Genomic DNA, 54,166 nt, shown 5'->3' with positions numbered 1-54,166 from the left:
TGTCACCACGCCTGTCGTGGCCGCAATTTGTACGGAATCAACATATTTGGATGACGAACCCACGCCCCCTTGCTGGGCGTTCCACGAACTTGCCACAACACCTAATCCATTCACAGTTGCCACTTCACTAACCAATGTTTTGGCATGCGTGGCCAGCGCAAGGCCTTCTGCTACCCGTGCACGTATAACGTAATCCTGATATGCTGGCAGTGCAATGGCACTCAATATACTAACAATCGCCACAACAATCATTAGCTCCAGCAAAGTAAATCCATTCCTCATATGAACTCCAATTCATTAAAAAAAAAGAAGGACACCAAAGGTGTCCTTCTTCAAGCTACCTACAATAGCACTTCATTAACGGCATTCTGCAGGTGCATATTTGGCTGCCAGAGTACCGGCCGTAACAGGCATGGAACGAGCGGTTGCAGCAGCAGTCGTGGCAGATCCGCAAGCCCAGTCAATCGCACCACTTTCGTTGGCAGTCAGCGCCGCATCCAAGGCTGTAAACGTGCCGTTTACATTGATAGAAGGCTTCAGTACCAGCGTATTAGCCGTACCAATCGGGCCAACATTTGCCGCATTATAAGTGACGGTAATTTCTCCGTTGCCGCCAGCAATTTGAACACTTGTCACATATTTGGAAGTGGCACCGGTACTATTTTGCTGCGCATTCCAGGTGGTGGCCGCAACCGTCAAATCATTCGGCGTGGCAACTTCATTGACCATAGCCTTCGCACCAGAGGCCAACGTCAAACCTTCAGAAATACGCGTACGAACCGTGTAATCTTGATAAGCGGGCAGCGCAATGGCGGCCAGAATACCAATAATCGCCACGACGATCATCAGTTCGATGAGGGTGAAACCTTTTTGCATTGCTTTCATGATTTTCTCCTTGAGAGAGTTGTGAAATGGATCTTTGGAATTCGGGGCGGATACTGATGCGCCGCCGACGCCTTTTATCTTGCAGCCGGTGTGCCAGCGCATGCCAAGGTTGAGGGTGCCGCCGGAATGAGCGGAGAAAGTGTGCATTTGGTCACAGAAGTGGCGCTCTAGCCTTCCGGAAGTGACACTTTTTGTGCAATCGGGCTGGCAAGTTGCGGTGTCAATGTGTGTCAGATCGTGCCAACGCGAGAAAAGAGTGACGCAAATGGGTGTTTACCCGCATGCGGGACTGACGTTTCATGCGCCCAGGGCTTCCCAGCGCTCCAGTGCGTGCAGCAGTTCTTCTTCGATGGCGCTGTCTCTGGCCTGTAGGGCAATGGCTTTGGGCAGGTCGCTTTGGTAGAGCGTGCCGTCGGCCAGCTGGGCGCGGATGGCGGCCTGCTCAGCTTCCAGTGCGTCGATGCGGGCGGGCAGGGCGTCCAGCTCGCGCTGCTCTTTGTAGCTGAGCTTGCGTTTGACGGTGGCTTGGGCGGCAGATTTGGCGGCGGTTTGGGCTGCCGCCGGGGCGGGCTGCGCGGACGGGCGGGGCGTTTTGGATGTTTTGGATGCAGGCGCGGGCGCGGCGGCTTCGGGCGCCAGCCAGGCGCGGGCGCGTTCGCTTTGCTGCTGCCAGTCGGTGATGCCGCCTTCGTATTCGCGCCATTGGCCGCCGCCTTCCCAGGCGATGGTGCTGGTGACGACGTTGTCCATGAAGGCGCGGTCGTGGCTGACGAGAAAGACGGTGCCGTCGTAGGTTTGCAGCAGCTCTTCGAGCAGCTCCAGGGTGTCGATGTCCAGATCGTTCGTCGGCTCGTCGAGCACCAGCACATTGGCGGGGCGGGCGAACAGGCGCGCCAGCAGCAGGCGGGCTTGCTCGCCACCGGAGAGGCTGCGCACGGGCGAGGCGGCGCGCGCGGGGCTGAAAAGAAAGTCGCCCAGATAGCTTTTGACGTGCTGGCGGCGTTGGCCGATTTCGATCCATTCGCTGCCCGGGCTGATGAAGTCTTCCAGCGTGGCATCCGGATTGAGCTGCGCGCGCATCTGGTCAAAGTAGGCCACTTGCAGGCTGGCGCCCTGGCGCACGCGGCCGCTGTCGGGCGCCAATTGGCCCAGGATCAGTTTGAGCAGTGTGCTTTTGCCCGCGCCGTTGGGACCGATGAGGCCAACTTTGTCGCCGCGCAAAAGGGTGGCGCTAAAGCCTTGCACCACGGGCGGGCCGCCAAAGGCTTTGCTGACGTTGTGCAGCTCGGCCACGATTTTTCCGCTGGGCTGGCCGCTGGCCACTTCCATGCGCACGCGGCCCAGCGCCTCGCGGCGGGCGGCGCGGGCGGCGCGCAAGGCGTGCAGGCGGTTGACGCGGCCTTGCGCGCGGGTGCGGCGCGCTTCCACGCCTTTGCGCACCCAGATTTCTTCTTGCGCCAGCAGTTTGTCGGCCCGGGCGTTGAGCGTGGTTTCTTGCGCCAGCTGCTCTTCTTTTTGCGCCTGATAGGCGGCGAAGTTGCCGGGGTAGCTGCGCAGGCGGCCCCGGTCCAGCTCCACGATGCGCGTGGCCACGGCATCCAGAAAAGCGCGGTCGTGCGTGATGACAACCACGCTGCCTTTGTAGGCCAGCAGCAGCTCTTGCAGCCAGCCAATGGCGGCCAAATCCAGATGGTTGGTCGGCTCGTCCAGCAGCAGCACATCCGGCTGCGCCACCAGCGCCTGGGCCAGCGCCACGCGCTTTTGGCTGCCGCCCGAAAGCTCGGCCACGCGGCGCGCGCCGTCCAGCCCCAGCTTTTGCAGGGTTTGCTGCACGCGCTGCGGCCAGTTCCAGCCGTCTTCGGCCTCGATGCGGGTTTGCAGTTCGGCCAAATCGCCTTCGCCTTGCGTGTATTGCTCAATCAGCGCCGCCATGTGCGCCATGCCCGCGCTCACGGCGTCTTGCACGGTTTCAAAGCTTTGCAGCGCAGGCGTTTGCGGCACATAGGCCAGCCGCAGGCCCTGCTGCATTTGCAGCGCACCGTCATCGGGCTTTTCCAGCCCAGCCAGAATTTTCAGCAGCGAAGACTTGCCCGCCCCGTTGCGGCCAATCAGCCCCACGCGCTCGCGCTCCTGCAAGGCAAAGTCTGCGTGGTCAAGCAAAGGCAAGTGGCCAAAGGCCAGTTGGGCATCAAGCAAAGTCAGCAGGGCCATGAGTGAAAACCGCCAGCAAAAAAGCCCCGATTGTGCCCATTTCAATTGCAAATACGGCAAAACCAGTGCGGTTATGAAACGGCGGGTATGATGCCCGGCAATCATTCACCCAAGGAAAAAACCATGAGCGTCACGCCCGATTTGATTTGCTACAAAACTATGCCCATCTGGACGAAAAACAATATTCCGCCCAGCATATTGTCCCGCCACAATACCAAGGCAGGCACCTGGGGCAAACTGCGCGTAATAAAAGGCCGCGTGAAATTCCACGAAATGAACGAAGCCGGCGAAACCCTGGCCGAACATATTCTCACTCCGGAAAGCGAAGTATGGACCATTACCCCGCAAGCCTGGCACAAGGCCGAATTGCTGGACGACGATTCGGCTTTCCAGCTTGAATTTCACTGCGAGAAAAAAGATTATTTCAGCAAGAAATACGGCATGACGGCCACCCACTCCGCCGTGGTGGACGCCGCCCGCCGCGTGCCGCCCGGCAAGGCGCTGGACCTGGGCTGCGGGCAAGGGCGCAACGCGCTCTATCTGGGCCTGCTGGGTTTTGACGTGACCGCCAGCGACTACAACCCGGCCCCGCTGGCCGCGCTGGAAGACATGGCCGACGCGGAAAACCTGCGCGTGCAAACCTGCATTTACGACATGAATACCGCTGCGCTGGCTGAAAATTACGATTTTCTCGTGGCCACCGTGGTTTTCATGTTTCTCGATGCCGGCCGCGTGCCCGCCATTATTGAAAACATGCAGGCGCACACCACGCCGGGCGGCTACAACCTGATTGTTTCGGCCATGGATACGGAAGATCACCCTTGCGTCATGCCATTTTCATTCACCTTCCGCGAAGGCGAATTGAAAAAATATTACGAAGGCTGGGAAATGGCCGAATACCGCGAAGAAATCGGCTCCATGCACGCCACCGACGCGCAAGGCAAGCCCATTCAACTCAAATTCGTGACCATGCTGGCCCGCAAGCCCGCCTGAATAGGCCGTCTCCAGCCTGCCAGGCGAGCAACCCAAACCCCAAGCCCAAGGGAAACCCAGAAATCCAAAGCTCTGGGCTTTCCCGGCACTGGCAGCTGTCGTTCTGACATCCAAAAAAGAGAGCAAAATAAAGATGCTTAAAGGTTCGGTTTACGCACGTTCCACTAGGACCTATTGCTATGGATAGAGGAGCGAAACACCTCCGTGCTTTTCCCTCCAACGGTCTGCCACCCAACCCCACGCGGCGGCAGGCCATTCGGCCTCGCGCAGCCCGGTGCTATGCTGGCTTGGCCCCCAGACCAGAAGAACCTCAAAACAACCCACCTTCTCATGACCGACGACACAAGCCGCAGCGCCGCCCCGTCTCAAGCTCTCTGGGCGGCCGTCGATCTCGGCTCCAACAGCTTCCGCCTGGAAATCGCCCGAGAAACCGCTCCAGGCCGCTTCGAGCGCCTGCACTATCTGAAGGAAACCGTGCGTCTGGGCGGCGGGCTGGACGCCCAAGGCCAGCTTTCGCCTGAAGCCATGCAACGCGGCTGGCAATGCCTTGAGGGCTTTGGCCAGCGCCTGAAAGAGCTGCCCCAGGCGCGCGCCCGCGCCGTGGCCACGCAAACCCTGCGTGAAGCGCGCAATGCCGCCGCCTTTTTGCAAAAGGCCGAGGAGTTGCTGGGATTGCCCATCGCCATCATCAGCGGACGCGAGGAGGCTGCCCTTATTTACCAGGGCGTAACCAGCCTGCTGCCCGAAGGCGACGAGCGCCGCGTGGTAGTGGACATCGGCGGCCGATCCACAGAAATCATCACTGGCCAGGGGCGGCAGGCGCAAGACATGGAGTCCTACCCCATCGGCAGCGTGACCTGCTCACAGCGCCACTTCGCCAGCGGTCAGTTCACCGCGCTCGCTTTCGCCGATGCCGAAGCCGATGCCAAGGCCGCGCTGGCTGAAGCCGCCACGCGCTTTGCGCGCCCCCGCTGGGATGCGGCCTACGGCGCCTCAGGCACCGTGGGCGCCGTGCTGGCGGCGCTGCGCAAGTCAGGCCGCACCAGCATGGACGACGCCATCGCCCTGAGCCAGCTGTATTGGCTGCGCCAGCGCTTGATTGATACTGGCGACATCAACGCGCTGGATATGCCAGGCATTCGCGAAGACCGCAAGGCCATCATTGGCGGCGGGCTGTCGGTGCTCATCAGCCTGTTTGAGCTGCTGGGCATTGACACCATGCGCCGTGGCCACGGCGCGCTTCGCCACGGCCTCTTTCATGCGGCCCATGCCGCACGTGAGCAAGAGCTGCCTGCATGGCGCCAGGCGGTCTGAGAGACTGCCCTTGAAAGGCTGAAGCGACAGTGGCCTCGTCGTCCTTACTCAGCCTTCTCGATTGATTCAACCAGGCAAAGGCTCTCTCCACAATCCAGTGCTTGGGCAGCGCCTTAAAACCATGCCGCTTACTGCGCTTGATCACCCGCATGTTTCAGCCGAGCATGCTCAGCGCTCATCCAATCAGCGCACCCGCGTAGCCGCCATCGACAAAAAGTCTTGAGGCACTCAAAGCGCGTGAAAAGCCTCACAGCAAAGCCCTGGCTCCCACCCGGTCCTGAACACCTTCTGAAAGCACCACCACAGCCAGCATGTGTCTGCGACAAATCAAGCTCGTCACAGGATGCACAAGTGAAAGCAAGGTTGATGCATGACAGGCTCCAGAACATCATGCCGCCCTTTCCAGAGCATTCACCCGCTACGGATACCCGCTGATGAACACCCTTCCTACTCTGGCGCGTCTGGCTTCTGATCTGGCCGAAGGCCGCGCCAGCGCCCGCTCGCTGGCCGAAGCCGCACTGGCGCGCGCCGAAGATGCCGCTGGCGAAGGCGCGCGCACATTCACCCTGATTGACCGCCCCCGCGCGCTGGCGCTGGCCGCCGCCAGCGACGCGCTGCGCAAGGCGGGCATCGTGCGCTCGCCGCTGGAAGGGCTGCCGGTGTCGGTCAAAGACGTGTTCGACGTGGCCGGCCAGGTGACCACGGCCGGCTCGGCCGTGCTGGCCGATGCGCCGCCTGCCGCGTGCAACGCGCCCGTCATCGACCGGTTGCTGGCGGCGGGCGCGGTCATCGTGGGGCGCACCAGCATGACGGAGTTCGCCTTTTCCGGCCTGGGCCTGAACCCGCACCGGGGCACGCCGCGCAACCCCTGGGACCGGGCCACGGGCCGCATCCCCGGCGGCTCCTCCAGCGGCGCGGCTGTTTCGGTGACGGACGGCATGGCCGCGCTGGCCATCGGCACGGACACGGGCGGCTCCGTGCGCATTCCATCGGCGCTGTGCGGGCTGACGGGCTTCAAGCCCACGCAGCGGCGCGTGAGCCGGCAAGGCGTGCTGCCGCTGTCTGCCTCGCTGGACTCCGTCGGCCCGCTGGCCGCCAGCGTGCAGTGCTGCATCACGGCCGATGGCGTGCTCAGCGGCCAGACATGGCAGCTTCAGCCCCGGCCGCTGGCAGGCGCTCGGCTGGCCTGCCCGGCAGAAATCGCGCTGGACGACATGGACGCCCACGTGGCCGCCGCCTTTGACCGCGCGCTGGAGCGCCTGCACAGCGCGGGCGCACGCGTGACGCGCCTGCCCCTGCCCGAGTGGCGCGAGCTGGCCGCCCTGCACGCCAAAGGCACGCTCTCCAACGCCGAAGCCTGGGCCTGGCACCGCCAGCGGCTGGCGGCCCAAGGCGCGGCTTACGACCCGCGCGTTCGCGCCCGCATCGAGGTGGGCCGCCAAATGGACTGCGCCGACTACATCGACCTGCTGGCCGCCCGCCGCTGCTGGATTGCACAGGTGGAGCAGCGCCTGGCCGCTTTTGACGCGCTGCTCATGCCCACCGTGCCCATTGCCGCTCCCGCCATCGCCAGCTTGCAAACCGACGACGCGGCCTACTGGCGCGCCAACGCGCTGATGCTGCGCAACACCAGCCTCATCAACTTTCTGGACGGCTGCGCCCTGAGCCTGCCCATGCACCCGCCCGGCGAAGCGCCCGCCGCACTGATGCTGGCTGGCTGCGCCGGCACGGACGCGCGCGTGCTGGCGCTGGGGCTGGCGGTGCAGGCGCTGCTGGATTGGTGAAGGCGCTTTCAGCGGGTGTTGGTTCCCGGAACCTGTTCACAGTCTGCCCGTGGGTGCGAACAGCACGGAGCCGGGTTCTCTTGGGCCTGGCAGTTCATCACGATTCACTCTTTGCCTCTCACGGCCAGGCTCTGAACAGGCAATCAAAAACAGGAGCAAATCTGATGGTGCCAAAACACCTTCCAGCGCTGTATCCATCAAGACATCATGCTATGAATAGAGAAGCAAAAAAGCTCTATTCAACGCCCGTCCGCAGGCGCGAAAAGCAGCTCCACCGGCCTGCGGCGCTGCAACCGGCCAGCCGCTTGGCCTGTCCGTCTGCGGCTTGCGCATGGCCACCCAGTCTCATTCACTCTCGCGTCCGACTTTGAACAGGTTCTCAGCCTCAGGACTTGCGCCTGACTGAAATTTGCGAAATACCTTTGCGCACGTATTGCATGTATTGCAATGAATACGCGCCATGAGGCGCCTCGCAGGCATTTATTTTCACGGCGATGGCGCGCCGCAACAAATGTATCTATAATGTAAACAAGACGAGCGCCCTGTGTTCCGTGGCAAGGCAGGGCTTGTTTAAAAAAACCGTCAAGAAAAGGAGGCTGACGTGAATGCGCCGCGTATGCATTTTTACCGCGATATTCAAGCGCTGCCGCGCCCTGCCCTCCCAGCAGCGCGCTGCACAGGCGTTGCCATCAAGCATGCTCTGGCGAAGCGGATTTTGTCTCCTGAATCCGTCTGCTGATGCTTTTTCTTATGATTTAACCAATCTGGCCGCAGGCTGATTTTCAAATTCAGCCGTCTTGAGTATCTTCATTGGTAAAAAAGCATTGGTTCATTGATTTTCAGAAAATAAATGAACCCTGTCCTTTCCAGGAATATGCTTGATCAGCCCAGGCGGCCATGCCGCCGCTGCCAGCTCCAATAATGGAAAAGAAGTCGTCATGCCCCGCTCCAGCCAGCTTCTGTATCCGGCCCGCCCGCCTGCCGAGCCTCAGGCTGCGGCCTGCCTGCTTTTGCTGCGCGACGGCCCGAAGGGCCTTCAAGTGCTGCTCACGCAACGCTCCGCCCAGGCGCGGTTCGCGCCCGGCGCCTACGTTTTTCCGGGCGGCTGCGTGGATGCAGACGATGCCCTTCTGCCCGCTGCCACCCGCCCCCGCCAGCAGGGGCATGCGCTGACAGCCGCGCTGGCTGCCTTGCGCGAAACCTTTGAAGAAATGGGCGTGCTGCTGGCCCGCCGCCCTGACGGCCTGCCTGCCATAGCGCAAGACGTGGCCGGGCTGGAGCGCCACGCCCCGCTGGCGCCCCAATGCCAGGCGCGAGGGCTGAAACTGGCAGCGTGCGAGCTGTTTCTGCTGGCGCGCTGGATCACGGGCTGCGACTGGCCGCGCCGTTATGACGTGCCTCATTTCGTGGCCCGCATGCCATCGGGGCAGCGCCCCCAGGCGGATGGACAGGAGCAGCTCAACGCCCAGTGGCTGACGGCCAGCGCCGCGCTGGCCCGGCATGCCGCAGGCCGCCTGCCGCTCATGTTTCCCACGCTGAAAACACTGGAATGGCTCCGGGGCCAGCCCAACGTGGCCGCCGTGCTGGCCGCTTGCACAGGCGAGGCTCCTTTGTGGACGAGCTGCCCGCGCGCGGTCCGCCGGCAGGGACGGATTGCGCGCTTCATGGAACACGAGCTGCCCTTTGGCGAGCTGGCGCTGGTCTGCCCCGATGGGCAAGGCGAGCACGAAATTGGCTGGCAGCACGAAAAGCCCGTGCCCCTGCTGCGCAATGTGCGGCGGCTGACGGCGGCCAACTCCGGCTTCATGACCGGGCCGGGCACCAACAGCTACCTGGTGGGCGACGCTACAGCAGGTTTCATCGTGATCGACCCCGGCCCGGCTGATGAGGCTCATGTGCAGCGCCTGTGGCAGGCCGCTGGCGGGCAGGTGCGCGCCATCATCTGCACTCACTCGCACCCCGACCACGCTCCTGGCGGCTGGCTGCTGCAAGCCATGTGCTCCAAGCAAGTGCCCGTGCTGGGCCTGCCCTCGTCGCCGCAGGGGCGCCCAGACAGCGCCTTCACCCCCGACCGGGCGCTGTATGACGGCGAACGCCTGCAACTGGCAGGCGAGCAAACGCACACCCTGCGCGTCATCCACACCCCCGGCCACACCGCCAACCACCTGTGCCTTGTGCTGGAGGAAGACGGCTTGCTTTTTTCAGGCGACCACATTCTGAGCGGCAGCACCACCGTTATTGACGCGCCCGATGGCGACATGACCGTTTATCTGGCCTCGCTTGACAAATTGGCCGCCGCTTGCGCCGCCTATGGCGCGAACTTCATCTTGCCGGCCCACGGTCACGTGCTGCATGAAGCGCAGCAGGCCATCGTCCGCCTCAAGGCCCACCGGCTGGCCCGCGAGGCCAAAGTGCTCGCCGCCATGCGCCAGCGCCCCAGCGGCACGCTCGATGACTGGCTGCCTCTGGCCTATGCAGACGTTCCTCCCGAGGCGCATGCCGCCGCCCGCAAGTCTTTGCATGCGCACGTGCAGCGCATACGCCAGCTGGATTTGCTGCGCGAAGACGGAGCCAGCGCCTGGCGGCAGGCCGCGTAGTTGCATGGGAAGGGTTTGACGCCCAGCAGGCCCTGGCTCAATTCCTCGCGTTCCCTGCGTTCCGGCCCGTGCTTGCTGACCGGGCTACTGCCGCGCCGTGCGCGCGCTGGCAGGCGCGGCCTGCGGGTGGCTGGCGCGCCAGGGGTTGATGTCCAGCCCGCCACGGCGCGTGTAGCGGGCCTGCACCATCAGCCGCGCAGGGCGGCAGTGGCGGGTGATGTCCATGAAGATGCGCTCCACGCAGTGTTCGTGAAATTCGTTGTGCTCGCGAAAGCTCACCAGGTAGCGCAGCAGGCTGGCCTGGTCGATTTGCGGGCCGCTGTAGGCAATTTGCACGCTGCCCCAATCGGGCTGGCGGGTGACGGGGCAGTTGCTCTTGAGCAAATGGCTGGTGAGCGTCTCCTGCACGGGCTGCTCGTCAAAAGCGGCGGTGAGCAGCTCCGGCGCGGGCGGACCGTAGCGGTCGCAGGCAATGTCCAGCCTGTCCAGGCACAGGCCCGCCAGCTCCTGCATGCGCTCGGTGCCAAAGTCTTCGGGCAGCGTCAGCCGCACGCCTGCGCCCGCCTGCATGGCGCCGCCGTGCCAGATGGCAGCGTTCACGTCGGCCAGCAGGCGCTCACGCACTTCATCCGCGCTGGCAAAGCGCGTGCCGTTGTAGCCGTTCAGATAGAGCTTGAAAGACTTGCTTTCGATGATGTGCGTGCTCTCGCACGGCACCGTCACATGCGCCAGCGCCACCTGCGGCTTGCCGCGCGTGTTCAGCCACGAGAGTTCGTAGGCCGTCCACACATCCGCCCCCACAAAAGGCGGCTGCCCGGCCAGGCCCAGCTCCGCCCGCTTGGGCGCGCGCGGCAGCGGCTCCAGCAAGCTGGCGTCATAACGGTCAGGGTAGTGCGTGGCCTTGCCCAGCAGGGTGCCCGCCAGCGCAGCGGCGTGTTCGGTCAGGGGAGAGCGGTCTGGCATGAAAGAAAGCTCCGGTTACTCTGTTTTTGATAGCGGCCTGCGCCCATTCCACGGGGACTTGCGGCCGATTAGCCATGAAATTGGGCCATGAAACTAGGCTATGAAGGCTGGCGGCGAAACACCAGCTGGCTGGCACTGGAAGCGGCAGCATCCAGCGCATAGCCCTCTTCGTCAAAGCCCCGCAGGGCTTCAGGCGTGGCGGCCTGCCGTTGCACGGCCCAGCGGGCCATCAGGCCACGGGCGCGCTTGGCGGCAAAACTTTCAACCCTGTACTGCCCGCCACGGTATTGCTGAAACACGCACGTCACCACGCGGGCGCGCAGCGCCTTCTGATCCACCGCCCTGAAATACTCCTGCGAGGCCAGATTCACCACCACCGGCTCCGCCTCGCCTTCTTGCGCCAGCCGCTCGTTCAGATACTGCGCAATGCGGCTGCCCCAGAACTGGTAAAGATTGCCGCCAGCGTCCGTGGCCAGCCGCGCGCCCATCTCCAGCCGGTAGGGCTGCATCCAGTCCAGCGGCCTGAGCACGCCATACAGCCCGCTCAGAATGCACAGGCGCTCCTGCGCCCAGGCCAGCTGTTCAGCGCTGAGCGTGCGCGCCTGAAGGCCGCCGTACACGTCGCCATCAAACGCTATCACGGCCTGCCGCGAGTTGCTGGCCGTGAACACGGGCGACCATGCCTCGTAACGCGCCACATTCAGCGCCGCCAGCTTGTCAGAAAGCCCCATCAGGCTGGCCACCTGCTGCGGCGAAAGCTGCCGCAGCTTCTCAATCAACTGCGCCGCCTGCGCCGCAAACTGCGGCAGCGTATGCGGCAGGCCGGGCGGCAGCGGGGTTTGGTAGTCCAGCGCCTTGGCTGGTGAAAGAAGAAAAAGCATGGAGCGATTGTGGGGGCGCGCCGAACAGGGCGCCAAGTTTCGGGTTGGCAGCAAACCAGATCCCCCGGTCCTGAATGCCAGCTGAAGGCACCACCACAGCCAGCAGCAGCCCCATCGGGTGATGGCCAGGCGCTTGCGTCATCGCTGCCCCCTTTTGGGACGGGCTTGACCGATTGAGAGTCGAAGATGCCCACGCAGAAACTTGGCCCGCCTGCCCGCTTGCCCGCACGGCAATGCGCGCCACTGAAAACCAGTTCAAAGCCTGGCCGCGAGGCATGAAAAGCGGGATTTAGCTCCTTATTCAATAGCAATACGTCCTAGTGGAAAGAGCGCAGGATCTATTTTCCGAGCCACTGAATTTGCTCCTCTTTTTGAATCATGAAACGCGCCGAGGCGACATGGAGTGCATTTCGGGCGGGCCGGACGCTGGCGCCGGGTTCAACCGCTGCGCCTGACGTAGCGCACAAAGCTGAAGGGCAGGCCGCTGGCGGCGGTGTGGCTTTCGCGGCTGGCTTCGCGCCACTGGGCCGGGTCCAGCGCGGGGGCGAAGGCGTCGCCTTCAAAGTCGGCGTCGATTTCGGTGACGAGCGCCTCATCGGCCAGCGGCAGGGCCAGGGCATAGATTTGCGCGCCGCCAATGACCCAGGCGCCCGCTTGCGGCGGGCACAGCGCCAGCGCTTGCGGCAAGCTGGCGGCAGGCCGTGCGCCCGGGGCGCTCCAGCCCGGCTGGCGGGTGATGACGATGTTCACGCGGCCCGGCAGGGGGCGAAAGCGCGGCGGCAGCGAATCCCAGGTTTTGCGGCCCATGATGACGGCGCAGCCTGCGGTGGCCTGCCTGAAGTGGGCCATGTCTTGCGGCAAATGCCAGGGCAGCGCGCCTTCGCGGCCTATGACGCGGCGGCGCGCTTGCGCCCAGATCAGGCCCAGGCGGGCCGGCCTGGCCTGGGTTTGGGGCTGGGCATTGGTTTCGGCGCTCATACGGCCACGGGCGCCTTGATGGCGGGATGGGGCTGGTAGCCGGTGATTTCAAAGTCGCCGTATTCGTAGTCGAACAGCGAAGGCGGGCGGCGCAGCAGGCGCAGAGTGGGCCAGGGGGCGGGCTGGCGGGCCAGTTGCTCTTGCACTTGCGCGAAATGGTTGTTGTAGATGTGGCAGTCGCCGCCGGTCCAGATGAAGTCGCCTGGCTGCAAATCGCACTGCTGGGCCAGCATATGGGTGAGCAGCGCGTAGCTGGCAATGTTGAAGGGCACGCCCAGAAAAACATCGGCGCTGCGCTGGTAAAGCTGGCAGCTCAGGCGCCCGTCGGCCACGTAGAACTGAAAGAGCGCGTGGCAGGGCATGAGCGCCATGCGGTCCAGATCAGCCACATTCCAGGCGCTGACGACGATGCGGCGTGAATCGGGCGTGGTCTTGAGCTGCTGCACCACTTGCGCGATTTGGTCAATGTGGCGGCCATCGGGCGCGGGCCAGCTGCGCCACTGCACGCCATAGACGGGGCCCAGATCGCCCGTTTGCGGATCGGCCCATTCGTCCCAGATGGTCACGCCCCGCTCTTGCAGCCAGCGGGCGTTGCCGCTGCCGCTCAGAAACCACAAAAGCTCGTAGATGATGCTTTTGAGGTGCACTTTCTTGGTGGTGATGAGGGGAAAGCCCTCTTGCAGGGCAAACCGCATCTGGTAGCCAAACACGCTGCGCGTGCCGGTGCCGGTGCGGTCGGTTTTGGCCGTGCCATGCGTGTAGACATGGCGCATGAAGTCTTCATAAGTGGAGCGGGTGGCGGTGGCAGTCATGGCCGGTGATTGTCAGGCCCGCCACCCGCTGTTTCCAGACTCAGGGCCTGTTGGCTTCAGGCCGCTTCAGCTTCGACTTCAGGGTTGCTGCTGCGGGCCGTGCGGATGCGCAAAGCCAGCAGGCCTTTGGGGCCTTTTTCCAGCGCGAATTTCACGCGCTCGCCTTCCTTGAGCGTTTTGAAACCCTCCATTTCAATGGCCGAAAAGTGGGCAAAGGCGTCAGGGCCGCCGCCATCAGGCTCAATGAAGCCAAAGCCTTTTTGATTGTTGAACCATTTGACGGTGCCGTCGGACTCACCCAACACATTGTCAGACACGTGATAACTCCTTTTCTTGATGAGGTTGCTGCCGTTTACGGCCCCATTTTGGAATTGATTTTTTTAATGTCAAGTGTGAATACGGTGTATTACGTGTTTTTTCTGAAAATTTTCTGGCCTGGCTTGCATGGCGTGGTTTTACGATCATTTGGAGCAGGCCGCGTCCGGCCCCTGCGCCGATAGAATGACTTCTCATGGCTTCGCTTCCCTCCTCCCGTCCCCCTGATTCTCCTGCCGGCCCCCAGCATGACGAAGGCGGCGGGGTGGTGCTGGAGCGTGCGCCCTCGCGCGTGCAGCCTCCGCCCATGTATCAGGTGGTCATGCTCAATGACGACTACACGCCCATGGAGTTTGTGGTTGTGGTCTTGCAGGAGTTTTTCGGCAAAGACCAGGCCACGGCCACGCAGATCATGCAAAAGATCCATTTCGAGGGCAAAGGCATCTGCGGCGTGTATTCGCGCGATGTGGCCACCACCAAAGCCGCACAGGTGCAAGATGCGGCCCGCCAGGCAGGCCACCCCTTGCAATGCGTGGCCGAGCCTGCGGGGTCTGGTTGAAAGCGCCCGCCAGCGGCCCCATGTCGGGCTGCATCCGCACACACCCGCTGCTCTCGCAGCAAGAAAGGACACACCATGATTGCCAAGGAACTGGAAGCCAGCCTGCACATGGCTTTTGTCGAGGCGCGCAAGCAGCGCCATGAATTCATCACGGTGGAGCACCTGCTGCTGGCCCTGCTGGACAACCCCAGCGCCGCCGAAGTGCTCACGGCCTGCGCCGCCAACGTGGAAGAGCTGCGCGCCTCTCTTTCAAGCTTCATCACCGACAACACCCCGCAAGTGGCGGGCGAAGGCGAGGTGGACGCGCAGCCCACGCTGGGCTTTCAGCGCGTGATCCAGCGCGCCATCATGCACGTGCAGTCCACGGCCAGCGGCAAGCAGGAAGTCACGGGCGCCAACGTGCTGGTGGCCATCTTTGGCGAGAAAGACTCGCACGCCGTCTATTTCCTGCACCAGCAGGGCGTGACGCGGCTGGACGCGGTGAACTTCATCGCCCACGGCGTGCGCAAGGACGAAGCCGACGCCGAAAGCGGCGAAGCCGCTGCGGGCGCTGACGGCGCCGCTCCTGAAAAAAACGAAAAGCAAACGCCGCTGGAGCAATACACCGTCAATCTCAACCAGCAGGCGCGCGAAGGGCGCATTGACCCGCTCATTGGCCGCGAGCACGAGCTGGAGCGCACCATTCAGATTCTTTGCCGCCGCCGCAAAAACAACCCGCTGCTGGTGGGCGAGGCAGGCGTGGGCAAAACCGCCATTGCCGAAGGGCTGGCCTGGCGCATCACCGAAGGCAAAGTGCCTGAAGTGCTGGCCGGCTCCGTCGTTTACGCGCTGGACATGGGCGCGCTGCTGGCGGGCACCAAATACCGGGGCGACTTCGAGCAGCGCCTCAAGGGCGTGCTCAAGAGCCTGCGCGACAAGCCCCACGCCATCCTCTTCATTGACGAAATCCACACGCTGATAGGCGCGGGCGCGGCTTCCGGCGGCACGCTGGACGCCTCCAACCTGCTCAAACCGGCGCTTTCCAGCGGGCAGCTCAAGTGCATTGGCGCCACCACCTTCACCGAATACCGGGGCATTTTTGAAAAAGACGCGGCGCTTTCGCGGCGCTTCCAGAAAGTGGAAGTGCCCGAGCCTTCCGTGGCCGAAACCGTGGAAATTCTCAATGGCCTGCGCCCGCGCTTTGAGGCGCATCACGGCGTGGTTTACGCGCCCGCCGCCCTGCAAGCGGCCGTGGAGCTGGCTGCGCGCCACATCACCGACCGCCACCTGCCCGACAAGGCCATCGACGTCATCGACGAAGCCGGCGCGGCCCAGCGCATCCGCGCGCCCGAGCAGCGCAAGCAAACCATCGACCGCAGCGAGATTGAGGCCATCGTCGCCAAAATCGCCCGCATCCCGCCCGCCAGCGTCAGCCATGACGACCGCAGCAAGCTGCAAACGCTGGAGCGCGATCTCAAATCCGTCGTTTTCGGGCAAGACGCCGCGCTGGAGGCGCTGGCTGCTGCCGTCAAGGTTTCGCGCTCGGGCCTGGGCAAGACGGACAAGCCCATCGGCTCCTTCCTTTTCAGCGGCCCCACCGGCGTGGGTAAAACCGAAGCGGCCCGCCAGCTGGCCTACATCATGGGCGTGGAGCTGCAACGCTTTGACATGAGCGAATACATGGAGCGCCACGCCGTCAGCCGCCTCATTGGCGCGCCTCCCGGCTACGTGGGCTTTGACCAAGGCGGCCTGCTGACCGAGGCCATCACCAAAAAGCCGCACTGCGTGCTGCTGCTCGATGAAATCGAAAAAGCGCACCCCGACATCTTCAACGTGCTGCTGCAAGTGATGGACCACGGCACGCTGACCGACAACAACGGCCGCAAAACCGACTTCCGCAACGTCATCATCATCATGACCACCAACGCGGGCGCCGAAACCATGAACAAAGCTGCCATCGGCTTTACCAACACCCGCCAGGCGGGCGACGAAATGGCCGACATCAAGCGCCTGTTCACGCCCGAATTCCGCAACCGGCTGGACGCCATCGTCAGCTTCAAGCCGCTGACAGAGCCTGTCATCTTGCGCGTGGTGGACAAATTCCTGCTCCAGCTGGAGCAGCAACTGGCCGAAAAGAAGGTGGAAGTCACCTTCACCGACCACCTGCGCCAGACGCTGGCGAAAAAGGGCTTTGATCCGCTCATGGGCGCGCGCCCCATGCAGCGCCTCATTCAGGACACCATCCGCAAGGCGCTGGCCGACGAGCTGCTCTTTGGCCGCCTCGTCAATGGCGGCCGCCTGACGGTGGACCTGGACGCCGAGGGCAAGGCCGTGCTCGACATCACCCCGGCTTCTTCCGGCGGTGCGCCCGCCGCCCTGCCGGAAGCGGTCGGCTCCTGAGCGTGTGAACGCAAACTGCCTGCAAATCACATCAAAAACAGGAGCAAATATGGGCAGCTGAAATGCCGCCCTGCGCAGATTCCACTAGGACATCATGCTATGGATAGAGGAGCGAAATAAGGCCCTGCGCATGAAAGCGGAACGGAGGGCATGGAAAAGGGAGCGCCGCCGCTCCCTTTTTTCATGCCCGCATCCTTGGGGCGCTGGCTTTGGGCGGCGCAATGCCTTGCCGCTCAATGGAAATCGGCCATTTTTTGGATCGCTCCATCTTCAAACGGCTCCGCCTGCCCGGCCACAGCCACTGGCAGGGTGAATGAAAACACCGTTCCCTGCGGTTCGTTGGCTTCGTGCGTGAGCGTGCCGCCGTGCTGCTCCACCACGGTGCGGCACAGCGGCAGGCCCAGGCCCATGCCTTCGCTCTTGGTCGTGAAAAAGGGCGTGTACAGGCGCGGGGCCACGCCGGGGGCGATGCCGCAGCCGTGATCGGCCACGCTGAAGATCACTTTGTCGCACGAGAGCGCGAGGCGGGCCGAAAAGCGCAGGCTGCGCAGCGGCGGGGGGGTGCCGCTCATGGCCTGGATGGCGTTGCGCGCCAGGTTGAGCAGCACTTGCTCCACCATCACCTGGGCACACCACACGGGGGGCAGGTCATGCGGCACGTCCACTTCCACCATCACGTTCTGGCGATCGGCGTGCAGGTGAACCAGCGGCAGGATGGCTTGCACCAGCGCCTGCGGGGTGATGTTCACGCGCTGGTCGCTGCCGCGCCGCACGGCCAGGTGCACGCTGTGGATGACTTGTCCGGCGCGATTGGCCTGTCCGGCGACGCGGGTGAGGGCGGTGCGCAGATCGGCCACGATGGCCGCGTCCTGGCCGCCGTGCAGCTGCTCCAGCAGGTTGAGCGAGCCGGTGGCGTAGCTGGAGATGGCGGCCAGCGGCTGGTTCAGCTCGTGGCTGAGGTGCGAGGCCATTTCGCCTGCGGCGGCCAGGCGGGCGGTGGCTTGCAGGCGCTCCTGGCTGTCGCGCGTCATCTGCTCGATGCGGCGCTGCTCGCTGACATCCATGACCACGCTCATCCAGCCGATATGGCGGCCGTCGTGCGTGACCAGCGGGGCGTCGAACACGAGCACGGGAAAGCGCGTGCCGTCCTTGCGCTGGTAAATGGCTTGCTGGCCCTCTTCCGTCTTGCGCCACAGGCCCGAGAGCCACTGAATCTGGTGCTGCGCGTATTCGGCGGCCAGCTCCGGCGGCCAGTAGGGCGCGGGAATGCCGGTGCCCAGCAGTTCGCTTTCGTCGCAGTCCACCATTTCGCAGAAGGCGGGATTCACATAGACGATGCGGCCTTGCTGATCGCGCGCGCGCAAGCCCACCATGAGCGAGTCTTCCATGGCCTTGCGCACGGCCAGCGCCTCGGCCAGCGCGCTTTCGGCCCGCTGGCGGCGCGCGTGGTCATAGGCCAGCAGGGTGAGCACGGCCAGCAGCGCCAGGGCGAGACCGGCCAGCAGGGCGGTCATTTCGCTGCTCAGCAAGCTGGCGGCGGGGCGGCGGCTGTCCATGCGCAGCACCAGGGTGGCGCCCGGCAGATCCAGCACGCGCTGAAACGAGATGGTCCGGGAGCCATGCCGCACCACGCCCGCCACGGCCAGGCGCGTGCCGTCCGGCTCGGTGAACGACACCTGGTGGCGCCGCGTGTAGGCCGTGTCCACCATGTGCGCCAGCATGGCGCTGAGCGAGTAGGCGGCCACCACGTAGCCGCGATCGACGGGCACGCACAGGGGCATGACTTCGTGGCCCGCGCCGCCGCCGTGCTGCGGCATGAACAGGCTGGGCGCGTAGGCGGGGCCGTTCAGGCGCTCCGCCGTCACGCAGGCGGCTTGCGCTTCGGCGGCCAGGCTGCGGCCAGGCGGGTCCAGGCGCGCGTGCCAGGGGCTGGTTTCGCTGGCCACGGGCCTGAGGCGGCTGTCCAGCCAGTCCAGCTGAAGCCATTCGCGGTGGCTTTGCAGCAAGGGGCGGGCGTGCAGCGCCCAGCTCGCCGGATCGGCCTGCGACAGATGCAGCCCTTGCAGGATTTGCGCGTTGTGCGACAGGGCGCGCCCCAGTTCGATGGCGGCGTCTGTGGCGTCGCGGGCGAGCGCGCGCTGGGCGCGCTGCTGGCCGTGCTCGTGCGCCAGCCAGATCAGCGCGCCCAGCAGGGCCGCCAGCAGCGTCATCAGCAGCAGCCACAGCCCCCAGCCGCGCGGCGAGAGGGCCGCGCGCTTGTGCCAGGGCAGCTCCCGCGTGGGGGTGGAGAGAAAGGCAAAGTCGCTCACAGCACGCGGTGCGCCAGGGCGGGCAGGCTGGCGCGGCAGGCCGCCGTGTGGGCGGCGTCCAGCTCGGCCAGCGCCACGCCCGCGCCTTCGGCCTGCATGGCCAGCACCTGCCCCCAGGCGTTGATCAGCATGCTGTGCCCCCAGGTGCGGCGGCCGTTTTCATGCGTGCCGCCCTGGCCGGGCGCGATGACGCAGGCCAGGTTTTCGATGGCGCGCGCGCGCAGCAGCGTTTGCCAGTGCGCCTGCCCCGTCACCCAGGTGAAGGCGCTGGGCGCCAGCAGCAGATCGGCGCCCTGCGCCGCGTAGTGGCGGTACAGCTCGGCAAAACGCAGGTCGTAGCAGACGGACAGGCCCACGCGCCAGGTGTGCCCGTCGCGCGAGGGCAGATCGAACAGCGCCGGCTTGAGGCCCGCTTCCAGCGTTTGCGATTCGTCGTAGGCGCGCTGGCCGTCATTGAAGCGGAAAAGGTGCATCTTGTCGTAGCGCGCGGCGCAGCGGCCTTCGGGCGAGAAAACCAGCAGGGCGTTGAACGCGCGCGCATCCGCGCCTGCTTCTGCGCCTGCTTCTGCGTCTTCGCCCCGCGCGCGCAGCGGGATGGTGCCGCCGGCCAGCCACAGCCCCAGCCGCCGCGCCTGGCCGGCCAGCCACTCTTGCAGCGGCCCCTGGCCAAACGGCTCGGCGATGAGCAGCTTGTCGGCATCGCTTTGGCCAAACAGGCAGAAATACTCCGGCAGCACGGCCAGCTCCGCCCCGGCGCGGGCGGCCTGCTCCAGCAAGGCGGCGGCAGTGGCGAGGTTTTCTTCCACGCGCGGCGTGGAAACGGTCTGGATGGCGGCAGCTTTCATGGCAGCGTTTTCAAGGCGAAGGTTCGCGAGAAGGTTGCAGGTTCTGGGACTGTTGACGCCGGAAGGCGGGCATAGCGGCGATTCTGGCGAAAAACAGGCCATGAAACGGGCCAAATAAGCCGCAAGCCCTGATGGAATCAGCGCGGACAGCTATTGTTTTTGCAACACCCAGGCCGCCCGGGGCCGCGCTTTTGATCCTCACGTTTTAGCCCTCACGTTTTGCCCCCCCGCGTTTTGGCCCTCACGCTTCGGCGCCTGCGGGCCATATGCGGGTTACACGATAACGGCGCGGGTATCATCCGCGCCTCTTTTCCGCTGGCAGCGGCCTGCCTGCGCCGCTGGCGCGGCGGCCCGAAGCGCCCACGATTCATGCCCGCTCCTGTTCCCGCCCAGGCCGCGTCTTCGGCCCCGCCCCCGCCGGATTCATTGCCTCATCCATTGCCTGCCACGCCTGCCGCCAGCTTGCTGCTGGCTTCTGCCGCGCGGCGGCTGCTGTGGGCGCTGCTGGCGTGCGCGGGGCTTTGGGGGCTGCTGGCCTGGGCCGTCTCGCCCGTTCAGTGACCCGGCCATGACGGCAACAGGCATGACGCCGCGCATCACCCTGCATGAGCTGACGCTGGGCTATGAAGGCCGCGTGGCGCTGCAAGATGTGTCGCTGACCATCGAGCCGGGGGCGCTGCTGGCGGTGGTGGGGCCAAACGGCGCGGGCAAGTCCACGCTGATCAAGGCGCTGGCGGGGCTGCTGGCGCCCTTGCGCGGGCGCATGGAAGGGCTGGCTGGCGCGCGCGTGGCCTACATGCCGCAGCAGGGCACGCTCGATCGCAGCTTTCCGGCCACGGTGCTGGAGCTGGCGGCGCTGGGGCTGTGGCACGAAACGGGCGCGCTGGGGCGGCTGACGGCGGCGCAGCGCGCGCGCTGCCAGGCGGCGCTGGTGCAAGTGGGGCTGGGCGATTTGGCGCAGCGCCGCCTGCACGAGCTTTCAGGCGGGCAAATGCAGCGGGCGCTGTTTGCGCGGCTGCTGCTGCAAGACGCGCCGGTGCTGCTGCTCGATGAGCCTTTCGCCGCAATGGACGAGCGCACGTGCCAGGATTTGCTGGCCCTGCTGCGCGGCTGGCAGGCGCAAGGCAAAACGGTGCTGGCCGTGCTGCATGACCTGGCGCAGGTGCGCCAGGCTTTCACGCAAACCTTGCTGCTGGCCGGGCGCGTGCTGGCCTACGGCCCCACGCAGTCGGTGCTCACGCCGCAAAACCTGCTGCGGCTGCGCATGCCCGATGGGTCTGGCGAACCAGCCGGCATGGCCTGCCAAGGGGCCGCGCCATGACGCCCGCCGCTGCGGATGCCAGCCTGTGGGCGCTGCTGGCCGGGCCGTTTCTGGAATTCGGCTTCATGCGCCGGGCGCTGGCCGGGTGCGTGGCGCTGTCGCTGGGCTGCGCGCCGGTGGGCGTGTTCCTGCTTTTGCGCCGCATGAGCCTGACGGGCGACGCCATGGCGCACGCCATCCTGCCCGGCGCAGCGGTGGGCTACCTGCTGGCGGGCCTGTCGCTGCCGGCCATGACGGCAGGCGGCGCGCTGGCCGGGCTGCTGGTGGCCGTGGCCTCGGGCGTGGTGGCGCGCTCCACGGTGCTGCGCGAAGACGCGAGCATGGCCGCCTTCTACCTGCTCTCGCTGGCGCTGGGCGTGCTCATCGTCTCCACGCGCGGCAGCCATGTGGATTTGCTGCACGTGCTCTTTGGCACCGTGCTGGCGCTCGATGACGCGGCGCTGTGGCTCATTGGCGGCATCACCGGCTTCACCCTGGCGGCGCTGGCGCTGCTGCTGCGCCCGCTGGCCGCCGAGTGCATGGACCCCGGCTTCTTGCGCAGCGTGTCGCCGCGCTGGAGCGCCGCCGCGCATTACGGCTTTCTGGCGCTGCTGGTGCTCAACCTGGTGGCGGGCTTTCACGCGCTGGGCACGCTCATGGCCGTGGGCATCATGGTGCTGCCGGCCGCCAGCGCCCGCTTGTGGGCGCGCAGCCTGGGCGGCCTGCTGGCGCTGGCGGCCGGCATGGCGCTGGCCGCCAGCGTGGCGGGGCTGCTGCTGTCGTATCACCTGGATTGGCCCGCCAGCCCCGTCATCGTGCTGTGCCTGGGGGCGCTGTATGCCGCCAGCCTTGCGCTGGGGCGGCATGGCCTGTGGCGCGGACGGGGGGAGCGGTTCTGAAAGCCTTCAATTCGCTCTTTAATCAATAGCATGAAGTCCCCGTATTCATTGCGACAACTGCGTTTTATACCCCTCTGAATTTGCTCCTCTTTCTGATGATTTCTGGCTTCTTTTCACGCTTCAAAGGAATTCCTCTCATGAAACCCCTTGCGCCTTCCGCCCTGATCGCCGCCGTGCTGCTGGCCGCCGCGCCCGCCCATGCCGGGCAGGAAGAGCCGCCGCTGCGCGTGGTTGCCAGCTTCAGCATCCTGGCCGACTTGGTGCGGCAGGTGGGCGGCCCGCAGGTGAGCGTGCAGCCGCTCGTGCCCGCTGGCGGCGACGCGCACGTTTACCAGCCCACGCCCGCCGACGCGCGCGCGCTGGGGCGCGCCGATCTGGTGTTCGTCAATGGCTTGGGCTTTGAAGGCTGGATCGACCGGCTGGTGCAGGCCGCCGGCTACAAGGGCGCGCTCGTGGTGGCCACGCAGGGCATCGAACCCATTGCCAGCGAAGAAGGCGGCGAGGGCGGCGGCCACGAGCATGAGCACGGCCATGATCACGAGCACGGCCACGGTCATCACGATCACGCCCACGGCGGCCAGGACCCCCACGCCTGGCAGAGCGTGCCCAACGCCATGCGCTACGTGCGCAACATTGCCGATGGCCTGTGCGCCGCCCGCCCCGCCAACTGCCCCGTCTGGCGCGACAACGCCGCGAAATACCTGGATGAACTCACGCGGCTGGACGCCGGCATCCGTGCCGCCTGGCAGGGCGTGCCGCCCGCGCGGCGCAAGGTCATCACCTCGCACGACGCCTTTGGCTACTACGCGCGCGCCTACGGCGTGCAGTTTCTCGCGCCGCAGGGCGTCAGCACCGACAGCGAGCCTTCCGCGCAGGACGTGGCCCGCCTCATCCGCCAGATCAGGGCCGAAAAAATCCGCGCTTTGTTCGTCGAGCAGCTGGCCAGCCCGCGCCTGCTGGAGCAGATTGCGCGCGAAACCGGCATCCGCCCCGCTGGCGCGCTGTATTCGGACGCCCTCTCGCCCGCAAACGGCCCCGCCGCCACTTACGTGGACATGATGCGCCACAACACCGCCGCGCTGACGCAGGCCGCCAAGGGCGAATGAAGGACGAATGAGGGCTGCGCTCCGTTTTTCAGCCGCTTTTTTGCCGTCTTTCCCACGGGCCGCCGCGCAGGGGGCGCGTGATATAACCCGCCGCATTTTTTTCCCACGCAAACAGGCGGTTCCCTTGACACAACGACAGGCGCGCCCCGCGCACGCAGCTTCATGAAGCGGGGCTTTTACACCATCATGGCGGCGCAGTTTTGCAGCTCGCTGGCCGATAACGCGCTGTTTGTCGCGGCGGTGGAGCTGCTCAAGGCCGATGGCGCGCCCGAATGGCAGGGCGCGGCGCTGGTGCCGATGTTTGCGCTGTTTTACGTGGCGCTGGCGCCGTGGGTGGGCGCGTTCGCCGATTCGCAGCCCAAAGGGCGCGTCATGTTCATCAGCAACGCCATCAAGATTGCGGGCTGCCTGATGATGCTGTTTGGCAGCCACCCGCTGCTGTCTTACGCCGTGGTGGGGCTGGGCGCGGCGGCCTACTCGCCCGCCAAGTACGGCATCCTGACCGAGCTGCTGCCGCCTTCGCAGCTGGTGCGGGCCAACGGCTGGATTGAGGGGCTGACCATCTGCTCCATCATCCTGGGCGTGCTGCTGGGCGGGCAGCTGGTGGGGCCGGCGGTTTCGCAGTGGCTGCTGCAAATGCCCACCGCGCAAACGCTGGGCCTGGGCAGCGCGCCGCACGCCGCCATTGCCGCGCTGACGCTGGTGTACGTGCTGGCGGCCTGGTTCAACCTGCACATTCCGAAAACAGGCGTGGAGATGCACCCCATGCCGCGCAACGCGCTGGCGCTGCTGCCCGATTTCTGGCGCTGCAACGCGCTGCTGTGGCGCGACAGGCTGGGGCAGGTGTCGCTGGCGTCCACCACGCTGTTTTGGGGCGTGTCGGGCAACATGCGCTACATCGTGCTGGCCTGGGCGGGCGCGGCGCTGGCCTACGGCACCACGCAGGCGGCCAGCCTGGTGGGCGTGGTGGCGCTGGGCACGGCGGCCGGGGCGGTGCTTGCTTCCGTGCGCGTGCGGCTGGACAAGGCGCCGGGCGTGATTCCCCTGGGCATCGTCATGGGGCTGCTGGTGGGGGCGATGGTGTTCGTGCGCCACTTGTGGGTGGCCGTGCCGTTTCTGATCGCGCTGGGCGCGCTGGGCGGCTACATCGTGGTGCCCATGAACGCGCTGCTCCAGCATCGCGGCCACAACCTGATGGGCGCGGGCCGCTCCATCGCCGTGCAGAACTTCAACGAGCAGGCGTGCATCCTCGGCCTGGGCGGGCTGTACAGCCTGGCAATGGGGGCGGGCATGTCCGTCTTTTTGGCGCTGGGGCTGTTTGGCGGCCTGGTGGCGGCGGTCATGCTGGGCATCTGGCTCTGGCATGCGCGCAACCTGCGCTGCCACGGCAGCGAAGTGCAGCGCCTGCTGCAAGCGGCCCGCAGCGACCGCCACAGCAGCCACGGGGGCCAGGGGCAATGAAGTCCGCCCCGGCGCCAGTGGCGCGGCCCGCCAATGCCGCGCTGCCCGCGCTGGTGCTGCTGTTCAACGCCTTCATCTGGGGCACTTCCTGGCTGCCCTTTCGCGCCCTGCGCGAGCACGGCTCGCACCCCTTGTGGAGCACCGTGTTCGTGTATGTGTGCGGCGTGGCGCTGTTTCTGATTTGGCGGCCGCGCGTGCTGGGCGAGCTGGCGCGCCATCCCAAGCTGGCCGCGCTGGCCCTTGCGGCGGGGCTGACCAACATTTGCTTCAACTGGGCCGTCACCGTGGGCGACGTGATGCGCGTGGTGCTGCTTTTTTATCTGATGCCCGCCTGGTCCATCCTGCTGGCCTGGGCGCTGCTGGGCGAGCGCCCCACGGCGGGCGCGCTGCTGCGCCTGGCGCTGGCGCTGGCGGGCGTGACGCTGGTGCTCAAAAAACCCGGCGTGGCCTGGCCCTGGCCCGAAAGCCAGGCGGACTGGCTGGCCATCGCCGGGGGCTTTTCCTTTGCCTTGACAGGCGTGCTGCTGCGCCGCTGGCGCGGCACGCCCGCCACGGCGCGCACCTTCGCCATGTTTCTGGGCAGCGCCATCGTCTCCGCTGGCGTGGCGCTGGCCGCGCAGGCCGCCCATCTGGCCGCGCCGCCCGCCCTGGCCAACTGGGCCGGCTGGCTGCCCTGGGCGCTGGGCCTGACGGCGGCGCTGCTCACGGGCAACATGGCCCTGCAATACGGCACGGCGCACCTGCCCGCGCAAACGGCCTCGCTCATCATGCTGGCCGAAGTGGTGTTCGCCAGCGTCTCGTCCGTGGCGCTGGGCGCCGCTGCCATTGCCACGGGCACGCTGGCAGGCGGCGCCATGATTCTTTCCGCCGCCTTGCTGGCCGTGCTGATGCGGCGCTGAAGCGCCTTCCGCCCACTATTGAAACCATAGCTGCGAGTCCAGTCTGCACGGGCGCAAACGGCCCATTTGATGCTGAATCCAGGCGCGGGTCTCACGGGCAGGCGGGGCTTGCCGCGCAGACGACAATCAGGCCCGTTTTCCCGCAGGGCCTTTCGCGTTGAAACCCCTTTTCCCAACTCCATGTAGAAAGCCATGCAATTCAAGGACTACTACCAGATCCTGGGCGTGGACAAAAGCGCCAGCCAGGACGACATCAAAAAAGCCTACCGCCGCCTGGCCCGCAAATACCACCCCGACGTGAGCAAAGAGCCAGACGCCGCCGCCCGCATGGCCGAGGTGAACGAGGCCAACACCGTGCTGGGCGATGCCGAAAAACGCAAGATTTATGACAGCGTGGGCGCACAAGCCTGGGCCGCAGGCGCGCGCTCCGGCGACGACGTGCGCCCGCCGCCCGGCTGGAACGCGGGCTTTGGTTCAGGTTTTGGCGCGGAAGGCGGTGCGGGCGGCTTTCACCACTTCACGGGCGATTTTTCAGGCTACACCGGCGAAGACGCAGGCCAGTTCAGCGACTTTTTCGAGCAGATGTTCGGCCAGGCGCGCCAGGCCCGGGCCGCCCGCGCATCCGGCCCGCAAAAAGGGCGCGACGAACACGCCCGCATCGAGCTGGACCTGGCCGACGCCTACCACGGCGCCGAACGCCACATCACCCTGCGCGGCAGCCGCGTGAACGAAAAAGGCGAACTTCAGTCCGCTGACCGCACGCTGCGCGTGAAAATTCCGCAAGGCGTGAAAGAAGGCCAGCTCATCCGCCTGGCCGGGCAAGGCCATCCGGGCCTGGGCGGCGGCGAAGCGGGCGACCTGTTTCTGGAAGTGCGCCTGCGCCCCGATGAACGCTGGCAAGTGCAAGGCCGCGACGTCACGCTGAAAGTGCGCGTGGCCCCGTGGGAAGCGGCGCTGGGCGGCAGCATCGAAATCACCACGCCCGACGGCAAGGCCATCGCCGTCACCGTGCCCGAAGGCAGCGGCCACGGGCGCAAACTGCGCCTCAAAGGCCGGGGCATCCCGTCAGCCACTGCGCCGGGCGATCTGTATCTGGAGCTGCAAGTGGCGGTGCCCAGCGCCGTGACCGAGCCGCAAAAAGCCGCCTGGGCCGCCTTGCGCGACGCCTACCCCGGCTTCAATCCGCGCCGAGCCTGAAGGAGAGAACACGCATGCAAACCCTTTTTGACGACACCCTTGCCAGCGCCGCCCAGCTGCTGGCCGATGACGCGCTCGACCCGCAAACCCTGGCCGGCGGCTGCCACATGACGCTCGAGTGGGTCAGCGCCCGCGTGCAGGCCGGCGTGCTGGAGCCGGTGAGCGGCGACAGCGCCGCCACCTGGCGCTTTGCCAGCGCCGCCCTCACCCGCGCGCGCCGCATCGCCCACCTGGAGCGCGCCTTTGACGCCGACCCCCAGCTGGCAGCGCTTGCCGCCGACCTGATGGAAGAAGTGGCCCGCCTGCGCCGCCTGCTGCCGCAGGCCGGATAAAGCGGCCGCCCCGCCTTGGGCCTCAACCCTTTTCCCAAGCCGCAGCCAGCGTGGGCGGCTGAAAGGCGGGGCGGAGCTTTCAGCGCAAAAACAGGAGCAAATGCAGAGGGGCAAAAATACCGCATGGCGCAGCCTCCATCGTGACCTCAAGCTATGGATTCGGGAGCAAATATGGTGCTGGCCTTCCGGCCATTTCCGTGCCCCCCTTTTTCACTGCCGCCTGCTGCTCTTTTTCACCCGCGCGCGGCTCACTTGCCAGCCTGCTGGGTGCGGGCGGCAATTTCGTGAAAGCGCTTTTGCGCGGCGGCGGGCACTTCGGGCGGAATCTGCATTTGCTGCGGGCCGGGGCCGTCGCCCACGCGGATGAGCATGACCATGCCCATGGTGTAGTGCGGCATGCAGCGCACGCCGTAGAGGCCCGGCTGCTCGAAGGCCACCTCGATTTCCTCGTTGATCTTGCCCGTGAAGGACGGCGCGCCCTCGGGAGCCATGCCGGGAATGGAGGCAGCGTTGTGACCGTTGTGAACGGCGAGAAATTTCACCTTGTCGCCAGGGGCGATGTGCAGATAGTCCGGCTCGAAGGGCATGGGGCCGGTGGCGTTGCGGTTGAGCATCTTCACTTCCCAGGTTTTGGCCCAGGCGGGCGCGGGCGCATGCGCGGCGCAGGCCAGCGCGAGGGCCGCGAAAGCGTTGAAAAGCCAGCGCGAACGGCGATGGAAATGGCGGCGGGAATGACTGTGGATGAGGCCACGGGCGGACTGCGCCGCAGAGGCCGGGGGTAGAGCGTGGAACATGCGCTGATCTCCTGGCCGCCCGCTTCTCCCGCGAGCGGCATGGGTTGCCAAAAGGCAGCGCAGGCGGGAGCAAAAGCGCGGTCAGGGCCGGGCAGCGCGAAAGTCATGCGAGACGGCGGCGCGGTAAACGGCGCGCGCCTTGCGGCATGGCTGGTGCATGGGCCTTGGCCGGCCAGCCGCACGCCCGCAGCCGCCGACGGAAAGGCTTGAGGGCAGGCCGGTATCCGGGCTTGCGGACCGCCGCAGGCGGCACGCGGCTTCTGGCGAAGGCGCGCCTGGCTTGCTGCGAGGCCCCGGCCTTCCCGCGCCAGCCCTGAATGGCTCAGGGCAAGAAGCGCAGTGGCTGCCGCGCGCGAGGGGCGCGCTGGCTGTCGGGGTTTGGTTTCCGCTGACCGTTGCGGGGGCAGCGCAGGCTTTGCGGCCCGGGCGCATGCCGTTGCGGCATGGCCTGAAGACGCGCACCTGCTTCCCGTTTAACCCTTTGACCGCAAGAAAGCAGCCTTGGGGCACCTGTCAAGCTGGCCGCCGCCCTTTTCGCATGCGATGGCGCATGGGAGCAAGGCGGCGGCCGGGGGCGATTGTGGCGCAGCGCGGCCCGCCACCAGGCGGCGCCAGCGCCTGCGCGGCGGTATTCGCTTCAGAAAAAGAAGCAAATTAAAGGGGTAGAAAACAGCGTTTGCGCTCTTTCCACTAGGACATCACGCTATGGATTCAGAAGCAAATTGACGTTTCTCTTTCCGCCGCCTGTTGCGCTGACGGCCGTGACAGGCACAAAAAAAGCCTGCCGGGAGAGGGCAGGCTTTGGTGGCGGGGGCGGCTCAGCGGTTGGGCCGGTCGGCCGGGGTGGCGGGGCGGGGCACTTGTTCGATGAATTTGCGGGCGATGGCGTCGCGGCGCATGAAGACGGCGTCTTTCTTGGACTGCGCGTAGCGGATGAATTCGGCCAGGCCGTTGGCGCGGGCGGGGTTGCCGGTGATGCGCGGGTGCAGGCCGATGGACATCATGCGGCCGCAGTCGTCGCCGTCGTCGAGCAGCTGGTCAAGCGTGCGCGAGGCCATTTCCACGAAGTCGGAGGCGGCGGCAAAGCCGGTGCCCATGATGTAGCGGCAGTCGTTGGTGACCAGCGAGTAGGGCACGATGAGGTGGGATTTGCCGTTGATGAAGGTCCAGTGCGGCAGGTCGTCGCCGTAGTAGTCGGAGTCGTAGAGAAAGCGCCCGTCTTCCACGAGCAGCTCGCGGGTGTTGACGGACATTTCCCGGCAGTACCAGCCGCTGGGCTGGCGGCCCAGGGTTTTCTGGAACGAGTCCATCGCCAGGTTGATGAGGGCTTTTTCTTCTTCGCGCGAGTATTCGTAGTGGTCAATCCAGCGGTAGCCGTGGCCGACGACTTCGTCGCCGCGTTCGTTGAGCTTGCGGGCGACTTCGGGGTTGCGCTCCAGCGCCACGGCAGCGGCAAAGAAGGTGGCGGGCACCTGGCAGCGGTCGAAGATGCGCAGCAGCCGCCACACGCCGGCGCGCGAGCCGTATTCGTACATGGATTCCTTGGCGAGGTCGCGCTGGTCGTCCACGTTGAAGGGCAGCTCGTACATGCCGTCATTCATGTGGTCGCCCATGGCGAAGGTTTTTTCGGAGCCTTCTTCGTAATTGACGACGATGTTGATGGCGACTTTGGCGCCCCCGTCCCAGCGGATGCGGGGCGGGCGCTCGCCGTAGCCAATGATTTCGCGCTCGGGGCCGCTGACGCCGGGCAGGTCGTCGTTGCGGTACCAGTGGTTTTTGGCGATTTGTTCCGGGCTGGGCATGGCATGGGCCTTTCTCTGTGGGTGGAAACAGCTGGATTCTAGGAAGCGGAGAAACGCCAATCACATTGTGAATACCCACAAGTTACAAGAGGCCATTTTGGGCGCAAGATGCTGTGCTTTGCAACGCCATTTCGCAAGGAGTGAAAAAGTGTCTGATCTGCCCGCAGCCGGCGGCCGCCAGGAGCCGCAAGGCAATGAGGAGTTCATGCTGGAGCCGGTGCCGCGCGGCGCGCGCCGCTCTTGGTGGGCCATGTTCGCCATCTGGGTGGGCTTTGGCTATGTGCCCACGGGGCTGATCGTGGGCGGGCAGCTGGCGGGCCAGGGCGGCCAGCCGGGCATGCCGTTTGGCCAGGCGCTGCTGGCCATTGCCACGGGCGAGGGGCTGCTGCTGGCGCTGACTTTTCTGCTGGGTTACGCGGCCATGCGCACGGGGCTGAATCTTTCGCTGATTTCGCGCATTTCCTACGGGCGCAAGGGCATGGTGCTGCCCATGCTCATCATGGCCTGCCTGACGCTGGGCTGGTTCGCTTCCATCACCGGCATGGTGGGCGACATTTTCAAGGCGGCGCTGGGCGATGTGACGGGCGTGACGGTGGTCAATGGCCTGTCGCTCGAATACGTGCTGCTGTGCCTGCTGTGGGGCGCGGTGTTCACCTATTCGGCCTGGCGGGGCATTGCCGCGATCGAGAAGATTTCGTCGGCGGCCACGCCCTTCGTGCTGGTGGTGGCCGTGGTGGTGGCCGTGATGATGGTGGGCGAGGCCGGCGGCATGGGCGCGGTGCTGCGGCAGGCGGCCACGCGCTCGGGCATGACGCCCGGCACGGCCGTCACAGTGCTGATTGGCGCGTGGATTGCGGGCGTGATCATGGGCGTGGACATCTTCCGCTACGCGAAAAACGCCGCGCACGTGCTGGTGGGCGCGGCGGCCTGCTTCGTGCTCACCAATCCGCTGCTCAACGTGGTGGGCTACCTGGGGGCGGTGGCCACGGGCAATTCGGACTTCATCGCCTGGATGGTGCAAAAGGGCGTCATCCTCACCGTGCTGGGCGTGGCGCTGTGGGTGCTGGCGCTGTGGACGACCAATATGTCCGAGCTGTACTGCAACGCGCTGTACGTGGGGCCTAGCGCCGAATCGCTGGGCGCGCGCTGGCCGCGCGGGCGCATTGTCATCATCGTGGGCGCTCTTGGCTCCGTGCTGGGGGCGCTGGGCTTTTACAGCCATCTTTTCGGGCACTTCATCACCATTTTGGGCGCGGCCTTCGTGCCGCTGGCCGGCCCCATCCTGGCGGACTTTTACTTCGTGCGCCGCGCCGAATACGCCACGGCCAACCCCAACGACATGCCGCCCGTGCGCTGGCCCGCCATCCTCTCATTCAGCGCCGGAGCCGTGGCGGGCGTGGCGTTCCAGTACAAGCTGCCGCTGCCGTTTGACTTTCCGTCAGGGCTGGCGGCGCTCATCATCACGTTCGTGCTGCACCTGTCGCTTTCCAAAGCCATGGCCAGGCGGCCCGAACAGCGCCAGGTGGTTTCACCAGGCTTTGCCAGCCCAATGGCCGAGCGGAGCTGATCCCCTAAAAAAGGAGCAAATTCAGAGACCTGAAAACTGGCGTTGCGCACGTTCCACTAGGACATCATGCTATGAATCAAGGAGCAAAATCATCCTTTCTACTCCGCTTTCCCTCCCGTTTCGGCATGGCGCCAGCGGGCAGGTTGCGGCTTGCCGCTCATGCATGAAAAAACCGGCATCGGCCTTGCCCCGCTGGCGGCGCAACGAAAAATGGCCCATCCGCCATTTTTCATTTGCAGACAACGCCTGCCTGCGGCATGGCAGAAGGCGAATGGCATGCCGTTGAAGCGGATTTTCAGACTGCGCGGCGGCCCATGATTCGCAGGCGGGCAGGCATTGCGCCTGGCGCGGCTGGGAATGGGTTTTCACTCATACGGGCCAGACGGTGCGCGCCGTGAAAAGAAAGGAAAAATACGGCGCGGCGAATTCAAGCTTGCGCCGTCATTTTTTGCTCCTGCTTTGGCAGCTGCCAGCGCAGGAGGGCTGCGCGCCAGGGCTGTTTATGGAATGGAAGGTCTGCTCTTCTTTTTGATGCCCTGCGCCTTGCCGAATGGCGTGCGGCCTGGCGGTTGAGCGCCATTTGAAAACCAGATAATCAAAATAAGATGCAACGCAATGATGGCCCGCCGGTTTCACACATCGATTTTTGGCAGGCAAATCATGCCGAAAATCGCCTTATCCATTGTGCAGACATGAAATCCGCCGAATGCAAAACGCATTATTCTTCCGGCCTGCAATCGCCCGCTTCATTTGCCTGCCGGAACCGGAAAATGCTGAAATTCTTGCCCGCTCTTTTTCTGCTGGCGGCCACGGCCGTTTTTGCCGCGCCGCCCGAGCCGCCGGTCAATAACGAAATCAGCCGCCTGGCCGACACCCGCGTGCTCACCAGCGAGCATGAGGGCTACGCTTTTCACCGTTTTGATTTGAATGACGAAGACGGCCGCCCGCACCGCGTGTTTGTGGCCGTTCCGAAGGCCGCGCCGCCTGAAGGCGGCTTTGCCGCGCTTTATGCGCTGGATGGCAATGCGCTGCTTGAATTTCTGCCCGCCGCCCGCCTGCGGCCGCCGCTGGAGCAGCTGCCACTGCTGGTGCTGATCGGCTATCCGACCGAGCGGCGTTTTGACACCGCCGCCCGCGCCTGGGACTACACCCCGCCCGGTCCGCAAGGCCAGCCCCTGCCCGATCCGGTGGCAAAGGAGCGCGTCAATGGCGGCGCGGCGGCGTTTTTGCGCTTCATCGAGCGCCAGGTCAGGCCGCGCGTGGAGCAGCTGGCGCACACCGATGCGCGTCGGCAGACGCTGTGGGGGCATTCATATGGCGGGCTGTTCGTGCTTTACACCCTGCTGAATCAGCCGCAGGCGTTCACGCGCTATATCGCCGCCGATCCCTCGCTGTGGTGGCAAAAGGGCCTGATGCTGCAATACGCGCAGCAGGCGCTGGAGCGGCTTGAGCGCTCCGCCTTCAGCGGCCGGTGGATGCTGATTCAGAAAAGCGGGCGCGCCGATGACAAGCGGCCCGCCAACGCACAGCAGGCCGCCATGCTGGCGCGCCGCGAGGAAATGACCCGCGCTGTGCCGCCTGAAGCGGCGGCGCAGCTGGCCCAGCGCCTGGCCGAACATGGCTTGCGCGCCGATTACGCCGCCTTTGCCGGTTTGACGCATGGCGGCTTGCTGGCCGAGTCGTTCAAGCAGGCGCTGGGGCAGGCGGCGCAGCCGGCGCTGCCGCAGGAGAAATAGGCGGGAAAGAGGCGGGAAAGAGGCGGGGGCGTCCAGAGTCAGCCTTCGGGCGGGGCCGCGTCCGGGGTGTCTTGTGCTTCGCTTTCGCCCCAGCGGTCCAGGTCTTTCATGGCCAGCCGCATCCAGGCCCAGGCCAGGTTCTGGCGCTCGCCGAAGGCGTCGTAGAGCGCGTCTTCGCTCATCACGCTGTATTCGCCTTCGGTGCGCAAATCAACGGGCAGGCCCGCTGAAATGGCCTGGTTCAGGGGGCCGTATTCCTGCTCGTAAAAGTCTTCCAGCTGGCGCATGAGGCCGCTGGCCTGCCGCCATTGCCGCTGGGCGGCTTGCAGCGCGGGCAGCAGGCGCAGCCACTGGCGGTAGAGGGACTGGATTTCGTCGATGCGCCGCTGGGCTTGTTGAAGGTCAGGGGAGGGCATGTTTTCTTCCGGTTCTCAGGATGCCAGTCTGCTTGCCAGCGCGGCGGCCAGCTCGCGCGCGAAGGCGGGGCGCAGCTGGGGGTAGAGCGCGGGTTCGATGAGTTCGACTTCGTTGATGGAAAAGCCGCATTCGCCGCTGCCGCCTTCGCTGATGAGGCCGTCCACGCGGGCGTAAAGCGGCGGCTCGGGCAGGCAGCGCAAGGCGGCTTCGGCGCAGGCCAGCCATTCCGGGCGGGGCGTGACGGACTCGATTTGCGCCCCATAGGCGGAGTTGGCGCGCCACTCGCCGGGCGCGAGGCGGCGGCGCGCGGCGTGCGAGTAGCGCCCGGCCAGGTAAATGAGGCAGACCTCGCCGAAGCTGGCCTGCACGAAAGGTTGCAGCAGCGCGCCTTGCGGGTAGCTGGCCAGCGCAGGCGCTTCGCCTTCTGCCAGGCGGCGCACGCCGCGCCCGCTTTGGCCAATGAGCGGCTTGACGACCGGGCGCGGCCAGCCGCATTCGGCCACGCGCCGCGCCCAATCGGGCGCGTGCTGCGGCAGCAGCGCCAGGCTGGGGGTGACGGGCAGGCCGCGCGCGGCCAGCTCGCACAGGTAGCGCTTGTCCATGTTCCACAGTTGCAGCGCGGGCGGGTTGAACACGCGCGCGCCTGCGGCTTGCAAGGCGCGCAGCCAGTCGCGAAAAGCGTCCGGGGTTTCGCTGTAGTCCCATGCGGCCAGAGGCAGCACGGCGGCAGGAGAAGGCTGGGCGGCCAGGGCGGCGGGGCGGATGTCCTGCCAGGGCGCGAGCGTGGCGCGCAAGGCGGCGGCCAGCGCTTGCAGCCCGGCGTTGCCCTGCGGCCAGTCGCGGCAGGTGGCGATGTAGGCGTTCATGCGAAAAAACAGTGTGAAGACGAGGGGCCAGGGAGCGGCGGCGCGCATTGTCTCCGCCGCCGGGGTCGGCGGCGGATGAAAGTCATTTCTGATGGCTGCCTACAATCGCGCCCGCTCTGGCGCTTGCCGGGGCTTTTTTTGTGTTTGCTGCCAGCGGATGCGCCGCCTGCTGTACGGCGGGCGTTCACTAGCGGCTTTTTGGAAGGAACCCCCCATGAAAACCTCTCGCTTCGTTGCCGCTGCCGCCTTGCTGGCCGCAGGTCTGGCCGCCAGCCAGGCCGCGCAGGCGGCCAGCCATCCCGTGAAGATTGACAACTGCGGCGTGACGCTGCAATTCGAGCAGGCGCCCAAGTCTGCCGTCACCATTGGCCAGGCGGGCACTGAAATGCTCTACGCGCTGGGCGTGGGCGACAAGGTCGTGGGCACGGCGCTGTGGTTCAACCCGGTGCAGCCGCAGTTCGAAAGCATCAACGCCAAGGCGCCGCGCCTGGCCGATGACATTCCGAGCTTTGAATCGGTCATCAACAAGCGCCCCGGCCTGGTGGTTTCGCAGTTCGAGTGGATGGTGGGCAAAAACGGCGTGGTCGGCACGCGCGAGCAGTTCAAGGAAATCAATATCCCCGTCTATGCCATGCCCACCGACTGCGAGGGCAAGGACAACGAAACCGGCGCCGACGGCACGCGCAAGACGGCTTTCCATGTGGACACGCTCTACAAGAGCATCACGCAGCTGGCCGCCATTTTTGGCGTGCAGCCCAAGGGCGAAGCGCTGGTCAAAGAGCTGAAAGAGAGTGAGGCCAAGGCCGTCGCCAAGGTGAAAAACGCGCACCTGAAAGACCTCTCGGCCGTGCTGTGGTTTTCCAGCGCCGATTTGACCGTGGACCCCTACGTGGCGGGCCGCAAGGGCGTGGCCGGCTACATGCTGAACACGCTGGGGCTGCGCAACATCGTGCAGTCGGATGAAGAGTGGCCCACCGTGGGCTGGGAAACCATTGCCAAGGCCAATCCTTCGGTCATCGTCATCGCCCGCATGAACCGCCGCCGCTTTCCGGCTGACGACTACGAGAAAAAGCTCGAATTTCTCAAAACCGATCCGGTCGCCAAGGAAATGGACGCCGTCAAGAACGATCGCATCGTGATCGTGGACGCCGACGCGCTGCAAGGCTCCATCCGCATGGCCAGCGGCATGGACCAGATTGCCGACGCGGTGCTCAAGCTCAAGAAGTAACGCGCCGCATGAAGGCCCCGCCTGGCGGGGCTTTTTTCCGGTTTTCCGCGCTTGCCTGGCGCGGGGCCTGCGCGGCCGTTTTCCTGCGACCCTCTCCGTCTTTTCCTCTCATGACAACTCATTCAACCGCCCGGACGTGGCTGCGCATCGCCTTGCTGACGCTGGGCGCGGCGGCCGTGCTGGCCGTCACGCTGCTGCTGGGCACGGCCATTGGCGAAACGCGCATTCCGCTGGAGATGGTGCGGCAGGTGCTGGCCAACCAGCTTTTCGGCGCTGGCTACGCGGTCGATCCGATCGACCAGGGCATCGTGTGGAACTACCGCCTCACGCGCGCCATCGTCGCCATGTGCTGCGGCACGGGGCTGGCGCTGTCGGGCGTCATCCTGCAATCGCTGCTGCGCAACGCGCTGGCCGATCCGTATTTGCTGGGCATTTCGGCGGGCGCTTCCACCGGCGCGGTGCTGGTGACCGTGGCGGGGCTGGGCGCGGGCGCCATTTCCATGACGGCGGGCGCCTTTGGCGGCGCAGTGCTGGCCTTCACGCTGGTGGCGCTGCTGGCGCATGCCGCCGGCGGCGGCGGGCTGCACAACAGCGGGCAAATCGTGCTGGCGGGCATCGCCGGATCGCAGCTTTTCAACGCGCTCACCTCGCTCATCATCACCAAATCGGGCAGCGCCGAGCAGGCGCGCGGCATCATGTTCTGGCTGCTGGGCAGCCTCTCGGGCGCGCGCTGGCCCAGCGTGTGGCTCACGCTCACGGTGGCCGTGGCAGGCGTGCTGGCGTGCCTGTGGTTTGCGCGCGCACTGGACGCCTTCATCTTCGGCACCGAATCGGCCGCTGCGCTGGGCGTGCCCGTGCGGCGCGTGCAAATCGTGCTGCTGCTCACGGCGGCGCTGGTCACGGCCGTCATGGTGTCGGTGGCCGGAGCCATCGGCTTTGTGGGGCTGGTCATACCGCACGTGGCGCGGCTGCTGGTGGGCGTGCGCCACAGCCGCCTGCTGCCAGCCAGCGCGCTGCTGGGCGCGGTGTTTCTGGTGGCGGCGGACGTGGTTTCGCGCATCCTCATAGCCGGGCAAGTGCTGCCCATTGGCGTCATCACCTCGCTGGTGGGCGCGCCCATATTCGCGCTGATGCTGCTGCGCCAGCGCCAGGGAGGCCGCTCATGAGCACGCAAACCCATCTGCAAACCCATCCGCAAACCAGCTTGCAGGCCAGCTCGCCAACCGGCACGGCCCTGCCCGCCCTGCAAGGGCGCGATCTGGTCTGGGGCGCCACGCGCGGCGGCGCGCCCATCGTGCGCGGCGTCTCGCTCACCGTGCGCGCGGGCGCGACGGTGGGGCTGATCGGCCCCAACGGCTCCGGCAAATCCAGCCTCATGCGCCTGCTGGCAGGCGTGACGCAGCCGCAATCGGGCGAAGTGCTGCTGGGCGGCCAGCCCATGCAGCGCCTCACGCGCCGCCAGGTCGCGCACCAGCTCGCCCTCGTCTCGCAAATGGCCGACACGCAAGACGCCATCACCGTGCAAGACGCCGTGGAGCTGGGCCGCACGCCCTGGCTGTCGGCGCTGCAAACCTGGTCGGCGCGCGACGACGCCATCGTCGAACAAGCCCTGGCCGACGTGGGCATGGCCGAAAAAAAGGGCCGCGTGTGGAACACCCTCTCCGGCGGCGAGCGCCAGCGCGTGCACATTGCGCGCGCCCTGGCCCAGCAAACCAGCGTGCTGCTGCTCGACGAACCGGGCAATCACCTGGACATCCACCACCAGCTCGCGCTCGGCCAGCTCATCCACCGCCTGCCCGGCACCAAAGTCATGGCCATTCACGACCTCAACCAGGCCCGCCACTGCGACTGGCTGGCCGTGATGCAGCAAGGCCGCCTGGTGTGCGAAGGCGCGCCCGACGACGTGCTGCAAGCCGATTTGCTGGAGCAGGTGTTTGAAGTGCGCCTGCGCGTGCTGACCGACCCCGAAGACGGCGCGCGCGTGCTGCGCTTTTTGCCGCTGTAGGTTCTGATTCACACTTTCCGCACCTGCGGGCAGACTGTGAACGGCCTCTCAAAGGGGGCGGTCGGCGTCCGGGTTGGGCGCGCGGCGCTGGGGAGCCAGCAGCAGCCAGGTGAGCACGGGCCACAGGGCGGCTTCAAGCAGCGGGGCCAGCAGGGTGAGCCAGCCGGGGGCGACGCCGCCGGCGATCAGCCGCACGAGGGTGATGAGCGCGTAGGAGAGGGCGAACAGCGGCAGCAGTTGCAGCGCCTGGGCCAGCACGGGCAGCCACAGAATGCGGCGCTGCAAGGCGATGGCGGCAAAACTCAGCGCCGAATACGCCAGCGCATGCTGGCCGAGCAAGGCAGCCTGGTGCACGTCCAGGCACAGGCCGAAGACGAAGGCGGCGGCCAGGCCCACGTGGCGCGGCTGGTGCACGTTCCAGAACACGAGAACGACGGCCAGCACGTCGGGCATCCACACCAGCCGCCCCAGGGGCAGCAGATTGACGAGAAAGGCCAGCCCCAGCGTGATCCAGATGAAGGCGGGCGAGACGGGCAGCAGCAGCGGCTGGCCTGTGCGCATGATCATGAAGTTCTCCCGGCTGGCGCGCCGCTGGCATCTGGGGCGGGCTGCTCAAAGCGCACGGGCTGCAAGACCATGACGTGAGTGACGCCGTGCAGGGCCGCCACGGGCGCGCATTGCACGCGCATGAAGGTGGCTTCGCCCTGGCGGTCAACGGCCAGCACGCGGGCCACGGGCAGGCCGGGCGGGTAGATGCCGTCGATGCCGCTGGTGGTGAGCAAATCGCCCTCGCGCATGTCTTCGGTGGCGAAGGTGTAGCGCAGCTCCATCAGGCCGCTGCGCGGGGCGGGGTCGCCATAGGCCACGCTGCGCACGCCGGAGCGGGTGTTGATGACGGGGATGGCCTGGTCGCGGTCGATGAGCAGGGTGATTTCGCTCACGAAGGGATAGACGCGCGTGACCTGGCCGAGCACGCCCGATTCGTCCATGACGGGCGAGCCGGGCTGAATGCCCTGGGCGCTGCCTTTGTCGATGATGACGCGGCGGGTGTAGGGGTCGGTTGCGTCATAGAGCACTTGCGCGGCGGTGGCGGGCGTGCTGGTGCGCTCGCGCAGGGCCAGCAGCTGGCGCAGGCGTTCGTTTTCCAGCAGGAGCTGCTCGACTTGTCCGGCGCGGCGCGATTGTTCGGCCAGGCGGGCGCGGGCGGCTTCCTCGGTTTTTTGCGCGGTTTTCAGCTCGGTCAGGTAGCCGTAGCCGTTGCGCGCCCACTGCACGGGCTGCAAGGCCAGCCATTGCGCGGGGTAGAGCACGGCGGCAATGGCGGCGCGCAGCGGCTGCATGAGGTCGAACCGGGCATCGGCCACCATCAGCGCCAGCGCCAGCGCCACGCAGATGAGAAGCCGGGAGACAACCGACGGGCCGCGCCGGAAGAACGGCGGGGGCGAGTGGTCGTAAGGTTCAAACGGCATGGACGAAGCGGGCTGGCGGCAGCGGCTGGCGGCAGTGGGCGGCTGGAGCGGGCGGGCTGTTCTGCATCAGAAAAAAGGAGCAGATTCAGAGGGGCGAAAAACCGTGGCGTCCTAGTGTAATTTGGAGATGCTGCTACGAATTCGAGAGCGAATCTGTGGCCTTTCATTGAGGCGCTCACGGGCCAGTCAGCCCGCGCGAAAAGCATTATCTCCGTGCAAGCGCGGGCCTTTTGAAAGGCGCGTCCGCCGCCTGGCTGGCCTGAAACAGGCGCTCACTCGTTGGCGAAGATGCCGCCTTGCTTGTCCATGTTTTCCAGCGCCATGCCGCAGCCGCGCACCACGCAGGTCAGGGGGTCTTCGGCCACCAGCACGGGCAGGCCGGTTTCCTCGGCCAGCAGGCGGTCCAGATCGCGCAGCAGCGCGCCGCCGCCAGTGAGCATCATGCCGCGCTCGGCAATGTCGGCGCCCAGCTCGGGCGGGGTTTCTTCCAGCGCGCGCTTGACTTCGGAGACGATGCTGTTGATCGGCTCGGACAGCGCCTCCAGCACTTCATTGCTGCTGATGGTGAAGCTGCGCGGCACGCCTTCGGAGAGGTTGCGGCCCTTGACTTCCATCTCCCGCAGCTCGCTGCCGGGAAAGGCGCTGCCGATCTCCTTCTTGATGAGTTCGGCGGTGGGGTCGCCAATGAGCATGCCGTAGTTGCGGCGGATGTAATTGACGATGGATTCGTCAAAACGGTCGCCGCCCACGCGGGCGCTGCCTTTGTAGACCATGCCGCCCAGGGAAATGACGCCCACCTCGGTGGTGCCGCCGCCGATGTCCACCACCATGGAGCCGCTGGCTTCGCTCACGGGCAGACCCGCGCCAATGGCGGCGGCCATCGGCTCTTCAATCAGGTAAACCTCCGAGGCGCCCGCGCCCAGCGCCGATTCACGGATGGCGCGGCGCTCCACCTGCGTGGAGCCGCAGGGCACGCAGATGATGATGCGCGGATTGCTGAACCAGCCGCGCGCATGCACCATCTTGATGAACTGCTTGAGCATTTGCTCGGTGACGGTGAAGTCGGCGATGACGCCGTCTTTCATGGGGCGGATGGCTTCGATGTTGCCGGGCACCTTGCCCAGCATGGCCTTGGCTTCGTGGCCCACGGCCTGAATGGTCTTCTTGCCCTGCGGGCCGCTTTCGTGGCGGATGGCGACCACGGAAGGCTCGTCGAGCACGATGCCTTTGCCGCGCACCACGATGAGGGTGTTGGCCGTGCCCAAGTCAATGGCCAGGTCGGTGGAGAGATACCGGCGGAACAAACCGAACATGCAAATGCTTTCCTTGGCGCGGCCACGCCTGGCCGGCAGGCGCGGCCGCAGAAAATTCTGGTGAAAAGGGGGGAGATGGGTGCAAAAAAGCGCCTTTTCAGGCGCGTTGCGGGTAGCGGCGGATAATACTTCATCCCCTAGGCAGCAACTGGGCGCAGACAACGCCTGGCGGGCCATTTCACACACATTTACACGCGGTATTTTTCCCTTCCATGTCACTTGATTTGCAGGATATTGAGCGCATCGCCCATTTGGCGCGTTTGCAAGTGCAGCCAGACGAAGCCGAGCGCCTGATGGGCCAGCTCAACGGCTTTTTCGGCATTGTCGAAGCCATGCGCGCCGTGGACGCCACGGGCGTGGAACCCTTGGCCCACCCGCTGGCCGCCGTGCAGGACGTGCAGCTTCGCTTGCGCCCTGATGAAGTCCAGCCCTGCGGCAGCCGCGAGGAAAACCAGCGCAGCGCCCCCGCCGTGGAAGACGGCCTGTTTCTCGTGCCCAAGGTGATTGAATGAGCCAGCCCGATCTGCACCTGCGCACCGTGGCCGGCCTGGCCGCCGGCCTGCGCCAGAAAGAGTTTTCCGCCGAAGAAGCCGCCCGCCACTTTCTGGCCCGCATGCGCCAGCATGAGGCGCTGGGCGCGTTCCTCAGTGTGGACGAAGAAGCCACGCTGGCCCAGGCCCGCGCGGCCGATGCCCTGCTGGCCCGTGGCCAGGCCCCCGCGCTGGCGGGCGTGCCCATCGCGCACAAAGACATCTTCGTCACCCGCGACTGGCCCACCACCGCCGCCTCGAAAATGCTTGAAGGCTACCGCTCGCCCTTTGACGCCACCGTGGTCAGCCGACTGAAAGACGCTGGCGCCGTGTGCCTGGGCAAGCTCAACTGCGACGAATTCGCCATGGGCTCCACCAACCGCAACAGCGCCTACCAGCCCGCGCTCAACCCGTGGAACGCGCAGCGCGTGCCGGGCGGCTCTTCCGGCGGCAGCGCCGCCGCCGTGGCGGCGGGCCTGGCCCCGGCGGCCACTGGCACCGACACGGGCGGCTCCATCCGCCAGCCCGCCAGCTTTTGCGGCATCACCGGCATCAAGCCCACCTATGGCCGCGCCAGCCGCTACGGGATGATCGCCTTTGCCTCCAGCCTTGACCAGGCCGGCCCCATGGCCCGCACCGCCGAAGACTGCGCCCTGCTGCTCACCCACATGTGCGGCCCCGACGTGGAGCACGACTCCACCTCGCTGGACATGCCCGCCGAAGACTTCACCCAATCGCTGGGCGAGCCGCTCAAGGGCCTGCGCATCGGCATTCCGAAAGAGTTTTTCGGCGACGGCCTGGCCGATGGCGTGCGCCAGGCGCTCAACGCCGCGCTCAAGGAATTCGAGCGGCAAGGCGCCGCCCTCGTGCCCGTCTCGCTGCCGCGCACCGAGCTGGCCATTCCCGTCTACTACATCATTGCCCCGGCCGAAGCCAGCAGCAACCTCAGCCGCTATGACGGCGTGAAATTCGGCCACCGCGCCAAAGACTATGCCGACCTGGAAGACATGTACAAGCGCACCCGCGCCGAAGGCTTCGGTCCTGAAGTCAAGCGCCGCATCATGATCGGTGCCTACGTGCTTTCGCACGGCTACTACGACGCCTATTACCTGCAAGCCCAGAAAATCCGCCGCCTGATTGCCGACGACTTCCAGCAGGCCTTCAAGCAGTGCGACCTCATCGCCGGCCCCGTGGCCCCCACCACGGCCTGGGCGGCGGGCGCGCACCAGGACCCGCTGGCCGACTACCTGGCCGACATCTACACCCTCCCCGCCAGCCTCGCCGGCCTGCCCGGCATGAGCCTGCCCGCAGGCTTTGACGAAAACCGCCTGCCCGTCGGCCTGCAACTCATCGGCAACTATTTGCAGGAAAGCCGCCTGCTGGCCGCCGCGCACCAGTTCCAGCTGGCAACCGATTGGCACACGCAGCGCCCGGGCGGGTTTTGAGGGGGAATGACCAAAATGACGCAAACCACCCAACTCATCCAGGGCTACGAAGTCGTCATCGGCTTTGAAACGCACGCCCAGCTGCAAACCAAAAGCAAGATATTCAGCCGCGCATCCACGGCTTTTGGCGCCGCGCCCAACACGCAAGCCAGCGTGGTGGACATGGCCCTGCCCGGCACGCTGCCGGTCATGAACCGCGAAGCAGTGGCCTGCGCCATCAAACTGGGGCTGGCGCTGGGTTCGCATATTGCGCCGCGCAGCGTTTTTGCCCGCAAGAATTATTTCTACCCCGATTTGCCCAAGGGCTATCAAATCAGCCAATTTGAAATTCCGGTGGTGCAAGGCGGCGAAGTTTCCTTTTTTCTGGATGGCGACAAAAAAAACGTGCGCAAAACCGTGCGCCTGGTGCGCGCGCATTTGGAAGAAGACGCCGGCAAATCGCTGCATGACGCCTTTCAGGGCATGAGCGGCATTGACCTGAACCGCGCAGGCACGCCGCTGCTGGAAATCGTCACGGAACCCGATATTCGCAGCACCGAAGAAGCCGTGGCCTACGCCAAAGAGCTGCACAAAATCGTCACCTGGATCGGCATTTGCGACGGCAACATGCAAGAAGGCAGCTTCCGCTGCGACGCCAACGTGAGCGTGCGCAAACCCGGCCAGCCCCTGGGCACGCGGCGCGAAATCAAAAACCTCAACAGCTTCCGCTTCATGCAGCAAGCGATTGATTTTGAAATCCGCTGGCAAATCGAGCAACTGGAAGACGGCCACGCCATCCAGCAAGCCACCGTGCTGTTTGACCCCGACACGGGCGAAACCCGCGCCATGCGCACCAAGGAAGACAGCGCCGATTACCGCTATTTCCCCGACCCCGATTTGCCGCCTTTATGTATTTCTACTGAGTGGATAGAGCAAACCCGCGCGCAAATGCCCGAATTGCCGCGCAAAATGGCCGAGCGATTCGTGGCCGAATATGGTTTGCCTGAATATGACGCCGCCACGCTGACGCAATCGCCTCAAATGGCGGCCTATTTTGAGCAAGCCGCACAAAAAAGCGGGCAGCCCAAACTCGCCAGCAACTGGGTCATGGGCGAAATCTCCAAACGCCTGAATGCCGAAGAAATCGGCATCGAATCGGCCCAGGTCACGGCGCAGCAACTGGCGCAAATCATCCAGCGCATTCAAGACGGCACGATCAGCCACAACGCCGCCAGGCAAGTGTTCGACGCCCTCTGGCGCGGCGAAGCCAGCGACGCAGACGCCGTCATTGAAGCCAAGGGCCTCAAGCAAATGAACGACACCGGCGCGCTGGAAAAAATCATCGACGAAGTCATTGCCGCCAACCCCGCCAACGTGGAGCAATACCGCGCCGGCAAAGACAAGGCTTTCAACGCCCTGGTCGGCCAGGTCATGAAAGCCAGCAAAGGCAAAGCCAACCCGCAGCAAGTCAATGAATTACTGCGCGCCAAGCTGGCCTGATGCAAAGCTGGCTGGCAAAGCGCGCCGCCAAGCGCGCCCGGCGCATGAGCGCGGCGCTGGCTTGAGCTTGAGACAGCTCCCAATCGCACCCAAAAGCAGGAGCAAATTCAAGGGGGTAAGAATGCCATTCTGCGCAGGTTCCACTAGGACCTCTTGCTATGAATAACGGAGCTAATTTGTCTCCTGTTCGCAAACCGCAGGCCGCCGCGCCGCGTTTGTATGTGCCGCAAGCCCTGCCTGAAGGCGGTGAGCTGGATCTGCCGCACGGCGCGGCGCGCCACGCCCAGGTTCTGCGCTTGCAGCCGGGCGACGCGTTGACCCTGTTCAATGGCGAAGGCGGCGAATGCAGCGCCACCATCATCCGCATGGGCCGCAGCAGCGTGCAGGCGCGCATAGGCGCTCATGCAGCCATTGAGCGCGAAGCGGCCCGCCGCGTGCATCTGCTGGCGGGCCTCATGGCCAGTGAGCGCATGGACTGGCTGGTGGAAAAAGCCACCGAACTGGGCGCTGCCAGCCTCACCCCCCTGCTCACCCAGCACTGCGCCCTGCGCCTGAGCGGCCCGCATGCCGCCAAAAAACACGCGCACTGGCAAGCCGTGGCCGTGGCCGCCTGCGAGCAAAGCGGCCGCAATCGCTTGCCCCTCATTCATCCGCCCCGCCCCCTGGCGGAGGGCCTTGCAGGCCAGGCCGGAGACGGGGACGGCGCGCGTTTTGTCCTCTCCCTGAAGCCCGGCGCCGCTTCTTTGCGCGCTGCATGCGCCGGCCTGCCTGCCGCGCAAACCGTCACCCTTCTTTCCGGCCCCGAAGGCGGCCTGAGCGCCGCAGAAGAAGCTCAGGCGCTGGCGGCAGGCTTCACTCCTGTCAGCCTCGGCGCGCGCGTGCTGCGCGCCGAAACCGCGCCCGTGGCCGCGCTGGCGCTGCTGGCGTGAAAGTCTGGAATCTGTTCAGAGGCATCTGCCGGCCGTTTCCCGTGCGTCTTCATACCGCTCGGCAAGCGGGCGGCCTGTGGACATCGGACGCGGCGGCTGGTTTTGCGCGCCTGAACTTGCGCGCTTCATTCGCTGAAGTCACTGGAGCTTTCGTCCGCGTCAGGCCAAGCGTTCAGCACGCGGCGCACCACGTCGGCGGCGAAGCCACGGGCTGCCAGAAAGCGGGCTTGCCTGGCGCGGGCGGCGGCATCGGCGGCTGGGGCGCCAAACTTTTTCTGCCAGACGGCGCGGGCGCGCTCCAGCTCGGTGGCGCGCAGCTGCCCGGCAGCTTCGGCCAGCGCTTCGGCGCTCAGGCCCTTGGCGCGCATTTCCTGTAGCACGCGGGCCGCGCCCAGGCGCGGGGCGCGGCGGCGCATGACGGATTCGGCCACGCGCTCTTCGCTGATGAGGCCCTGGGCCGCCAGTTCATTCAGCATCCGGGCCAATTCGCCCGCTTGCTCCTCATGGCAAGACAGCTTGCGCTCCAGTTCGGCGCGGGAGTGTTCCCGTTGCGACAGCAGGCGCAGGGCGCGCGCTTTGAGGGAGATGGGCATGGATGAAAACGCGGGGCGAAGGCAGGGCGGCCAGCCGGTCTGCCAGAGCCGCCAGAGGGCTGGCTGGAGCAGGGCGGCACATACAATACGCGATTTCGCGCAGGGTCGGCATGGCTGCTGCTCTCGCCTCTGCTTACTCACCAATCATTTTCTGGAGCCTGGCTCATGTTCATCTCAAGCGCCTTCGCGCAAACCGCCCCGGCCGCCGAAGCGGGCGCCAATGCGGCGGCGGCATCGCCTTTTTCGGGCCTGCTGCTGCCGGTGGTGATGCTGGTGGTGCTGTACTTCATCATGATCCGCCCGCAGATGAAAAAGCAAAAAGAAGTGCGCGCCATGCTGGACGCGCTGGCCAAAGGCGATGAGGTGGCCACGGCTGGCGGGCTGCTGGGGCGCATTGTTCAGCTGGGCGACAGCCACCTGACGCTGGAGGTGGCCGATGGCGTGCAGGTGCAGGTGCAGCGCCACGCCGTGGTGCAGGTACTGCCCAAAGGGTCGCTGAAGTAGGCCGCCTGGCGCGGCGAGCAGCCGGAACCGGCCTGGCCGCCCTTGTTTTCTTCGCCCGCAGCGCCTGTCTGCGGGCTTTTGTGCATCAAAAGACTATTCGCATGAACCGCTACCCGCTCTGGAAATACGCGCTGATTGCCGTGTCGCTGCTCATCAGCGTGATCTACACCTTGCCCAACCTGTATGGCGAAGCGCCTGCGGTGCAGGTGTCCGCAGGCAAGATGACCGTCAAGGTGGATGGCCAGACGCTGGAGCAGGTGGAGAAGGCTTTGCAGGAAGCGGGCATTACCGCTGACAGCGTGGTGTTTGACGGCCAGTCGGTGCGCGCGCGCTTTGATACCGAAGACACGCAGATCAAGGCCAAGGACGTGATTGCGCGCGCCCTGGCCGCTGGCAAGGAAGAAGGCGCCTACATCGTGGCGCTCAATCTGGTCTCCCGCTCGCCTGACTGGCTGACGGCGCTGCACGCCAAGCCCATGTATCTGGGGCTGGATTTGCGCGGCGGCGTGCATTTCATGCTCCAGGTAGACATGCGCGCGGCCATCACCAAGCGGCTGGACACCACGGCCAGCGACATTCGCATGCTGCTGCGCCAGAAAGACATCCGCCACGGCGGCGTGAGCCGCTCGGGCGACGCCATTGAAGTGCGCATGCGCGATGCCAACATGCTGGATGCTGCGCGCCGCCAGATCGCGCAGAACCAGCCCCAAATGGATGTGGCGGCCGCGCCGGATGGCTCCCGCCTGACCGTGACCTTCAAGCCTGCGGCGCTGCATGAGGTGCAGGAGCAGGCCATCAAGCAGAACATCACCACGCTGCACAACCGCGTGAACGAGCTGGGCGTGGCCGAGCCGGTGATTCAGCAGCAGGGCGCTGACCGCGTGGTGGTGCAGCTGCCTGGCGTGCAGGACACGGCCAAGGCCAAGGACATTCTGGGCCGCACGGCCACGCTGGAGATGCGCCTGGTGGACGAAAGCGCCGAAGGCCGCGCGGCGGAGGGCGGCACGGGGCCGGTGCCGTTCGGCTCCGAGCGGTTCATGACGCGCGAGGGGCATCCCGTCATCGTCAAGCGGGAAGTCATCCTCACGGGCGACAGCCTGGACAACGCCCAGCCCGGCTTTGATGAAAACCAGCGCCCTTCCGTGGACCTGGTGGTGGACGCCAAGGGCGGCCAGATCATGCGCGACACCAGCCGCCGCAATCTGAAAAAGCGCATGGCCATCGTCCTGTTTGAAAAGGGCAAGGGAGAGGTGCTGACGGCGCCCGTGATCGAGGGCGAGCTGGGCAACCGCTTCCGCATCTCCGGCTCCATGTCGGTGAACGAAGCCAATGACCTGGCGCTGCTGCTGCGCGCCGGTTCGCTGGCCGCGCCGATGGAAATCGTGGAAGAGCGCACCATCGGCCCCAGCCTGGGCAAGGAAAACATCGCCAAAGGCTTCAAGAGCGTGATGTGGGGCTTTGCCGTCATTGTGGTGTTCATGAGCCTGTACTACATGATGTTCGGCGTGTTTTCGAGCATCGCGCTGGCGTTCAACCTGCTGCTGCTGGTGGCCATTCTTTCCATGCTGCAAGCCACGCTCACGCTGCCGGGCATGGCGGCCATGGCGCTGGCGCTGGGCATGGCCATTGACGCCAATGTGCTGATCAACGAGCGCATTCGCGAAGAGCTGCGCAACGGCTCATCGCCGCAGGCGGCCATCAGCGCGGGCTATCAGCATGCCTGGGCCACCATCCTGGACTCCAACGTGACTTCGCTCATCGCCGGCCTGGCGCTGCTGGCCTTTGGCTCCGGCCCGGTGCGGGGCTTTGCCGTGGTGCACTGCATCGGCATTCTGACTTCGATGTTCTCCGGCGTTTTCTTCTCGCGCGGGCTGGTCAATCTCTGGTACGGGCGGCGCAAGCGGCTGAAAACGGTGTCCATCGGCACCGTCTGGCGGCCTGAAACGGCAGGCGCCGCCGGCGCGCTCGCGCCCCGCGAAACCAGCGGGCAATGAAAGGGAGCTGAATCATGGAATTTTTCCGCATCCATCGTGACATCCCGTTCATGCGCCACGCGCTGGTGCTGAACGCCGTTTCCCTGATCACCTTCATTCTGGCGGTGTTCTTTCTGGTGCACAAAGGGCTGCACTTGTCGGTGGAATTCACGGGCGGCACCGTCATGGAGGTGAGCTACCAGCAGGCCGCCGATCTGGAAAAGGCGCGCGAAGCCATCGCCAAGCTGGGCTATGGCGAAGTGCAGGTGCAGAACTTCGGCTCGTCGCGGGACGTGATCATCCGCGTGCCCGTGCACAAGGACGTGAAGCCCGCCGAACAGAGCGCAAAGGTGATGGAGGCGCTCAAGGCCGACGACCCCGGCGTGGAGCTGCGCCGCACGGAATTCGTCGGCCCGCAAGTGGGCAACGAGCTGCTGACGGGCGGGCTGAAGGCGCTGGGCTTCGTCATTCTGGGCATCGTCATCTATCTGTCGGTGCGCTTTGAATGGAAGTACGCCGTGGCCGGCATCATCGCCAACCTGCACGACATGGTGATCATCCTGGGCTTTTTCGCCTTCTTCCAGTGGGAGTTTTCGCTGGCCGTGCTGGCGGCGGTGCTGGCCGTGCTGGGCTATTCGGTGAACGAATCGGTGGTGATCTTTGACCGCATCCGCGAAACCTTCCGCCGCCAGCGCAAGATGAACGCGCACCAGATCATCGACCACGCCATCACATCCACCATCAGCCGCACCATCATCACGCACGCGTCCACGCAAGCCATGGTGCTGTCGATGCTGCTGTTTGGCGGCGAGACGCTGCACAACTTCGCGCTGGCGCTGACCATCGGCATCTGTTTTGGCATCTATTCATCGGTATTCGTGGCGGCGGCCATCGCCATGTGGCTGGGCGTCAAGCGCGAAGACCTGGTCAAGTCCCGCAAAGAGCACGATCCCGACGACCCGAACGCTGGCGCCGTGGTGTAAGCCAGCTTCTTCTGGGCCGCCAGGCGAGGCCCAAGAACGCACATGACACCTCCTCCCGCAAATTCCCCGCAGATGCGTCTGGCCCGCCAGACGCGAGAACAGTTTGTCGCGGAGCTGGTCCGCTGGCTGCCGCAACTGGTGGCCACCATGCGAGAGCGCCTGTCCAATGCCATCGACATGCCCGCCAGCATGCAGGAGCAGCGCCTGGCCCTGGATGCGCGCATGGGCTTCGAGCCTCAGCGCGACGTTTGGGAGCGGCAGGTGCGCCAGGCGCTGGAAAAGGCGCTGGCCCAGGCCCAGCCCGCCCCGGCAGCCGCCCCTGCCGGGCTGACGGCTTTTTCGCTGCTGGATGACGAGGTGGTGGAAAACAAGATCATCGCTTCGCGCCTGAGCCTGGCGGCCATCGACAAAAGCGGAGCCGAGCTGAACGACCTGAACGTCCGCATCCAGTTTCTGGAGCAGACGCCTGACATCAGCCCCAAAGACGTGTTGCGCCCGGAGTGCCTGCCGGGCATCCTTATCGAGCAGTGGCGCGCCTGCGACCTTTCGCGCGAAATGTGGAGCGTGGTGCATGAAACCGTGCGGGCCGCGCTGGCGCTGGCGCTGGCGCAGGCTTATCAGAACGCCAACAAATTCCTGATCGAGCGCGGCGTGATGCCGCAAATCAACCTCAAAGCCATGGTGCGCAGAACCGCAGGCGGCCCGCGCACAGGCAGCGCCGGGCTGGGCGGCTCGCCAGACAGCGCGCCCGGCTCCAGCCCGGATTGGAGTGGCGCCTCGCAGTCTTCGGCTTTTGGCAGCGGCTGGCAAGGCGATGCAGCAGGCAATGGCCGGGCCGCCTCAGGCAGCTTCGCGCCAGCGGGCCAGAGCCAGCCCGGCATGGCGCCCGTGCGCCCCACCGACCTGATGCGCGTGGCCGAAGAAACGCGCATGCTCACGGGCGCTGCGCCCATGATGCGCATGCGCGCACGCGCCCAGGGCGTGCTGGGCAAGCTGCGCCGTCTGCTCAGCGACCGCGTCACCGATTTCAGCCACACCCAGCCCATTGAACCCAGCCCCCAGCTGGCGCAGGCGCTCGCGCACCCGCCTTCGCCGCTGGATACGGCGCTGACCCAGCTGGATGGCGCGGCCACTGACCCGTACCGCCCCACCATTGCCGCCCTGCCGCCCGCCGTGCAGGTGCAGCGCGTGGAGCAAGTCGCCAGCCGCCTGCGCCATCAGGCCGCCGAACTCAAGCAGGAAGCGGGCACCAAGAACGAAAAGGCCATCATCGAAATCGTGGCCCTCATGTTCCAGGCCATCTTGGCGGAGGAGCGCATTCCGGCGGGCATCCGCGTGTGGTTCGCGCGCCTGCAAATTCCCGTTTTGCGCCTGGCGCTGGCCGAGCCGGACTTTTTCAGCAACATCGACCACCCCGCCCGCCAGCTGATCGACCGCATGGGCGCTTGCGCCATGGGCTTTGAAGCCGCCAGCGTCAGCAACGCGCGGCTGGAGCGCGAAATCAAGCGCATCGTGCAAGTAATCGAGCAATACCCGGAAACCGGGCGGCGCGTGTTCCAGCTCGTGCTGGACGAATTCAGGAAATTCCTGGCCCAGTTCCTCACCGAAGGCGGCAGCGCCGAGCGCGTGGCCACGCTAGCGCAGCAGGTGGAGCAAAAAGAAGCGCTCGCGGTGCAATACACCATCGAACTCAACAAGATGCTCGCCAATCTGCCCGTGCGAGAAGAGGTGCGCGAATTTCTCTTTCACACCTGGGCCGAAGTGCTCGCCACCGCCTCCGTGCGCCACGGCGCGCAAAGCCGGCAGGCGCTCGAATTCAAGCGCGCCGCGCACGACCTGCTCTGGGCCGTGAGCGCCAAGCCCAACCGCGACGAGCGCGCGCGCGTGCTGCAAAGCCTGCCCGGCCTCATCCAGACGCTGCGCCAGGGCATGAGCGGCCTGGGCATGCCGCAAGACGTACAGGACCGCCACGTCAAAACCCTGAGCGACGCCGTGACCGAAGCCTTCATGGCCCGCTCCGAAGCCATTTCCGACGAAACCCTGGAAACGCTCAGCCGCAAGCTCAACGCGCTGGAAGACGTGGTCAGCGACGACGCCGTGGGCGACGTCATGCTCGATCCGGGCGCCATCGAACTCATGCTCGGCGTGGACGCGGGCGATCTGATCGTCATCTCATCCGGCGGCTCCATGCCCAGCGCCGCCACCGTGGCCTGGGCGCGCGAGCTGGAGCTGGGCGCGTGGTTTGAAATGGAGCAGGGCGGCAGCCTGGTGCGCGTGCAATACGTCTGGCGCAGCCCGCGCGGGCAGCTGCACATCTTCACCGGCGGCAACAAGAACTACATGGTGCAAACCCGCCGCCTGGCCGCCTGGCTCCAGGCTGGCCTGCTGGCGCTGGTAGAAGACGAAGCCCTCACGGTGCGCGCCACCCGCGACGCCTTGGCCCGGCTGGACGCCCAGCCCGCGCAGCTGCTGTCCTGAAAAGCCGCTCGCGGATCCGCCCGCACGCGGCAAGGCGGCAAGGTCTTCAACAAACCGCAGGCGCACGGCATTATTTCGCTACTCAATCAATAGCGTGATGTCCTAGTCGAAAGCGCGCAAGGCGGCATCTCCAGCCTCTGAATTTGCTCCTGTTTTTGTGGAGCGGAGGCATCACGAAAGCTCCCGCACCGTCTCCATCAAGAGCCTGCTGCGGACTTGCCGCATCGGCGCTTCAGAACCCGCTCACAGCCGTTTGCGGGAACACAAAGGCGGGTCGGCCCGTCATCCCGCCTGCCCTGCCCCGCTCCAGCGACTGCCCCGTGCAGCCATCACGCACGTATTCCCGCCACAAATCCTGCTCCAACGGCCCGCTGAACCAAACAGGCCAGGATGTGCGAAGCATGCAGCGCCAAACGCTCCTTTACCAATAGCACGATGTCCTAGTAGACATTGCGCAAAGCGGCATTTTTACCCTGCCAAATTTGCTCCTCTTTCTGACCTGCAAGCCGCTTCAGCGGCGCAGCTTCACTCGGCCAGATCCTGCCCTGTCAGCGCCTTCAGGGCTTCGCGGTAGCGGGCGGCGGTGTTGGTGATGACTTCGGCGGGCAGCTCGGGCGCAGGGGCGCGTTTGGGCCAGGGGCGGCCATCCACCTGGGCCGTTTCCAGCCAGTCGCGCAGATACTGCTTGTCGTAGCTGGGCGGGTTGACGCCTTCGCGGTATTCGGCGGCGGGCCAGTAGCGGGAAGAGTCGGGGGTCAGCACCTCGTCCATCAGCACAACCTGGCCGGTTTCGTCCAGGCCGAATTCAAATTTGGTGTCGGCAATGATGATGCCCTTTTGCAGCGCCAGGGCGGCCGCGCGGGTGTACAGGGCCAGCGAGAAATCGCGAATCTGCGCGGCCACGGACGGCCCGGCAATTTCCACCGTGCGCTCGTAGCTGATGTTTTCGTCATGCTCGCCCACGGCGGCCTTGGCGGCGGGGGTGTAAATGGGCCGGGGCAGTTTGCTGGCGTTTTGCAGGCCCGCCGGCAAGGGCACGCCGCATACGCTTTGGCTTTGACGGTATTCCTGCCAGCCGCTGCCCGCCAGGTAGCCGCGCACCACGGCTTCCACGGCGATGGGCCGCAAGCGCCGCACCAGCATGCTGCGGCCCCGGATTTGCTCCGCTTCGCTGGCGCTGACAACGCTGGCCGGGTCTATGCCCGTGAGATGGTTGGGGCAGATGCCCTTGAGCTGTTCAAACCACCACAGCGCCATTTGCGTGAGCAGCCGCCCCTTGCCCGGGATGGGCTGGCCCATGATGACGTCAAAGGCGCTGATGCGGTCGCTGGCGACCATGAGGATGCGGTCATTGCCAACGGCATAGTTGTCGCGCACCTTGCCGCGCGCGATGAGCGGCAGACTGGCAAGCTGGCTGGTGAGCAAGGCGGAAGATGAAGGCATGGCGGCAGGCCCCCGGCAGGGCGAAAGTCAGACACAAAAAGCAAAAAAAGCATTGTGCCGCAGCACGTATGCTCCCGCGCTCATCAGTGTCTGGCACTGTTTTTTGCTAGCGGCCGCCCGCAGCCAGATGGCGGGTGGCCGATCATTCAGGAGGTTTTGAGCCATGCCAATCCGCCACATCGGAGCTGCCGCGCTGCTGCTGGGCGCGCTCGGCGCCGCCACAGCCCAGGCCGCTTCACCCCAAGCCACGTCAGAAGGTAAAAGTGACATGAAAACGTCTTCCGCCGCCACCGCCGCCGCGCCTTTGCGCACCCTGGGCGAATACACCGATCCGCACGGCATTCGCCGCCTCTACCTGCTGGTTTCGCCCAACTTGAGCGACGCGCAGATCATGACGCTGGCGCAGGCCGTTCATGCCAAGGAGAAAAACGCCTGGCTGTGGCTGCTGGACAGCGATGAAAAAGCCGCCCAGATGATGGAGGCGCTGCCGCGCACGGCCCAGGGCGACATGGCGGGCTACCCGGGCGCCTGGGTGCAGGCGCACACCGTCGCCCACTCGCAGCAGGAGCTGCTGCCCAAAGGAGCCGGCAAGCGCTGGGCCTTGTACAAGGGGCCGTACACCGGCACGCTGCTGGGCGAGCTGCCCTGAGGGCCTGTACGCAGCCCATCCCGCAGGCGCAAAAACGCGCGGATCCGGGCGAGGCCGGAGCAGCCTTGGGCATTGCAAATGCCTCGCCGGACGCGCAAGCAAGCGAGCAACAAATCTCGCCTGTGCAGCCCATCCCAATCCACTCTTTGCCCCTTTTGGGCTCTGGCCGTGGAAAGCGGAAAGAGCCAGCCAGAGTGGACGAGCGAAGAAGCACATTTTCGCTACTCTATTTGTAGCTATAGGTCCTAGTGAAAACTGCGGGGGACGGCGTTTTCACCTGTTTTGATCCGCTCCTGTTTTTGGTGTTTTCCGGCTGGCTGCGCGGCGGCTCGTGAGTGGTTTCTTGCGGCGGTGGCTGCATTTCACTCTTCACACTTGGCAGCGCTCCGCCGCAGGCGGGTTTTCCGCCAGCCGGGCTTGCAGGCGGTTGGCGTAGATGGCGTAAGGCTCGAAGTCGGGGCGGATGGCGCGCAGGGCGTGCAGCTTTTGCGCGAAGGGGCGCAGGCGGCCGGCCTGCCAGTCGTCGAGCGCCTGTTGCCACAGGGCCAGCTCCTGCGCGAGCAGCGCGGCGACGGGGCCTGCGGGCGCGCGCGGGGTGTGGATGGTGACTTCTTCCTGGCGGCCGCGCACGGAGATGCGGTCCAGCCGCTGCCAGACGGCTACGTCTTCCGCCTGCGCGCGCGTGGCGTCGCCCGCCAGGATGGTGACGCCCCAGGTGCGCGTCTGCGCTTCCAGCCGGGCGGCCAGATTGACGGCGTCGCCCACGGCGGTGTAGGCGCGGCGCACGTTGGAGCCCATGTCGCCCACGGAGGCCACGCCGGTGTTGATGCCGATGCCCACGCCCAGCGCGGGCAGGCCCAGGCAGACGCGCTCGGCGTTGATTTCATGCATGGCCTTGTGCATGGCCAGCGCGGCGGCCACGGCGCGGGCGGCGTGGTTGCTGC

52 protein-coding genes, 1 pseudogene and 1 riboswitch (2 of these 54 only partly in view) are annotated in these 54,166 nt (G+C 65.7%); of the genes and pseudogenes, 31 read left to right on the top strand and 22 right to left on the bottom strand.

The features are described 5' to 3' along the window. The 3 genes from ADJ79_RS13140 to abc-f form a co-directional block, all read right to left on the bottom strand. Positions 1-282: the 5' portion of a pilin gene (locus tag ADJ79_RS13140; protein ID WP_082203168.1), read on the bottom strand. The gene continues 243 nt to the left of window position 1, outside the view; only the first 282 of its 525 coding nucleotides appear in the window; its start codon is at positions 280-282; its stop codon lies beyond the left edge, outside the window. A gap of 75 nt (positions 283-357) precedes the next feature. Continuing rightward, positions 358-1,032, bottom strand: coding sequence for a pilin (locus ADJ79_RS13135; protein WP_371256792.1), 675 nt, complete (start codon positions 1,030-1,032; stop codon positions 358-360). A 150-nt stretch (positions 1,033-1,182) separates the two neighbouring features. Then, the gene (abc-f, locus tag ADJ79_RS06760; RefSeq protein ID WP_050715322.1) at positions 1,183-3,096 is read right to left on the bottom strand and encodes a ribosomal protection-like ABC-F family protein; all 1,914 of its coding nucleotides are present in this window, start codon (positions 3,094-3,096) and stop codon (positions 1,183-1,185) included. A 123-nt stretch (positions 3,097-3,219) separates the two neighbouring features. Between abc-f and tehB the strand changes: the two genes are divergently transcribed. Next, the gene (tehB, locus tag ADJ79_RS06755; RefSeq protein ID WP_050716476.1) at positions 3,220-4,089 is read left to right on the top strand and encodes an SAM-dependent methyltransferase TehB; all 870 of its coding nucleotides are present in this window, start codon (positions 3,220-3,222) and stop codon (positions 4,087-4,089) included. A 330-nt stretch (positions 4,090-4,419) separates the two neighbouring features. Beyond that, positions 4,420-5,403, top strand: a complete 984-nt coding sequence (locus ADJ79_RS06750) for a Ppx/GppA family phosphatase (RefSeq protein ID WP_172674040.1) — start codon at positions 4,420-4,422, stop codon at positions 5,401-5,403. A gap of 16 nt (positions 5,404-5,419) precedes the next feature. Here ADJ79_RS06750 and ADJ79_RS15695 read toward each other — a convergent pair. Next, positions 5,420-5,548, bottom strand: a pseudogene (locus tag ADJ79_RS15695) (IS5/IS1182 family transposase); the annotation flags it as partial. A 289-nt stretch (positions 5,549-5,837) separates the two neighbouring features. Between ADJ79_RS15695 and ADJ79_RS06745 the strand changes: the two are divergent. The 3 genes from ADJ79_RS06745 to ADJ79_RS06740 all read left to right on the top strand — a co-directional run bounded on the left by ADJ79_RS06745 (position 5,838) and on the right by ADJ79_RS06740 (position 9,784). Then, positions 5,838-7,187, top strand: a complete 1,350-nt coding sequence (locus ADJ79_RS06745; protein WP_050715320.1) for an amidase — start codon at positions 5,838-5,840, stop codon at positions 7,185-7,187. 605 nt (positions 7,188-7,792) lie between these two features. After that, positions 7,793-7,966, top strand: coding sequence for a hypothetical protein (locus ADJ79_RS14975; RefSeq protein WP_172674039.1), 174 nt, complete (start codon positions 7,793-7,795; stop codon positions 7,964-7,966). Positions 7,967-8,125: 159 nt separating this feature from the next. After that, positions 8,126-9,784, top strand: coding sequence for an MBL fold metallo-hydrolase (locus ADJ79_RS06740; RefSeq protein WP_050716475.1), 1,659 nt, complete (start codon positions 8,126-8,128; stop codon positions 9,782-9,784). Between the two features lie 84 nt (positions 9,785-9,868). On the opposite strand, the gene queF is transcribed toward ADJ79_RS06740, so the two are convergent. From queF to ADJ79_RS14175, 6 genes are all read right to left on the bottom strand, one after another. Further along, entirely contained in the window at positions 9,869-10,747 is an 879-nt protein-coding gene (gene queF / locus ADJ79_RS06735) for an NADPH-dependent 7-cyano-7-deazaguanine reductase QueF (protein ID WP_050715319.1), read from the bottom strand. A 98-nt stretch (positions 10,748-10,845) separates the two neighbouring features. Then, on the bottom strand, positions 10,846-11,628 hold the full coding sequence (yaaA, locus tag ADJ79_RS06730) for a peroxide stress protein YaaA (protein WP_050715318.1): 783 nt from the start codon (positions 11,626-11,628) through the stop codon (positions 10,846-10,848). Between the two features lie 438 nt (positions 11,629-12,066). After that, entirely contained in the window at positions 12,067-12,606 is a 540-nt protein-coding gene (locus ADJ79_RS06725) for a dihydrofolate reductase (RefSeq protein WP_050715317.1), read from the bottom strand. Then, complete coding sequence (locus ADJ79_RS06720; protein WP_050715316.1) at positions 12,603-13,418, bottom strand: thymidylate synthase; 816 nt, start codon at positions 13,416-13,418, stop codon at positions 12,603-12,605. Before ADJ79_RS06720 ends, ADJ79_RS06725 begins: the two co-directional genes overlap by 4 nt. 56 nt (positions 13,419-13,474) lie before the next feature. Next, positions 13,475-13,735, bottom strand: coding sequence for a cold-shock protein (locus ADJ79_RS06715; RefSeq protein WP_102283428.1), 261 nt, complete (start codon positions 13,733-13,735; stop codon positions 13,475-13,477). Further along, the gene (locus ADJ79_RS14175) at positions 13,728-13,931 is read right to left on the bottom strand and encodes a hypothetical protein (RefSeq protein ID WP_156304064.1); all 204 of its coding nucleotides are present in this window, start codon (positions 13,929-13,931) and stop codon (positions 13,728-13,730) included. The genes ADJ79_RS06715 and ADJ79_RS14175 overlap by 8 nt, the downstream gene beginning before the upstream one ends. On the opposite strand from ADJ79_RS14175, the gene clpS reads away from it, so the two are divergent. After that, positions 13,930-14,292, top strand: a complete 363-nt coding sequence (gene clpS / locus ADJ79_RS06710; RefSeq protein ID WP_050715314.1) for an ATP-dependent Clp protease adapter ClpS — start codon at positions 13,930-13,932, stop codon at positions 14,290-14,292. The two genes, ADJ79_RS14175 and clpS, sit on opposite strands and share 2 nt — an antisense overlap. A gap of 75 nt (positions 14,293-14,367) precedes the next feature. After that, positions 14,368-16,671 carry an ATP-dependent Clp protease ATP-binding subunit ClpA gene (gene clpA, locus ADJ79_RS06705; RefSeq protein ID WP_050715313.1) on the top strand — a complete coding sequence of 768 codons (2,304 nt, stop codon included), beginning with the start codon at positions 14,368-14,370 and terminating at the stop codon, positions 16,669-16,671. A 233-nt stretch (positions 16,672-16,904) separates the two neighbouring features. Here the strand turns inward: clpA and ADJ79_RS06700 are convergent, their stop codons facing one another. Beyond that, positions 16,905-18,980 (bottom strand): sensor histidine kinase, encoded by a 2,076-nt coding sequence (locus tag ADJ79_RS06700; RefSeq protein ID WP_371256790.1) that lies wholly within the window; start codon positions 18,978-18,980, stop codon positions 16,905-16,907. Further along, positions 18,977-19,825, bottom strand: coding sequence for a carbon-nitrogen hydrolase family protein (locus ADJ79_RS06695; RefSeq protein ID WP_050715312.1), 849 nt, complete (start codon positions 19,823-19,825; stop codon positions 18,977-18,979). The genes ADJ79_RS06700 and ADJ79_RS06695 overlap by 4 nt, the downstream gene beginning before the upstream one ends. Positions 19,826-20,194: 369 nt before the next feature. Here ADJ79_RS06695 and ADJ79_RS14170 point away from each other — a divergent pair, with 369 nt between their 5' ends. The 8 genes from ADJ79_RS14170 (at position 20,195) to ADJ79_RS06660 (ending at position 27,019) form a co-directional block, all read left to right on the top strand. After that, on the top strand, positions 20,195-20,386 hold the full coding sequence (locus ADJ79_RS14170; protein WP_156304063.1) for a hypothetical protein: 192 nt from the start codon (positions 20,195-20,197) through the stop codon (positions 20,384-20,386). A 7-nt stretch (positions 20,387-20,393) separates the two neighbouring features. Further along, the gene (gene aztA / locus ADJ79_RS06690) at positions 20,394-21,146 is read left to right on the top strand and encodes a zinc ABC transporter ATP-binding protein AztA (protein ID WP_050715311.1); all 753 of its coding nucleotides are present in this window, start codon (positions 20,394-20,396) and stop codon (positions 21,144-21,146) included. Further along, positions 21,143-22,024 carry a metal ABC transporter permease gene (locus ADJ79_RS06685; RefSeq protein WP_050715310.1) on the top strand — a complete coding sequence of 294 codons (882 nt, stop codon included), beginning with the start codon at positions 21,143-21,145 and terminating at the stop codon, positions 22,022-22,024. Before aztA ends, ADJ79_RS06685 begins: the two co-directional genes overlap by 4 nt. Positions 22,025-22,161: 137 nt before the next feature. Continuing rightward, positions 22,162-23,130: a metal ABC transporter substrate-binding protein gene (locus tag ADJ79_RS06680; RefSeq protein ID WP_050716473.1), complete on the top strand. Its 969-nt coding sequence runs from the start codon at positions 22,162-22,164 to the stop codon at positions 23,128-23,130. Positions 23,131-23,292: 162 nt separating this feature from the next. Next, positions 23,293-24,591 (top strand): lysophospholipid transporter LplT, encoded by a 1,299-nt coding sequence (lplT, locus tag ADJ79_RS06675; RefSeq protein ID WP_050715309.1) that lies wholly within the window; start codon positions 23,293-23,295, stop codon positions 24,589-24,591. Further along, on the top strand, positions 24,588-25,490 hold the full coding sequence (locus ADJ79_RS06670; RefSeq protein WP_253273794.1) for a DMT family transporter: 903 nt from the start codon (positions 24,588-24,590) through the stop codon (positions 25,488-25,490). Before lplT ends, ADJ79_RS06670 begins: the two co-directional genes overlap by 4 nt. A 192-nt stretch (positions 25,491-25,682) precedes the next feature. Beyond that, positions 25,683-26,687, top strand: a complete 1,005-nt coding sequence (locus ADJ79_RS06665; RefSeq protein ID WP_050715308.1) for a DnaJ C-terminal domain-containing protein — start codon at positions 25,683-25,685, stop codon at positions 26,685-26,687. A 14-nt stretch (positions 26,688-26,701) separates the two neighbouring features. Beyond that, positions 26,702-27,019 (top strand): hypothetical protein, encoded by a 318-nt coding sequence (locus ADJ79_RS06660; protein ID WP_050715307.1) that lies wholly within the window; start codon positions 26,702-26,704, stop codon positions 27,017-27,019. Positions 27,020-27,267: 248 nt separating this feature from the next. Here ADJ79_RS06660 and ADJ79_RS06655 read toward each other — a convergent pair whose 3' ends face one another. After that, positions 27,268-27,813, bottom strand: a complete 546-nt coding sequence (locus ADJ79_RS06655) for a pseudoazurin (protein WP_082203167.1) — start codon at positions 27,811-27,813, stop codon at positions 27,268-27,270. A gap of 213 nt (positions 27,814-28,026) precedes the next feature. Continuing rightward, positions 28,027-28,326: riboswitch (cobalamin riboswitch) on the bottom strand. A gap of 305 nt (positions 28,327-28,631) precedes the next feature. Then, positions 28,632-29,615: a polysaccharide deacetylase family protein gene (locus ADJ79_RS06650; RefSeq protein WP_050715306.1), complete on the bottom strand. Its 984-nt coding sequence runs from the start codon at positions 29,613-29,615 to the stop codon at positions 28,632-28,634. Between the two features lie 148 nt (positions 29,616-29,763). Here ADJ79_RS06650 and ADJ79_RS06645 point away from each other — a divergent pair, with 148 nt between their 5' ends. The 4 genes from ADJ79_RS06645 (at position 29,764) to ADJ79_RS06640 (ending at position 32,918) form a co-directional block, all read left to right on the top strand. Continuing rightward, the gene (locus ADJ79_RS06645) at positions 29,764-31,182 is read left to right on the top strand and encodes a cytosine permease (protein ID WP_050715305.1); all 1,419 of its coding nucleotides are present in this window, start codon (positions 29,764-29,766) and stop codon (positions 31,180-31,182) included. A 159-nt stretch (positions 31,183-31,341) separates the two neighbouring features. Continuing rightward, positions 31,342-31,500 (top strand): hypothetical protein, encoded by a 159-nt coding sequence (locus tag ADJ79_RS14165; protein ID WP_156304062.1) that lies wholly within the window; start codon positions 31,342-31,344, stop codon positions 31,498-31,500. A 39-nt stretch (positions 31,501-31,539) separates the two neighbouring features. After that, on the top strand, positions 31,540-31,755 hold the full coding sequence (locus ADJ79_RS14160; RefSeq protein ID WP_156304061.1) for a hypothetical protein: 216 nt from the start codon (positions 31,540-31,542) through the stop codon (positions 31,753-31,755). Between the two features lie 197 nt (positions 31,756-31,952). Beyond that, complete coding sequence (locus tag ADJ79_RS06640; protein WP_050716470.1) at positions 31,953-32,918, top strand: alpha/beta hydrolase; 966 nt, start codon at positions 31,953-31,955, stop codon at positions 32,916-32,918. Positions 32,919-32,956: 38 nt separating this feature from the next. On the opposite strand, the gene ADJ79_RS06635 is transcribed toward ADJ79_RS06640, so the two are convergent. After that, positions 32,957-33,334 (bottom strand): DUF4298 domain-containing protein, encoded by a 378-nt coding sequence (locus tag ADJ79_RS06635; RefSeq protein ID WP_050715304.1) that lies wholly within the window; start codon positions 33,332-33,334, stop codon positions 32,957-32,959. Between the two features lie 15 nt (positions 33,335-33,349). Next, entirely contained in the window at positions 33,350-34,201 is an 852-nt protein-coding gene (locus ADJ79_RS06630; protein WP_156304060.1) for a RimK family alpha-L-glutamate ligase, read from the bottom strand. 214 nt (positions 34,202-34,415) lie between these two features. Here ADJ79_RS06630 and ADJ79_RS06625 point away from each other — a divergent pair, with 214 nt between their 5' ends. The 3 genes from ADJ79_RS06625 (at position 34,416) to ADJ79_RS06615 (ending at position 37,434) form a co-directional block, all read left to right on the top strand. After that, entirely contained in the window at positions 34,416-35,429 is a 1,014-nt protein-coding gene (locus tag ADJ79_RS06625) for an ABC transporter substrate-binding protein (protein ID WP_050715302.1), read from the top strand. A gap of 110 nt (positions 35,430-35,539) precedes the next feature. Further along, positions 35,540-36,595 carry an iron ABC transporter permease gene (locus ADJ79_RS06620; protein WP_050715301.1) on the top strand — a complete coding sequence of 352 codons (1,056 nt, stop codon included), beginning with the start codon at positions 35,540-35,542 and terminating at the stop codon, positions 36,593-36,595. After that, positions 36,592-37,434: an ABC transporter ATP-binding protein gene (locus tag ADJ79_RS06615; protein WP_082203165.1), complete on the top strand. Its 843-nt coding sequence runs from the start codon at positions 36,592-36,594 to the stop codon at positions 37,432-37,434. The genes ADJ79_RS06620 and ADJ79_RS06615 overlap by 4 nt, the downstream gene beginning before the upstream one ends. Positions 37,435-37,482: 48 nt before the next feature. On the opposite strand, the gene mreD is transcribed toward ADJ79_RS06615, so the two are convergent. The 3 genes from mreD to ADJ79_RS06600 all read right to left on the bottom strand — a co-directional run bounded on the left by mreD (position 37,483) and on the right by ADJ79_RS06600 (position 40,216). Continuing rightward, positions 37,483-38,001 carry a rod shape-determining protein MreD gene (gene mreD, locus ADJ79_RS06610; RefSeq protein ID WP_050715300.1) on the bottom strand — a complete coding sequence of 173 codons (519 nt, stop codon included), beginning with the start codon at positions 37,999-38,001 and terminating at the stop codon, positions 37,483-37,485. Beyond that, positions 37,998-38,903, bottom strand: a complete 906-nt coding sequence (mreC, locus tag ADJ79_RS06605) for a rod shape-determining protein MreC (RefSeq protein ID WP_050715299.1) — start codon at positions 38,901-38,903, stop codon at positions 37,998-38,000. The genes mreD and mreC overlap by 4 nt, the downstream gene beginning before the upstream one ends. Positions 38,904-39,175: 272 nt before the next feature. After that, positions 39,176-40,216, bottom strand: coding sequence for a rod shape-determining protein (locus ADJ79_RS06600; protein ID WP_050715298.1), 1,041 nt, complete (start codon positions 40,214-40,216; stop codon positions 39,176-39,178). Between the two features lie 212 nt (positions 40,217-40,428). Here ADJ79_RS06600 and gatC point away from each other — a divergent pair, with 212 nt between their 5' ends. The 4 genes from gatC (at position 40,429) to ADJ79_RS06580 (ending at position 44,599) form a co-directional block, all read left to right on the top strand. Continuing rightward, the gene (gene gatC / locus ADJ79_RS06595) at positions 40,429-40,728 is read left to right on the top strand and encodes an Asp-tRNA(Asn)/Glu-tRNA(Gln) amidotransferase subunit GatC (protein WP_050715297.1); all 300 of its coding nucleotides are present in this window, start codon (positions 40,429-40,431) and stop codon (positions 40,726-40,728) included. Then, on the top strand, positions 40,725-42,191 hold the full coding sequence (gene gatA / locus ADJ79_RS06590; RefSeq protein ID WP_050715296.1) for an Asp-tRNA(Asn)/Glu-tRNA(Gln) amidotransferase subunit GatA: 1,467 nt from the start codon (positions 40,725-40,727) through the stop codon (positions 42,189-42,191). Before gatC ends, gatA begins: the two co-directional genes overlap by 4 nt. Before the next feature lie 15 nt (positions 42,192-42,206). Beyond that, positions 42,207-43,670, top strand: a complete 1,464-nt coding sequence (gene gatB, locus ADJ79_RS06585) for an Asp-tRNA(Asn)/Glu-tRNA(Gln) amidotransferase subunit GatB (RefSeq protein WP_050716468.1) — start codon at positions 42,207-42,209, stop codon at positions 43,668-43,670. A 158-nt stretch (positions 43,671-43,828) separates the two neighbouring features. Next, positions 43,829-44,599: a 16S rRNA (uracil(1498)-N(3))-methyltransferase gene (locus ADJ79_RS06580; protein WP_050715295.1), complete on the top strand. Its 771-nt coding sequence runs from the start codon at positions 43,829-43,831 to the stop codon at positions 44,597-44,599. A gap of 125 nt (positions 44,600-44,724) precedes the next feature. On the opposite strand, the gene recX is transcribed toward ADJ79_RS06580, so the two are convergent. Next, positions 44,725-45,192, bottom strand: a complete 468-nt coding sequence (gene recX / locus ADJ79_RS06575; RefSeq protein ID WP_050715294.1) for a recombination regulator RecX — start codon at positions 45,190-45,192, stop codon at positions 44,725-44,727. Positions 45,193-45,357: 165 nt separating this feature from the next. Between recX and yajC the strand changes: the two genes are divergently transcribed. The 4 genes from yajC to ADJ79_RS06555 all read left to right on the top strand — a co-directional run bounded on the left by yajC (position 45,358) and on the right by ADJ79_RS06555 (position 51,130). After that, positions 45,358-45,696 (top strand): preprotein translocase subunit YajC, encoded by a 339-nt coding sequence (gene yajC / locus ADJ79_RS06570; RefSeq protein WP_050715293.1) that lies wholly within the window; start codon positions 45,358-45,360, stop codon positions 45,694-45,696. Positions 45,697-45,797: 101 nt separating this feature from the next. Continuing rightward, a complete protein-coding gene (secD, locus tag ADJ79_RS06565; protein WP_050715292.1) occupies positions 45,798-47,690 on the top strand; it encodes a protein translocase subunit SecD in 1,893 nt (630 codons plus the stop codon). Between the two features lie 14 nt (positions 47,691-47,704). Continuing rightward, complete coding sequence (gene secF, locus ADJ79_RS06560) at positions 47,705-48,652, top strand: protein translocase subunit SecF (RefSeq protein WP_050715291.1); 948 nt, start codon at positions 47,705-47,707, stop codon at positions 48,650-48,652. A 42-nt stretch (positions 48,653-48,694) separates the two neighbouring features. Beyond that, complete coding sequence (locus ADJ79_RS06555) at positions 48,695-51,130, top strand: DUF1631 family protein (RefSeq protein WP_082203164.1); 2,436 nt, start codon at positions 48,695-48,697, stop codon at positions 51,128-51,130. Between the two features lie 525 nt (positions 51,131-51,655). On the opposite strand, the gene ADJ79_RS06550 is transcribed toward ADJ79_RS06555, so the two are convergent. After that, a complete protein-coding gene (locus ADJ79_RS06550; protein ID WP_050715289.1) occupies positions 51,656-52,573 on the bottom strand; it encodes a phosphoribosylaminoimidazolesuccinocarboxamide synthase in 918 nt (305 codons plus the stop codon). Between the two features lie 163 nt (positions 52,574-52,736). Here ADJ79_RS06550 and ADJ79_RS06545 point away from each other — a divergent pair, with 163 nt between their 5' ends. Then, positions 52,737-53,222: a hypothetical protein gene (locus ADJ79_RS06545; RefSeq protein WP_050715288.1), complete on the top strand. Its 486-nt coding sequence runs from the start codon at positions 52,737-52,739 to the stop codon at positions 53,220-53,222. Positions 53,223-53,591: 369 nt separating this feature from the next. On the opposite strand, the gene ADJ79_RS06540 is transcribed toward ADJ79_RS06545, so the two are convergent. Beyond that, positions 53,592-54,166, bottom strand: the final stretch of a protein-coding gene (locus ADJ79_RS06540; RefSeq protein ID WP_050715287.1) for a CHASE2 domain-containing protein. It continues 1,594 nt past the right edge of the window; 575 of the gene's 2,169 nt are visible here — the last part of the coding sequence; its start codon lies off the right edge, out of view — the gene reads right to left on this strand; it ends in the stop codon at positions 53,592-53,594.

This window comes from Ottowia sp. oral taxon 894 (assembly GCF_001262075.1).
Lineage (GTDB): Bacteria > Pseudomonadota > Gammaproteobacteria > Burkholderiales > Burkholderiaceae_C > Ottowia > Ottowia massiliensis.
The sequence above is the reverse complement of the archived record's forward strand: the minus strand, read 5'-3'. Positions and strand labels throughout refer to the sequence as shown.

What these genes read in the sequence shown, in the direction of transcription:
- tehB (WP_050716476.1), top strand. Translation starts at nt 3,220, where the DNA reads ATGAGCGTCACGCCCGATTTGATTTGCTACAAAACTATGCCCATCTGG.
- ADJ79_RS06545 (WP_050715288.1), top strand. Translation starts at nt 52,737, where the DNA reads ATGCCAATCCGCCACATCGGAGCTGCCGCGCTGCTGCTGGGCGCGCTC.
- mreD (WP_050715300.1), bottom strand. Translation starts at nt 38,001, where the DNA reads ATGATCATGCGCACAGGCCAGCCGCTGCTGCTGCCCGTCTCGCCCGCC.
- yajC (WP_050715293.1), top strand. Translation starts at nt 45,358, where the DNA reads ATGTTCATCTCAAGCGCCTTCGCGCAAACCGCCCCGGCCGCCGAAGCG.
- ADJ79_RS06695 (WP_050715312.1), bottom strand. Translation starts at nt 19,825, where the DNA reads ATGAAAGCTGCCGCCATCCAGACCGTTTCCACGCCGCGCGTGGAAGAA.
- yaaA (WP_050715318.1), bottom strand. Translation starts at nt 11,628, where the DNA reads ATGCTTTTTCTTCTTTCACCAGCCAAGGCGCTGGACTACCAAACCCCG.
- ADJ79_RS14165 (WP_156304062.1), top strand. Translation starts at nt 31,342, where the DNA reads ATGCATGAAAAAACCGGCATCGGCCTTGCCCCGCTGGCGGCGCAACGA.
- ADJ79_RS14975 (WP_172674039.1), top strand. Translation starts at nt 7,793, where the DNA reads ATGCGCCGCGTATGCATTTTTACCGCGATATTCAAGCGCTGCCGCGCC.
- ADJ79_RS06745 (WP_050715320.1), top strand. Translation starts at nt 5,838, where the DNA reads ATGAACACCCTTCCTACTCTGGCGCGTCTGGCTTCTGATCTGGCCGAA.
- ADJ79_RS06750 (WP_172674040.1), top strand. Translation starts at nt 4,420, where the DNA reads ATGACCGACGACACAAGCCGCAGCGCCGCCCCGTCTCAAGCTCTCTGG.
- clpS (WP_050715314.1), top strand. Translation starts at nt 13,930, where the DNA reads ATGGCTTCGCTTCCCTCCTCCCGTCCCCCTGATTCTCCTGCCGGCCCC.
- gatC (WP_050715297.1), top strand. Translation starts at nt 40,429, where the DNA reads ATGTCACTTGATTTGCAGGATATTGAGCGCATCGCCCATTTGGCGCGT.
- ADJ79_RS06650 (WP_050715306.1), bottom strand. Translation starts at nt 29,615, where the DNA reads ATGCCCAGCCCGGAACAAATCGCCAAAAACCACTGGTACCGCAACGAC.
- ADJ79_RS14170 (WP_156304063.1), top strand. Translation starts at nt 20,195, where the DNA reads ATGCCCGCTCCTGTTCCCGCCCAGGCCGCGTCTTCGGCCCCGCCCCCG.
- ADJ79_RS06680 (WP_050716473.1), top strand. Translation starts at nt 22,162, where the DNA reads ATGAAACCCCTTGCGCCTTCCGCCCTGATCGCCGCCGTGCTGCTGGCC.
- ADJ79_RS06630 (WP_156304060.1), bottom strand. Translation starts at nt 34,201, where the DNA reads ATGAACGCCTACATCGCCACCTGCCGCGACTGGCCGCAGGGCAACGCC.
- ADJ79_RS06615 (WP_082203165.1), top strand. Translation starts at nt 36,592, where the DNA reads ATGAGCACGCAAACCCATCTGCAAACCCATCCGCAAACCAGCTTGCAG.
- ADJ79_RS14175 (WP_156304064.1), bottom strand. Translation starts at nt 13,931, where the DNA reads ATGAGAAGTCATTCTATCGGCGCAGGGGCCGGACGCGGCCTGCTCCAA.
- ADJ79_RS06685 (WP_050715310.1), top strand. Translation starts at nt 21,143, where the DNA reads ATGACGCCCGCCGCTGCGGATGCCAGCCTGTGGGCGCTGCTGGCCGGG.
- ADJ79_RS06550 (WP_050715289.1), bottom strand. Translation starts at nt 52,573, where the DNA reads ATGCCTTCATCTTCCGCCTTGCTCACCAGCCAGCTTGCCAGTCTGCCG.
- abc-f (WP_050715322.1), bottom strand. Translation starts at nt 3,096, where the DNA reads ATGGCCCTGCTGACTTTGCTTGATGCCCAACTGGCCTTTGGCCACTTG.
- secF (WP_050715291.1), top strand. Translation starts at nt 47,705, where the DNA reads ATGGAATTTTTCCGCATCCATCGTGACATCCCGTTCATGCGCCACGCG.
- clpA (WP_050715313.1), top strand. Translation starts at nt 14,368, where the DNA reads ATGATTGCCAAGGAACTGGAAGCCAGCCTGCACATGGCTTTTGTCGAG.
- ADJ79_RS06660 (WP_050715307.1), top strand. Translation starts at nt 26,702, where the DNA reads ATGCAAACCCTTTTTGACGACACCCTTGCCAGCGCCGCCCAGCTGCTG.
- ADJ79_RS06670 (WP_253273794.1), top strand. Translation starts at nt 24,588, where the DNA reads ATGAAGTCCGCCCCGGCGCCAGTGGCGCGGCCCGCCAATGCCGCGCTG.
- ADJ79_RS06655 (WP_082203167.1), bottom strand. Translation starts at nt 27,813, where the DNA reads ATGTTCCACGCTCTACCCCCGGCCTCTGCGGCGCAGTCCGCCCGTGGC.
- ADJ79_RS06620 (WP_050715301.1), top strand. Translation starts at nt 35,540, where the DNA reads ATGACAACTCATTCAACCGCCCGGACGTGGCTGCGCATCGCCTTGCTG.
- gatA (WP_050715296.1), top strand. Translation starts at nt 40,725, where the DNA reads ATGAGCCAGCCCGATCTGCACCTGCGCACCGTGGCCGGCCTGGCCGCC.
- ADJ79_RS06580 (WP_050715295.1), top strand. Translation starts at nt 43,829, where the DNA reads ATGAATAACGGAGCTAATTTGTCTCCTGTTCGCAAACCGCAGGCCGCC.
- gatB (WP_050716468.1), top strand. Translation starts at nt 42,207, where the DNA reads ATGACGCAAACCACCCAACTCATCCAGGGCTACGAAGTCGTCATCGGC.
- ADJ79_RS13135 (WP_371256792.1), bottom strand. Translation starts at nt 1,032, where the DNA reads ATGCACACTTTCTCCGCTCATTCCGGCGGCACCCTCAACCTTGGCATG.
- ADJ79_RS06555 (WP_082203164.1), top strand. Translation starts at nt 48,695, where the DNA reads ATGACACCTCCTCCCGCAAATTCCCCGCAGATGCGTCTGGCCCGCCAG.
- ADJ79_RS06625 (WP_050715302.1), top strand. Translation starts at nt 34,416, where the DNA reads ATGAAAACCTCTCGCTTCGTTGCCGCTGCCGCCTTGCTGGCCGCAGGT.
- ADJ79_RS06740 (WP_050716475.1), top strand. Translation starts at nt 8,126, where the DNA reads ATGCCCCGCTCCAGCCAGCTTCTGTATCCGGCCCGCCCGCCTGCCGAG.
- mreC (WP_050715299.1), bottom strand. Translation starts at nt 38,903, where the DNA reads ATGCCGTTTGAACCTTACGACCACTCGCCCCCGCCGTTCTTCCGGCGC.
- recX (WP_050715294.1), bottom strand. Translation starts at nt 45,192, where the DNA reads ATGCCCATCTCCCTCAAAGCGCGCGCCCTGCGCCTGCTGTCGCAACGG.
- lplT (WP_050715309.1), top strand. Translation starts at nt 23,293, where the DNA reads ATGAAGCGGGGCTTTTACACCATCATGGCGGCGCAGTTTTGCAGCTCG.
- aztA (WP_050715311.1), top strand. Translation starts at nt 20,394, where the DNA reads ATGACGGCAACAGGCATGACGCCGCGCATCACCCTGCATGAGCTGACG.
- ADJ79_RS06600 (WP_050715298.1), bottom strand. Translation starts at nt 40,216, where the DNA reads ATGTTCGGTTTGTTCCGCCGGTATCTCTCCACCGACCTGGCCATTGAC.
- ADJ79_RS06720 (WP_050715316.1), bottom strand. Translation starts at nt 13,418, where the DNA reads ATGACTGCCACCGCCACCCGCTCCACTTATGAAGACTTCATGCGCCAT.
- ADJ79_RS06640 (WP_050716470.1), top strand. Translation starts at nt 31,953, where the DNA reads ATGCTGAAATTCTTGCCCGCTCTTTTTCTGCTGGCGGCCACGGCCGTT.
- ADJ79_RS06665 (WP_050715308.1), top strand. Translation starts at nt 25,683, where the DNA reads ATGCAATTCAAGGACTACTACCAGATCCTGGGCGTGGACAAAAGCGCC.
- queF (WP_050715319.1), bottom strand. Translation starts at nt 10,747, where the DNA reads ATGCCAGACCGCTCTCCCCTGACCGAACACGCCGCTGCGCTGGCGGGC.
- ADJ79_RS14160 (WP_156304061.1), top strand. Translation starts at nt 31,540, where the DNA reads ATGGGTTTTCACTCATACGGGCCAGACGGTGCGCGCCGTGAAAAGAAA.
- ADJ79_RS06635 (WP_050715304.1), bottom strand. Translation starts at nt 33,334, where the DNA reads ATGCCCTCCCCTGACCTTCAACAAGCCCAGCGGCGCATCGACGAAATC.
- secD (WP_050715292.1), top strand. Translation starts at nt 45,798, where the DNA reads ATGAACCGCTACCCGCTCTGGAAATACGCGCTGATTGCCGTGTCGCTG.
- ADJ79_RS06725 (WP_050715317.1), bottom strand. Translation starts at nt 12,606, where the DNA reads ATGAGCGCCGAAACCAATGCCCAGCCCCAAACCCAGGCCAGGCCGGCC.